The sequence below is a fragment of the [Ruminococcus] torques ATCC 27756 genome, assembly GCF_000153925.1.
Classification (GTDB): domain Bacteria; phylum Bacillota; class Clostridia; order Lachnospirales; family Lachnospiraceae; genus Mediterraneibacter; species Mediterraneibacter torques.
The window spans coordinates 615,772-673,442 of the sequence record NZ_DS264345.1; the positions used below are offsets into that span (position 1 = coordinate 615,772).

Here is a 57,671-nt window from a genome sequence, read left to right on the forward strand (position 1 = left end):
GGGCATTGACCTTATTTTCGCAAAGACTCCTCAGGCAAAGGGGCGGATTGAACGTTTATGGGTCACACTGCAGAGCAGGCTCCCTGTTGAGTTCGCAAAACGTGGGATTACTACTGTGTCAGAAGCAAACCGTTTTCTGGAAACAGAGTACAGGGAACTTTTCAATCAGAGGTTTGCCGTTGAGCCGGAAGCAGAGTCTATTTTTGTCTCTGCCGCAAAAGATTTGAATCTGGATTCCATCCTTTGTGTAAAGCACACGAGAAAAACAGATGCAGCCGGGACATTTTCGTTTAAAAATCGGTGTTTTCAAATCCTAGATGAGGGATTTCCGATTATCAATGCCCGCCGTGAGATCACTGTATTAATTAACCCACGTTTTGGAATTCGTGTAGAGTACGGCGGACGAATCTATAATACCATCCGTTATCTGAAACCTCAGAACAAAAATGCCAATACAGAAGTTCCCCAAAAAGTGTCAAAAACAGTAGAACCACACCTTCAGCTGCGTCACAGCAGTGATGAATGGAAAGCAATCTGGTGGATGGAGGATTATAATCTGTCACTTAAATTTTTATATGAGCTATTTTTCGAGAAGCAGCAGTCAGCTTCATAAAAGGGCATTAGCCCTTTTATGAAAGTGACATTTTTTCAAATAAATTTCTATATTAAAAAGTGACATTTTCATAAGTTATTGACAGACATTTCATCCATTGTTTTCTCAAACCTTGTTTTCTCAAATATTCATTCATTGTGTCACAAAATATATTATGTTACAATCATCTTAAAATTATAATTTTTTCAGATGTAACAGAGGTGTTTCGATGGATTATGCGATTATATTGATGATTTTTAATTTTATCAAGAGTATTTCCGAGTTCTTAGCAAGTATTCTGATAATTATTTGTGCGGTTAAGTATCTGAAAAAACATTGACTGATGAAAATCAACAGGACAGCGGCTTTTTCTGCCGCTGTCCTGTCATTTAAAAACGATCTTTTAACTGCCTTTCAATCGTCTTTTATCTTGTGTATATTTTACTCTTCTGCTTTGTACACATCTACAAGTTTTTTCAGATAAGCATATCTTTCCATAGCTTCCTGCTCATTGATTGCGAACAGTTTTTCTGCTTTTTCCGGATTTGCTCTCTTAAGTGCATTGTAACGTACTTCTCCGTCGAGGAATGCCTGATAATCTTCTTTCTTCGGCTCTTTACTGTCGAGGAAGAATTTATCTCCTTCTGCTCCCGGATTGAAGCGGAAGTTATTCCAGTATCCACATTCTACCGCAAGCTGCTCCTCTGTCTGAGCTTTGCTCATACCTTTCTTGATTCCGTGGTTGATACACGGTGCATAAGCGATAATAAGTGACGGTCCCGGATAAGCCTCTGCCTCTGTAATCGCTTTCACTGTCTGGTTGAAGTCAGCTCCCATAGCAATCTGCGCTACATATACATAGCCGTAGCTCATTGCCATTCCCGCAAGGTCTTTCTTCTTCGTCTCTTTACCGCCTGCTGCGAACTGTGCTGTAGCTCCTGTCTTTGTTGCTTTTGATGACTGTCCGCCTGTATTGGAGTAAACCTCTGTATCAAATACCATGATGTTGATATCTTTACCGCTTGCAAGAACATGGTCAACACCGCCGTATCCGATATCGTAAGCCCATCCGTCTCCTCCGAATACCCACTGGGATTTCTTAGCGAGGAAATCTTTATTTTTCAGAAGTTCCGCTTTCTCTGCGCGGTCGCATCCGCAAGCTTCAAGAGCCGCCACAAGTTTATCTGTAGCTGTTCCGTTTGTCGCTCCGCATGTATATGTGTCAAGGTATTCCTGTGCAGCAGCCTTAACATCTTCATTTTCCGCATCTGCGGCAAGTTTCTCTACAAGACCTTTCAGTCTGTTTCTGATCGTATTCTGTGCAAGAAGCATACCATATCCGAACTCAGCGTTGTCTTCAAACAATGAGTTGCTCCATGCCGGTCCTTTTCCTTCCGGTGTTACCGTATATGGTGTGGACGGAGAAGAGTTGCCCCAGATAGAAGAACATCCTGTAGCATTCGCAATATACATTCTTTCTCCGAAAAGCTGTGTGATCAGTTTTGCGTACGGTGTCTCTCCACATCCCGCACAAGCTCCCGAGAACTCAAGAAGCGGCTGTTTGAACTGGCTTCCTTTTACTGTCGTCTCTTTGTATTTAGCGACAACTTCCGGTTTCACCGGAATCTCTCTTCCGTAATCGAAGAATGTCTGTTTGCCTGCATTCTCTTCCATGTTGCCCATAACAAGAGCTTTCTCACCCTTCTTGCCCGGGCAGACATTTGCACAAGATCCACATCCTGTACAGTCATAAGCGGATACTGTGATAGCGAACTTCATATCCGGCATACCGATCATCGGAATAGACTGCATTCCTTCCGGAGCATTAGCAGCTTCTTCTTCTGTCAGAGCTACCGGACGGATAACAGCATGAGGACATACATATGCACAGCGGTTACACTGGATACAGTTGTCCGGCTGCCAGATCGGAATGTCTACCGCGATACCACGTTTCTCGTATGCGGAAGATCCTGACGGAGTTGATCCGTCTGCATAATCTGTAAATGCAGATACCGGGAGGGAATTTCCTTCCTGAGCATTTACTTTTGTCTGAATATTTTTAACGAAATCGATTACATCTTTTCTTCCGTTCTCGTCAATGTGCGGTACTGCAAGGCCTTCGTCTGCCGCATCTTTCCAGCTTTCCGGAACTTCGATCTCTACGACCTGTTTTGCTCCTGCATCGATCGCATCATAGTTCATCTGAACGATCTTATCGCCTTTTCTGCCGTATGTAGCTTTCGCTGCGGCTTTCATCAGGCTGATCGCTTCCTCTTCCGGAATGATCTCCGCAAGTTTAAAGAACGCAGACTGGAGCACTGTATTGATACGTCCGCCAAGTCCGATCTCTTTACCGATCTTAATTCCGTCGATCGTATAGAACTTAATGTTATGGTTTGCGATATAAGCTTTTACCTGTCCCGGAAGATGTTTCTCAAGACCTTCCATATCCCACGGACAGTTCAAAAGGAATGTTCCGCCGTCAACAAGCTCCTGTACCATGTTATACTTGTCCACATAAGACGGGTTATGACATGCTACAAAGTTTGCCTGATGGATCAGGTATGTCGATTTGATCGGTGATTTTCCGAAACGCAGGTGAGACATTGTAACACCGCCTGATTTCTTAGAATCATAGTCAAAATATGCCTGAGCATACATATCTGTATTATCACCGATGATCTTGATAGAGTTTTTGTTTGCTCCGACTGTACCGTCAGCTCCGAGACCCCAGAACTTACAGTTGATCGTTCCTTCCGGTGTTGTAACGAGCGGCTCGTCTGCTTTCAGGGAAAGATTTGTCACATCGTCAACGATACCGAGAGTGAATTTTGCTTTTTCATCGTTATGATATACTGCAACGATCTGCGCCGGTGTCGTATCTTTAGAACCGAGTCCGTAGCGTCCTGTGTAAATCGGAACTGCGTCGAACTTAGATCCTTTCAACGCCGCAACAACATCCAGGTAAAGCGGCTCACCGAGAGCTCCCGGCTCTTTTGTTCTGTCAAGAACGGAAATCTTCTTAACAGAATCCGGAATCGCATCGATCAACGCCTCTGCGCTGAACGGTCTGTAAAGACGAACTTTTACAACGCCGACTTTTTCTCCTGCCGCTGTCAGGTAATCGATCGTTTCTTCAATCGTATCACATACGGAACCCATTGCAACGATCACATGTTCCGCATCTTCTGCTCCGTAGTAATTGAACAGTTTGTAGTTCGTTCCGAGCTTTTCGTTTACTTTGTCCATATAGTTCTGAACGATTCCCGGAAGGGCGTCATAATACGGGTTGCACGCTTCTCTTGCCTGGAAGAAGATGTCAGGATTCTGAGCGGAACCTCTAAGGCACGGATGATTCGGATTCAATGCATGAGCACGGAACTCATCGATCGCATCCATGTTCACCATATCTTTCAGATCTTCATAATCCCATGTCTCAATCTTCTGAATCTCATGAGATGTACGGAATCCGTCAAAGAAGTTAATAAACGGAAGTTTTCCTTCAAGCGCTGCGCAATGAGCAACCGGTGTCAGGTCCATAACTTCCTGTACGCTTGATTCACAAAGCATAGCCGCTCCTGTCTGACGACATGCATAAACGTCGGAATGATCTCCGAAGATAGACAAAGCATGACTTGCAAGCGCACGGGCAGATACGTTAAATACGCCCGGAAGCTGCTCGCCTGCCACTTTATATAAATTCGGAATCATCAAAAGTAATCCCTGAGATGCCGTAAATGTCGTTGTCAGAGCTCCTGCTGCCAAAGATCCGTGAACAGCTCCTGCCGCTCCTGCCTCTGACTGCATCTCTGTAACTTCTACAGTCGTTCCGAAGATGTTCTCTCTGCCTTCTGTCGCCCATTCGTCAACGTGCTCCGGCATAACGGATGACGGTGTGATCGGGTAGATTGCCGCGACTTCTGTATACGCATACGATACGTGAGCGGCTGCCTGATTGCCATCCATAGTCTTCATTTTTCTTGCCATTTTTTTGCTCCTCCTTAAGTTTTACATTGAATAAAATAAATTTCTCACATGTGTCCTCATTATATCTCCAAACTTGTCAAAAGTCTATAGAGGGCAGTTTGTTTTTTGTTTATTTTTAGCAACAGTTCAGCCATACAGATGTACGGGAAGCACAAAACATGCCTGCATGTTTTTGCAAGCGGACATCTGTATGTGCTAAGCGCCCGGTTATGAGTAAAACAGTGGCATCAGCCACAATAAGCACGCAGTGCGGTTTTACGAATGGCGCGAGCTGAACTGTTTCTATTTTTAAGCACATGTGACATGAACTGCCTTAACTGTTCTTATGTTTTTTTCGCAGATAAAGCATTGCTGCCCCCGTGCCGACTACGATCGCACCTGCAAGAAGCTGGGAGACGGCAATCCCGACCCCGGGAAGAAGAAGCTGGTCTGTTCGTAATCCTTCGATCCAGAATCTTCCCAGTCCGTATCCGAACAGATACATCAAAAACAGCTCGCCCTCATACTTTTTATGCTTACGATAAGCAAATAGGATAATGAGCAGTACCATACACCAAAGCGATTCATACAAAAAAGTCGGATGCACCTGAATATAACTGACTCCGTCTATCCTCTCTATATGCCGGCGCATCTGCTCCGTCACATCGGAAGAGCGCACTGCATCTAATGGCAGGCGCATCGCAAACAGACTGTCCGTATATCCCCCAAACGCTTCCCTGTTAAAAAAGTTTCCCCATCTTCCAAGCATCTGCCCGTTTAATAACGCCATAGCGATCGTATCGAAAATCTGAGGAGCAGATAAATGCTTTACTTTCGCAAGCACCAGAACGCTGATCACAGCTGCGATCACCCCTCCGTAAATCGCAAGTCCGCCTTCTCTCAGATTAAAAATATCGAGCAAATTATCTTTATACATATCCCACGAAAAGATTACATAATAAAGTCTTGCCCCGACAATTCCCGCAATGACGCCGATAATCCCCATATCAAGATAATTTTCCGGATTCTGACCTGTCCGTTTCGCTTCACGGGCAGCAATCCAAAAACCAAGCAAAATTGCCGTTCCGATAATGATTCCGTAATACGCTATCTCTATTCCGAATAAATCGATGCTCTTTCCGACATTTTTAAGATAAATTCCCAAATTAGGAAAACTGATCTCTGTATGCATAGATCATTCCGCTCCTTTTCATTTTTTATTTGACAGAACAAACATATGCCCTGTATCCCCTCTAAAAATTTTCTATTTACACAAAGGCAGGTCTTTCATGTAAGTAAAAAACGGATACAGACCGGCAAAGAAGTGTATCTGCACGGTTCCATGCCGTCCGTATCCATCGCTGCATATTCTTATACGTTGAATCTAAACAGCATAATATCGCCGTCCTGCACAACATATTCTTTTCCTTCCAGCCTTACAAGACCTTTTTCTTTCGCTGCCGCATGTGTTCCACATGCCATAAGGTCATCATAGCTGACAACTTCCGCACGGATAAATCCGCGTTCAAAATCCGTATGGATCTTTCCTGCCGCCTGCGGCGCTTTCGTTCCTCTCTTGATCGTCCATGCACGGACTTCCGGTTCTCCCGCCGTCAGGTAACTGATCAGACCGAGAAGATGATAACTTGCGCGGATCAATTTTTCAAGACCCGACTCTTTCAATCCCAGTTCCTCAAGGAACATCGCCTTTTCGTCATCATCAAGCTGGGAAATCTCTTCTTCTATCTCCGCACATACAACGAACACTTCACAGTCCTCGCTTGCCGCATACTCACGAACCGCCTTTACTCCTTCATTGTTCGCACCATCGTCCGCAAGGTCGTCTTCAGATACATTTGCCGCAAAAATAACAGGTTTTGCAGTCAGAAGATTATAACTTGCAAGCCACTCCTGCTCGTCCTCGTCATCTGTCACAAAGCTTTTCGCCATTTTATTGTCTTCCAGATGCGCTTTCACACGATTTAAAAGATCCAGCTCTTTTGCAGCCGCCTTGTCATTGCGGGAAAGCTTAACCGTTTTCGCAATACGCCGCTCCAGAATCTCCAGGTCCGAAAAGATCAGCTCAAGATTGATCGTCTCAATGTCTCTGATCGGATCGATGCTTCCGTCCACATGAACGATATTTGTATTTTCAAAACAGCGGACAACATGAACGATCGCGTCCACTTCCCTTATATTTGCAAGAAACTGGTTGCCGAGACCTTCGCCTTTTGACGCGCCCTTTACCAACCCCGCAATATCAACGAACTCGATCGCCGCAGGAATAATTTTTTTCGTATGATACATCTCTCCGAGTACATCGAGACGCTTGTCCGGAACTGTTACGACTCCTACGTTCGGATCGATCGTACAGAACGGATAATTGGCGGATTCCGCCCCTGCTTTTGTCAATGAATTAAACAATGTACTTTTCCCTACGTTCGGCAAACCGACGATTCCTAATTTCATCTTTCTATATTCCTCCTATAAATCCTTTAATTTCAAGGGGTTTCGGCACACTTATTTTTGTAAGTGGGCCATTTAGTGGGCCATTACATTGCCATAAGTGCTTCTGCTACCAAGTCCATTTCTTTTTTCTTTTCTTCCTCGGTAGTATGAACATATAAGTTCATCGTAATTCCAATATTCGAATGGCCCAGTAACATCTGAAGTGTTTTCGGTTTCATTCCTGCTTCAATACATCTGGTAGCAAAAGTATGTCTCAAGATATGCATCGAAAATCTTGGAATTTTTGCTTTATCACAGATTTTAAACAGCGCTGTATCATATGTACTGTTCTTAACTGGTGTCCCTTTTCGACACAGAAACACAAACTCTTCCCATTCTGTTGAAATTTCTGAAATCCTCTTATTCTTTTCTTTTTGTTTTTTTAGTATAGCAACCGCTTCTTCTGTTAAGGGTATCGTCCGGTAACCTGATTTACTCTTTGGTTCTCCGATACGCCACTCCTTTGCACTGTAACGATATTCCATACTTCTGCGAATCTGAATTGTTTTGGATTTAAAATCGACATCTTCCCATTTCAATCCTACCAATTCGCCTGTTCGCAATCCGGTTTGTAGTATAAAACGATACTGATTTTCATAGCTTTGATTTTCTGCATATTGTAAAAATGTTTTTTGTATGTCTCTTGTTAAAGCAACTTTCTTCTCAGATGGCTTTCCCATATCACTTTTCACAGATTTTTTACAGGGATTGCTACACAAGACTTCATTTTCTTTTGCATACTCAAACATGTTGTATAATGCAATTCTTGCCTGATAAATTGTAGATGTGCGATACTCCTGATCTGCCATATCATAAAATATTTTCTGACAGTGAAGTGGTTTCACGTCTGATAGTGGCATCTCCCCAATTACCGGTTTAATATTTTTAATATATCTCTCCGTATAATTGCGAACAGTATTGGAACGGACTGTTTTCTTTTTTATCCCAATCCAATAATCAAACCATTGATCGACCAGTATATCTGATGGCATTGAAATATCACTGTGTTCATCCACATAAGTCGCATCAGCAATCCATGCTCTGCACTCTTGCAGCTTTTTGAATCGTTTATGTTTTCTCTTTCCAAACCGATCTACAAATCTGGCTGAGTATAATCCTGTACTTTCCTGGGATATTCCCTTGCCAAGTTCTTTGCCTTTTAAATCTTTTCCCATATTTCAGCTCCTCTCATAAGAAGCCCTAATACAGTACCTTGTATTATACCATAGCATCTTATTTTTGTGAATATTCATTTTCATCTCCTGTCATTCATTTATATTTATATTTCCACACTTTCCGAAATGAATTTTTCAAATTCTTTTCTCTTTACAAGTTTTTTCGTGCCTACGTAAAGCACAAACGGACATCTCGGTTCTTTCAAAAGACTATTTATTCTGTTTTGTCCGATATTACTGTATTCTGCTGCCTCTTCAATTGTAAGAGCCACTTTTTCACATATCGCAACATGTTGTTTGCTCATAAAATCCTTTCCTTATTGTTTAACGTGCGTAGCATTCACTTCTATCCGCAATACGCACGATCATTCTTTGTATTCAACAACGTTTTCGCTTTCTCCATTTTCATACTTGCAATCGCTTCTCGTTTACTTGTGCCTCCAACATACATTGGTGTACACATTTCTAAAATACGGTCATAGATACGTCTTTTTTCTAACATGGTCTCGCTTTTTATTTCTTTCAGCGGAAGATTGGTCGTGATGATCAAAGGTCGCCCCGAACGGATTCTGCGGTCTATGACGCTAAAAATAATTCCTAACGCATATTCTGAATTTCGTTCCACTCCAAGATCATCAATAATCAAAAGCTGATACGAAGCCAATGCATTGATATATTCCGTTTTGTCTGCCAGCGGAAATATATCATCAATAATGGTATTGAAATTTGTCATCTTTACCGTTACTTCTCGTTTAAGAAGATCATTGGCAATACACCCGGCAACATAACTTTTCCCGGTACCAACCGGTCCCCAGAATAAACAGCCTATATGATTTCTTTTCATTTTCTCCCAGTTATCAACATAATTTTTTGCCTTATGCATTACAGCATCTGACGTATCTGCATTTTCAAATGTCCACTCTTCCATTCTGCTCTCGTCAAAACAGATGCTCGTATTTCTGCTGACTAATTCCCGGTGCTCTTTGTCCTTAAAATATTTTTGTTCTTCTTCATATGCTTTTCTGTCACAGGCACATTGCCTGGAATGTTTCTTCATCCCCATAAAGCCACCCTTGGGGAAAAATGCTTCTTTCGCTTCCCCGCAGACTTTGCAGTATTGCAAACCATCACTGCCTACACATACGGTATCTTCTTCTCTCATCACAAACTCTCTCCTTCCCCATAGCAATAATTTACTTCATGATATTTATTTCTTTTATATTTCTCAGTTACTTTACTAGGTGCCACATTTCCGACTTCTGCGCAGCCATTTTTATGGCTAGATGATGGTTGCTTTTCTGACTCTGTTATAGCCATCTTTTCAACCGCCTTATTGTCAACCGGCTGTAAATCTATCTCATCAGATGGAATTTTTACATATAAATGATTTGGTTTTGAAAATCCACCGGATCTGCGAACCAATAGTCCCACATCATCCAATTCCTTCAATGCTGTTTTTACAGAAGATTTGCATTTGTCGATTTGAACAGACAATTCCTCTATCGGAAATATCAGATAAACATTTCCATACTTATCTATCCAGCTATTCTTTCTCGATATCCGTGCCCGGTCATACAAAATCATATAAAGAAATTTTGCAGTTTGAGAAATTCGCAGTTTGAGCAAAAACTTCGGAAACTGGAAGTACTGAAGCATCGGCTCTGACTCCTTCATGTATTCATATTTCATTCTTTTCTCGCCTCATTTCTGTTTCTAATTGTTGTAAAAATCATTTTTATGCCGGCTCAAAAATGTCCTTACATATATTCAAAAGATGAAGGGCATAAATACAGGTTCTTGATAAAAATCTTTTTATTTTTCCTGTCCAAAATACCCTTACATAAAACGAAACGCTGAGAGGCATTTTTACAGCCTCCTAAGGAAAACTTTTTTATTTTTTCGATTAATTGAATATTTAAAAACAAAAAGCACTCACCTATTCACAGGTGAATGCCGTATCAAAATTTCCTTATTTTGTTGTCTGTGACGCTTATCCAGAAACGCTTGCGTGTCTGCTAAAATGTAATTGCTTGCAATTATATTTTCACATGGGTATGGGGACGTAATCCCCATCAAGATCTGCTACTCGTAAGTAATACAAAATTGTCAAAATGACAATACTGTAATACACGGGTGGATCTTGCTCTGGTTGTAACATAATGATAAAATATCTGTTTTTCTATGAATGAATTTGTAAAAAAGGAGCTGAAGTATACATCACTCAGCTCCTTATAATGCTTTTATATCTCCTTGTATTCCGGAAGTCTGTCTATTAAATCTTGTGTCTTAAGGCTTACCCCTATAACCGATATTAGTAAATCAAATATATATTTACTACTTTGATAAATATTGGGGTCATCTACTATACCTGAAACCTTTTCTACTGTTACCGCATACTTCTCAACAATCCATTCTATTGCTGACTTACCATTTATCACGTACTCATATGCTCTTTCAGGAATATTGCTTATGGTTATATATTCATTGTATATTATGGTATGAAGAGCTCTTACAGATGCTTCTACTGTCTTATCCCCCATACGGACAATCGCATTTTGAGTACCTTCCGGGGCATACCAGTTCAGGTTTACCGAATCGTCTCTTTCACCTGGTTGTAAAGTAAGGTATTCGATTGAAACTGCATTGTTTTCCTGTGCTGCCACCTCCTCTGCTCCCGCTGCAAAGACATCACTTACTGTACTTTGAGCGCATACGATCGAAACAGCTGCTAAAAGCGCCATTGTTTTTCTCCGTTTTACTCTCATATCGTTTCCTCCGTTAACCCATTGAATTCAAGTAACGATAGGATTGTAATGGTCTTTTGTTAAGGTATTTTGTTGCATATGTAAAATAGGAGTTAAATTTTTCCTTTTACAAAATGACAATGGCATAAACTGTAAGTTGTTTATTTCTTCTTTTTCGGTTTTGGAGTTGGCAGTTCATCATACATTGCATGAAACAAGCCTGTCAAAAATTCCTTATTATCGACTTCATCTACCAACAACATCTCTTTTGCTCCCTCATAGGGTAATTCACATGAAACTATCGGCATATAACTAATTGCTGATTTTACTGGTTTAACAAGTAATCTATCATCATAGATACCGCCTACAATCTTGCCACGATAATAAATAATAAATTCTCCCATCATAGCTCGATAAGTAATTTCTTCTAACTCAGATAGCTGCCCTAAAATAAACTCTAAGTATTCCTTGCTTGATGCCATATTTCCACCTCAAATTCTGATTTGTTTAACTCTTTTCATATTAACAAACTGAAAGTTTATTTTTTAGATTTATCTTTGAAAAAGCCGATTAAAATTAAAGCAATACCGAGAATTGCTACCGGAATATAAATAATATTAGGTATCTGATAAACAAATCTATCAATTCCAGACATAACAATATAAATAATACTTCCCACACTGATTAAAATGCTTTTATCTTTCATAGTTGGTCTCCTTTGTAACTTACAGTTTCCCGGTTCATCAAACTGACTTTTATTTGTGTCTTACTTTTAAATCCGACTTTAATTACTATTTCTACATTATTCATGACCTTTAACCAAATAAAGTAAATCAGCATATCCTGACTGCTTGAGTAATTGTTCAAACCCAGAAAACACTTCTTCTTTTGTATAATTATTGCTCTCTAAAAACTCACTGTCTTTTTCGCTAAGGTGCTGATAAAAAAGAGCGGCAGCTATTACCTCATCTCTGTTGGAATAATCAATGCCATCTAAAAGTATATTCTCAGCTTCATTGATTTGTCCTACATCAATCATATCCAGAAAATCTTTCAAATTTTTTCCAGATACTTCATACTTGTTTTCTTTTTCTAATTCAACAGAAACATACTTTTTCCCAAATGCTAAAGAAAATAATACTCTTACCATTTCTTTTATCATTCGCATAATGTAATCTTTTTCATCTGTAAAATTCAATGTTTTCATCCCCCCGATTTGCTTAACTCTTTTCACCTCAACAAACTGAGCGTTATCGCTTTCTTTATTATCTAATCTGTTAGCAATCTATTCAGCAACATCTGCCTATTGTTTATAAACATCTCTGTTATCTGATAACTTTCTGTCTCTTCATATTCGCATAAATGTATGCTTCCATTATCAAAACAATAAATATCTGCATCCGGTATACCTAACAGAATGGGCGAATGTGTAACTATAAAAAACTGTGCCCCTTCCTTCGCAAATCGGTATATTTGCATTAACAATGTAAGCTGTCTCTGAGGTGATAATGCAGCTTCTGGTTCGTCAAAAAGATACAGGCCGTTTGGATGTAAATTATCCTGAGCTAATGCAAGGAAGCTCTCTCCATGTGACTTTTCATGATACTTTGCAGAGGGATGCTTCAGATCTGCATAATTTTCTTCCTGCGTGGCAACATTATAAAAACTTTCGGCTCTAAGAAAATATCCCCACTTTTCCTTCCGGTAGCCTTTTGAAATTTTTATTGCATCACATAATTCTGAATGCGTATCATGAGTAGAAAAAACATAATTCTTTGTTCCACCCTCAGGATTAAAACCATGTGCTATAGCAATCGCCTCCAACAAAGTTGATTTACCACTGCCATTTTCTCCGACAAAAAAGGTAATTGATTTATTGAAATCAAGTTTTTCAACTCCATTAAAAGCTTCTATTTCTTTTAAATAACTATCATTATCAATTCTATTCCAATCAAATATTACTCCTTGTATGAATTGATCATTCATCAAATCACCGCTTAACTCCAAACCTATTGATATAGCTCTTTTCGTCTCAACAAATTTGAATTCACATAAATCTACTTATCAAATTATATGCAGTGACTACATAGACAAAAATTGCTACACCTGCAAATATCATAGCGTCTTTCTTTGCACCTTTATCATAACATTCTTTTGCACTCGTCAAAAAGGTTAATCCCATAAAAACAAACATAAGAGGCAATGTTATATCAGTAGACACTATGTTTATAAGTCCAAGAGAACCGAAAACAATCGTTAAAACACTAAAGATTGCTTTCAAAACACGCATACATATTCCTCCTTTAGCAAATTCAAATTTTACTTAACCTTTTTTTATCTTAACAACCTAAGATTGATCGATATACTTGTTCATCTTTTTCATCTCAATCTCTATGTCCTATTAGCTTACAAATCATTCTTTTAATTCTTACAACAATTCCTCCAACTCCTCCCAGCCTTGATAATAAAATGCCGAGAGCAAAAAATATCACTATAACAGGAACCATGTCCAAATAATTTTCTCCCATAGTCGATCTCCTTTACAGATTCTAATGTGTTTTTTCAGTATACTATAATTATAATCATTCTATCAGACAAAAGCTTTTATTTCTACGGAATTTTCTGCAAAGCATATATCTACGTATTGTTAAACTGTATCATAGAATATAACTAAAAGGTAACCTGCCTCAGCAAGTTACCTTTTTTCAACGCCTTACAAAAAATTTTCTCTTTTCTCATAAAATCCTGATATGCTTTCTCATTTACTATACCGGGACTTTGAGAAAAACATCCGGGAATTAGTGGGGCACAAAGTGAACCATCTTTCAAAAACTTATCGAAATCTAATCTCTCGTCTCCATCAAGATCACCTTACCGTACACGAACGATATTTCCACTTCATCTTCAACAAATTCATTACTTACGCACAGGCTGTCGCTCGGCTTAAGGAAATGATTTGTCAGCGGATATTTTGCCCCTGTAATGTTGAACGCATCTACAGGCTGTTCTAATGGAAACAATGAAAAGTACGGTCCGAATGCCTCTTCTTTTTTCAATGTAACAGTTTTATCGAGAAGCCGTATCTTATTGTGAGCGTCCATAATGCAAGCGTCCGCTCCTGCTTCCAGCGCAATTTGTAAACATTGCACATTTGCCCACAGGTGATCGATCCGGTTGCCGGTTGCCCCCAGGATGACGATCTTTTTGCGATTCAGACCAAGGCAAAGGCGCAAAGCGATCTCTGTGTCTGATGCATCTTTTACCGGATTAAATTCTCTCACGGGCACATCAAGTTCTTCTCTGTAATATTCAACGAGCTTCCTCGGAACGCTGTCAAAATCTCCCACGATATAATCGGGTTTTATCTCGTTGTCATACAAAAACACAAGACCTCTGTCTACCCCGATAACAAATTCAGTTTCTTCGCTTTTTAAAATCGAGAGAGCAAAATCTTTTTCCACCATCCCGCCGCTCACGATCACAGTCTGCTTACTCATGACGTTTCAATATCTCCATAAATCTCTTTGTATTTTCTGTAATATTGCCTTTGAAAACTCCCGAACCGGAAACAATAATATTCGCTCCCGCATCCAATACCGCTTCCACATTTTCACAATAAATTCCGCCGTCAACTTCGATATCCGTCTTAAGACCTCTCTCGTCAAGCAGGGTGCGAAGTTCTTTTATCTTGTCAAGCGATTCCGGAATGAACGCCTGTCCGCCGAATCCCGGCTCAACGCTCATGATGAGAAACATATCCGCAAGCTCCAGATACGGGATCAATTCTTTCACAGGAGTTGCCGGTTTGATCGTGATGCCTGCTTTCACTCCGCTTGCCTTTATTTCATCCACTGTCGCCTTTACATCTTCACACGCCTCTAAGTGAACAGTAATGATATCCGCTCCGCATTTTGCGAACTCTTTCACATACCTGATCGGCTCAGTCACCATAAGATGTACGTCAAGCGCCTGTTTTACCGCGCCTTTTAACGCGGACAATACCGGCATGCCAAACGAAATGCTCGGTACGAAAATTCCGTCCATCACATCAAAATGTATATATTTTGCGCCTGCTTTTTCTGTCTGTTCGATCTGTTCTCCCAGAATTTTAAAATCAGCCGAAAGAATCGACGGGGCAAGAATATTTTCCATCTTCAATATCTCCTTTTTTCCTGTAATTCACGGTACATCGCAACATAATCGTTGTACCGGATCTCATGTATCTTTCCTTCTTCTGCCGCCTGCTTCACCGCACAGTCCGGCTCATGCACATGATCGCACCCCGAAAAACGGCACAATCCTTCATACGGACCGAATTCCGGGAAATAATATTTTAATTGTTCTTTTTCAAAATCATTGACATAAAGGGAACTAAATCCCGGAGTATCTACAATATATGAGCCGCAGTCTTCCACCTTTTCATCTTCTTCCAAAACTAAAAGTTCGGAATGTCTCGTCGTATGCTTTCCTCTGTCGATCTTCCTGCTGATACTCCCTGTTTCCATCATTACTTCCGACTGCAGAAGATTGATAAGCGACGACTTCCCTACACCCGACGGGCCTGCAAGAACAGTCGTTTTCCCGTGCAGAATCTTTTTCACTTCTTCGATCTTCCATCCTTCTTTCGCACTCGTAAAAAAGACCGGATACCCGCATGATCTGTATATTTCTTCCATCTTGGAAATATCGCTTTCTTTTGCAATGTCAGATTTGTTAAAACATAAGATTACCGGGATCTTCTTTTGCTCCATCATCACAAGAAAACGATCAAGAAGATTAAAATGAGGTTTAGGCTTCGTCACCGCAAATACAACGAGCGCCTGATCGATATTCGCCACCGCCGGACGGATCAGTTCGTTCTTTCTCGTAAGGATTTCCCTGATATTTCCCTTTTTTTCCTCTTCATCTAAAACTTCTATCTCTACATTATCTCCTACAAGAGGCTTCACACCGTCTTTTCGGAAGATCCCTTTTGCTTTACATTCATAAACACCGGATTCTACTACATGAACGTAGTAGAATCCGGCAATCCCTTTTACAATTTTACCTTGCATATTTTATAAATTCCCTGTCGGTACCGCCTATTCATTGTCTCCGCCGTTTTCCGGATCGGTCTGTCCTGACGATGATCCTTTGCTGACAAAATAATATACTTGTGTCCCTTTTTCCACTTTTGTACCTGCCGACGGAGTCACACTGTAAATCGTTCCGACCGGAGTATCACTGTAGTCTTCACCGCCGTATACCGGAACAAACCCTGCCTCAGTCAGCACTTTAACCGCCGTGTTTTTCTCCATTCCGATCACATCACTCGGAATAGTAGACCATTCTGTTTTTGATCCAAGCGTTACCGTATACTTTATTGTTGTGCCTTTCTTTACTTTAGTTCCCGCTTCTGTTTCCTGTGTGACAACCGTTCCTGCCGTTCCGCCGGCATATTCTTCCTTAGGACTTCCTTTCAGTCCAAGTTCTTCTAAGGCGGCGGCAGCCTGATCCGCCGTCATATTCAGAAGCGACGGCACTTCTACTTTATCTTTTTCGGGATCTTTTCCTTTACTGATAATAAGCTGAACGCTTGTGCCCTCGTCTACCTGCTCTCCCGAACCCGGAGTAGAGCTGACTACATTTCCCATCTCGATCGTATCATCATAAACTGCCTCGCCTTTTGTCACTTTCAGACCAGCATCCTGAAGCATTCTCTCTGCTTCCGCCTCCGATCTGTTCACAACATTCGGCACAGTTACTTTTTTCGCAGCTTCTCCGCTGCTGATCACAACCGTAACCGTAGAATTTTTCTTTACTTTCTTCCCTTTTCCCGGATTCTGGCTCTTAATCTCGCCTTTTTCGTATTCATTGGAAGCTTCTTCTTTATCCGCTTTTTTAATACCGAGATCTTTTTTCTTAAGTTCTGCCTGTGCGTCTTCAAATGTCATTCCGCGCACATCCGGTACTGTTACCATCTTTTCTGTCTTTGAAGAAAGACCGGCTCCTTTGAAAAATCCCGCCGCATTTCCGACAAGAAACAGAATCAGCAGCGCGATCACGACTCCCGACACGATCATCAGTATTTTCATGATCCGCTTCGTATCGGGATTTACATCATTCTTCTTCCGCCTGTCTTTTTGACTGCGCCTTCTGTTATCATAATCATTATCGTCGTCGTAGTCATAATCGTCGTCATCATCGTACTCATCATCGTCATCGTACTCATCATCATAACGACTGCCCTGAATCCGTTCCAGTTCTTCTGTCGACATAACCATCGTGCGGTCTGTCTCCGCTCCTGTTCCCGCTCCCAAAACAACAAAATCGCCGTCCGGCTCTACAAGCGATCTTTTCAGATCCATAAGAAGAGACGCACAGTCCGGATAACGGCGTCCCGGATTTTTCTGTGTACACTTCATGATAATGCACTCAAGACTGTACGGGATATTCGGAACTTCTTCTGCCGGAGACGTAATCTCTTCCTGAAGATGCTTCAACGCGACCGACACCGTGGAATCTCCGTCGAACGGTACGTGCCCGGTGATCATCTCGTACATCGTAATACCGATGGAATAAAGATCGCTCTTCTGATCTACGACTCCGCCCCTCGCCTGCTCCGGAGATGTGTAATGAACCGATCCCATAACGCTTGTGCTGATCGTCTGTGTAGACGTGGTCGCACGGGCAATGCCGAAATCCGTCACTTTTACTTTTCCGTCTTTTGAAATGATAATATTCTGAGGCTTAATATCTCTGTGGATAATATGATGATTGTGCGCCGCCTGAAGCCCTGTCACCATCTGAATGGAAATACTGATCGTCTCTTTTGCCGAAAGTCTTCCCTTTTTCTTTATATAATCTTTCAGAGTGATCCCTTCGACAAGCTCCATTACCATATAGTACAGATCTCTGTCCTGACCGACGTCATACACATTGACAACGTTCGGATGCATCAGTCCTGCCGCAGCCTGCGCCTCACTCAAAAATTTCTTTATAAATACCTGATCCGAACGATAATCGCTTTTTAATACTTTGATCGCGACATAGCGGTTTAATTTACGATCCTTTCCCTTGTAAACATCCGCCATACCACCCGATCCGATCCGTCCGAGTATCTCATATCTTTTTCCTAAGCAAACTCCCTCTTTAATCATAATACACTCACCTCATCTGCAAACGGTTCTATAAGGACAACCCCTATATTATCTGTACCGCCGTTTTCTTTTGCCGCTTCTATAAGAGCCTGACCGGACTCTACGATATCTCTTCCTCCCTGAACAATATGAAAAAGTTCCTCATCTTCTACCATATTGCTCAAACCGTCCGTACACATCAATATGATGTCTCCCCTTTTCAGACGGTGCTCGTAAAAGTCTACCTCTACATCCGCTTTCGCGCCGATCGCTCTCGTAATAATATTTTTATCCGGATGATGTTTTGCTTCTTCCGGTTTTATCCCGCCAAGCCTTACCATCTCTTCTACCAGGGAATGATCTTTCGTAAGCTGCTGAATGCCCTGATTGATCAAATACAAACGGCTGTCTCCTACATTCGCGAAATACATCATCTGATTTGAGATCGTCGCCGCAACAACCGTCGTTCCCATTCCTTTGAGATGTTCGTCTCTTGAAGCTTCTTTTATGATCTCCCTGTTTGCCGTTTTTATAGCGCCTACAAGACATCTTTCAATATCTTCGCCTTCGCTTAGCGCCAATTCCCTGTTGAGCACTTCAACCGTATACTTAGAAGCATAATCTCCCGCCTGGTGACCTCCCATACCGTCTGCCACCACAAAGAGGTTCTGAAGAATTCCGAGAGGTCTGTCAGTCACATAAACATAATCCTGATTTACTTGTCTTACCATTCCTACATCTGTTATCGAAAATGTTCTCATATGCTTCTCCTTAATTCTCATTCATTGTCTCTTCCTCGTAGCGCCGTCTAAGCTGACCGCACGCCCCGTCGATATCCGAGCCCATTTCTCTTCTTATAGTAACATTAATTCCGCTTTTTTCAAGTTTATTTTTGAAATTCAAAGCACTTTTGCGGCTTGGACGCTGAAAAGAACGCTCCTTTACCGGATTTACCGGAATCAGGTTCAGATGACAGTTACGCGGCGCGAGAAGCTCGGAAAGCTCCTTTGCATCCTCGTCCGTATCGTTCACCTCATGTACAAGACTATACTCAAACGTCACTCTGCGTCCTGTCTTTTTAAAATAAGTATCGCAGGCGGAAAGTACCTCGCCTAATTCGTACTTATTTGCGACAGGCATCAGTTTCCTTCTCTTTTCCTGCGTAGATCCGTGAAGAGAAAGCGCCAGTGTGATCTGCAGACGTTCCTCTGCCAGTTCCAGTATTTTCGGTACGATCCCGCATGTAGAAACAGTCACATTCCGCTGACTGATATTCAGTCCGTGTTCATCTGTCAGTATGTGAATGAATTTCAGAAAATTATTATAATTATCAAGCGGCTCTCCTGTTCCCATGATAACGACGTTGGAAACCCTCTCTCCGATAATTTTCTGGATCTGGTAGATCTGACCGAGCATTTCGGATGCAGACAGATTCCGTTTTAATCCCCCGATCGTCGAAGCGCAGAATACACATCCCATGCGGCATCCCGCCTGCGAGGAAATACATACCGAATTACCGTGCTTATACCGCATAAGAACGCTTTCCACCATGTTTCCGTCATACAGACGGAACAAAAACTTGTTCGTTCCGTCCAGTTTCGACTGCTGCCGCTCTGCCATCTGTACCGGAAAGATATCATATTCTTCCGCAAGCTTTTCCCGAAGTTTCACAGACAGGTTCGTCATCTCGTCGAAACGATCTGCAAGCTTCACATGCAGCCATTCATATATCTGTTTTGCCCGAAACGGTTTTTCTCCGAGACGTTCCAGCTCTTTTTGTAATTCTTCATATTCATATGCCCGAATATCTTTCTTCATTCTCATACTTTCCTTTTTCATTTTTCGTATCCTGCCATTTCACCCTTTTGCGCGTCCTGCCATTTCATCCTTTTTCGGCGTTCCGGCATTTTCAGACTTCTTTTTTTCGCAATCGCGCAATAAAAAATCCGTCGCTTTTATGAACTCCCGGAAGAAGCTGGATACAGCCGTTCTCTGTCACGCTTTCCCTCAATTCAAGGCAAAGATCTTCCCTTATATCGTCTGCGTAAAATTCAGGAAATTCTTTCAAAAACCAATGTACGTTTTCGATATTTTCTTTCGGGTTCACAGTACACGTACTGTACAGAAGTTCTCCTCCCGGCTTCACATAAGAAGCCGCGCAGGAAAGGATTTTTCGCTGAAGCTTTACGAGACTTACGATTCCTTCCGGCGACGCTTTATATTTCAGATCTGTTTTCTTCCCAAGCACTCCCAGACCGGAACAAGGCAGATCGGCGATCACAATATCCGCTTTACCCGCTGATTTTTCATCATACACAGACGCATCCTGACAAACCGCGGTTACATTGCAAAGTCCCATACGTTCTATATTTTCCTCGATCAAAGACACTTTATATTCTGTCAGATCACGGGCTTCCACATGACCGGAACATCCGGCTTGACCTTCCATCAAAATGCGTTCCGCCACATCAAGCGCCTTTCCGCCCGGCGCCGCACACAGATCGATCACCTGCGCTCCCGCCTGCACATGCGCCAGTTCTCCTACAAGCATCGAACTGATATCCTGCACGACGAACAGACCTTCCCGAAATGTTTCCAGAGACTCTAAATAATCATATTTTGAAATGAGAAGCGCATCCTTTAAATACGGATGATTTTCCACTAAAACATGTTCTTCCTCAAGCCGCTTTTTCAGCTGCTCCATCGTAATCCGGCTTCTGCAGCGTCTGATCGTTGTCGGCTTTTCTGTCTGGAAATCTTTCAGCATCGTTTCGATCAAAGAAAGATCATACGTTTCTTTCCATAATCGGATGATCCATTCCGGACAGGAATATCGTACCGAAAGCCGTTTGATCGGATCTGACGGATACTCCACCTCATCGATTCCTTTGACAACACTTCTCAGCACGCCGTTGACATAGCCTCTCAGACCGGAAAACCCTTTCTTCACTGCCAGTTTTACCGATTCACTGCAAACTGCATGATCGGGAATACTGTCCATATATTTTATCTGATAGACCGCGCTTCTTAAAATTGCCCGAATTAACGGCTTCATCTTTTTTACTTTTACTTTGGAGAAACAATCCAGAATATAATCGATCTCTGTCATATGTTCCAGCGTTCCTTCCGTAACGCGGGTGATAAATGCTCTTTCCCTTTTCTCAAGATATTGATATTTTGTCAAAACTTCTCTTAATACAATATGACTGTATCTGCCGTTTTCCGTTACTTCCATAAGGATTGCGGCTACGATTTCTCTTTCATTGATCGCCTTTGCCATTATTCTCTCCCAAACACCATTCCTTCTTCCACTTTATATCCGCGCAGAAACGAGCCTGTATCCATTCGTTTCTTGCCGGGCATCTGTACTTCTAAAATACGAAGCACGCCGTCTCCCGTCTGTATGCAAAACGAATCTTTTGCTACGGACACTACCGTTCCCGGCATGGCGTTCTTCCCGGTTTTCTGCGCTGTATGTTCCTCGCTTCCCAGTTCGGTTTGCTCTGCACATTCTTCCTGTGGCTTTGCCAACGCTTTCCATATCTTCATCACTTTTCCGTCCCGGTGTGTATATGCGCTTGGCCATGAATTCAATCCACGCACGAGACGCTCGATCTGCACTGCCGATTTCGCCCAGTCGATATTGCCAAGATCTTTCGTGAGCATTTTCGCATAAGCAGTCGGGCTTTCCGGCTGCTTTTCAAACACTGCTGTTTTATTTTCTATTGCATGCAATGTTTTTACGCAGAGAGCGGCGCCTGCTTCTGCCAGTTTGTCATGAAGCGACTCTCCTGTCTCGTCTTCTGCGATCGGGATCTCGGTCTTTAAAATCATATCTCCTGTATCAAGTCCTTCATCCATCTGCATCGTTGTAACGCCCGTCACGCTCTCTCCTTCTATGATCGCCCACTGGATCGGTGCAGCCCCACGATATTTCGGAAGAAGAGATGCATGGACATTAATACATCCGTAAGGCGTCATCTCAAGAATCTCCTTCGGAAGGATCTGACCGAAAGCAACAACGACCATCACGTCGGCATTGTATTTTCTCAATTCTTCCACACACTCAGGATCGCGCACTCTTTTCGGCTGATACACCAAAATCCCATGCTTAACCGCCGCTTCCTTTACAGGCGTAAACTGCATTTCTTTTCCTCTGCCTTTTGGCTTATCAGGCTGTGTGACGGCGAGACACACATCATGCCCCGCTTCCACAAGCGCTTCCAGTGTTCCGACCGAAAAATCGGGTGTTCCCATAAATATGATTCTCATTCTTCCCCTCCTTGCGCATCGTCTTGATCTTCTTCATCATAAGACACTTCATGAAGTCCGTCTTCTGCCAGTTCAACATACAGTTTTCCGTCCAAATGATCAAGTTCATGGCAAAACGCCCTTGCAAGCAAGCCTTCGCCTTCCATTTCGAACTCGTTCATATTTTCATCAAACGCCCGCACTTTTACACGGTCCGGTCTTGTAACGATTCCGAATTTTCCCGGTACGCTTAGACATCCTTCTTCTCCTGTCTGTTCGCCTGAAGATTCGATGATCTGCGGATTGATCAAAACAATCGGACCTTCCCCTACATCGATCACTACGATTCTTTTCAAAACGCCGACCTGCGGAGCCGCAAGACCGACACCGTTGCTTTCATACATTGTCTCAAGCATATCTCCGATCAGTATTTTCGTGCGAAGCGTCATCTTCGGCACTGCTTTACACTGTTTTTCTAATATATCGTCTCCTATTTCTCTAATTACTCTGATTGCCATTTTTCTCCTTCTTTCTATCCGCTACATCGGATTAAAATCAAATTGTATTCTCATTTTATCAAATCCCGAATTAATCTCAATATATTTTTCCGTCCGGTCTTTCAGCACGACAAGATCATGATAGTCCGCGGTTTTTACATAGATCACTTTCCGATAAACATCGTTGATCTTTTCGATCCCCGGACTTGCCGGGCCGATCACGGACGCTTCGATATCCTTCTTCGCTTTTATCATATATTCTTTCAAATAACGGCAGCCTGTTTCCAATAACGCCTCATCGGCGCTTGATATAAACACTGCCAGAAGATTTTCTGCCGGGGGATACCCCATCATCGTTCTGTATCGGATCTCTTCCTCATAGAACGCCTCATAATCCTGCGCCGCAGACGTTGCGATCGCATAATGATCGGGACTGTATGTCTGAATCACCGCTTCTCCTTTTTTATCTCCGCGCCCCGCTCTTCCGACCGCCTGAGTCAAAAGCTGGAACGTTCTCTCGCCCGATCTGTAATCATCTGTATACAACGACATATCCGCAGCCAGAATTCCGACTAATGTTACATTTGGGAAATCATGACCTTTTACGATCATCTGCGTACCGACAAGTACGTCCGCCTCTTCATTTGCAAATGCAGACAGTATTTTCTCATGGGAATCTTTCTGTCGTGTCGTATCCATATCCATCCGCAGCACTCTTGCCTGCGGAAATACCGTCTTCACAATCTCTTCGATCTGCTGTGTTCCCGCCCTGAATTCTCCGATATGGTCCGAGCCGCATTCAGGACATATTTTCACATGCGTCTGTTCGTATCCGCAGTAATGACATCTCATCTTTCCGTCCCGATGGACCGAAAGCGACACATCGCAATGCGGACACTTTATAACATGCCCGCATTCCCGGCACGAAACAAACCCGGAATACCCTCGCCGGTTCAAAAAAAGCATCGTCTGTTCTTTCTTTTCAAGCCGCTCTTTCATCAGTCTTTGCAGTTGTTCGCTGAGTATCGAACGATTTCCGTTCTTCAATTCTTTCCGCATATCCACCGTATAAACCTCTGCCGGATCCTGCATTTTAGAACGGTTCTTCATTTCCATCAGAACATACTCGCCGTTTTTTGCCCGATACATGGCTTCCATCGACGGAGTCGCGCTTCCCAGAACAACGCTCGCGCCTTCTGTCTGCGCTCTTCTTAGCGCCGTTTCCCGCGCGTGATACCTCGGCGTCTGTTCACTTTTATAAGTCGGCTCATGTTCTTCATCGATCACGATCAGTCCCAGATTCGGAAAAGGAGTAAAAAGCGCCGATCTCGGTCCGATCATCACATCCACTTCCCCGGCTTTCGCCCTCATCATCTGATCATATCGTTCTCCTGCGGACAGCCGGGAATTCATAACAGATACCCGGTCTTTAAATCTTCTGTAAAATCTCATCACAGTCTGGTAAGTTAACGCGATCTCGGGAATCAGAACGATTGCCTGCTTCCCCTTATCTACAACAGACTGTATCATTTCCATATAAACTTCTGTTTTTCCGCTGCCCGTAACTCCATGGAGCAAATATGTTTTTCGGATTCCGTTTTCATAATCCTTACAGAAACGCATAATCGCACGTTTCTGCTCCTGCGTATAAATAATCTCCTTCTTTTGAATATTTTCCGCATGAACCGGATTACGATACACCTGCTCTGATTCTACGGCGAGAACATGCTGTTCTTCCAACGCGCGTATCACCGTGGCAGTAATATTAAGCTTCTTTCTGACAAGTTCATAATCTAAAAGCGGATCGTCAAGAAGCGCCGCCATCAGACGCGCCCTCGCTTTCTGATTCTTTTCCAGATAATAATGAAGCTGTTTTTCCCCCGTCTCCCGGTCGATCAGCAGTCTGAGCCGCTTTTTCACCTTTATATTTTCTTTTTCTTTGATAGGAAGAACCGTTTTCAAAGACTGCAGCATCGTTCCGCCATAATTCGACTTCATCCATGCCGCCAGCGCGATCAGCTTCGCCTCGATTTCCACGCCGCTTCGCGATATATCAGCGATCTCTTTCACTTTTGAAATATCATAATCACATGTCTTTGACAATGCGGTTACATATCCTTTTGTCTTACGGTTTCCTTTTCCGAAAGGTACGACCACCGCCATCCCCGCTTCCACTTCATGTTCCAGCCGCTCGGGGATCCGGTATTGAAAGATCTTATCCAGTTTTTCATGTTGAATATCTATGATTACATCCGCAAACAATCTCTGTCCCCTTGTCTTTCCTAATTTTCCCTGATTTCCTCAAGTACCTCTGCGATCAGCGTTCTTTCATCCATCGGGTATTTGACTCCTTTGATCTCCTGATAATCTTCATGACCTTTTCCGGCCAATACGATCACATCTCCCGACTGACCATGTTCGATGGCATATTTGATCGCTTCTTTTCTGTCGCAGATCTCCACATATGCCCCGTCAGTCTTTGCGATTCCGACTTTGATATCATTGATAATCTCCTGTGGTTCTTCAAAACGCGGATTATCCGAAGTAATGATCGTAAGATCCGCCAGACGTCCCGACACTTCGCCCATCTCATATCTTCTGTCTTTTGAACGGTTTCCGCCACATCCGAACACACATACAAGACGTTTCGGTTCATATTCTTTCAGTGTTGTCAGCAGGCTCTCCAGACTCATCGCATTATGTGCATAATCGATCATCAGCGTAAAATCATCCGATACTTTTATCATCTCAATACGCCCTTTGACATGCGCTGTTTTAAGCGCTTCTGTTATTTTCTCAGACGGAACACCGAAATGACGGCACACCGCGATCGCAGTCAGCGAATTATACACGCTGAATTTTCCGGGGATATCGATCTCCACATCAAAATCAGCCTTCCCCGCCACATGATACGAAACGCCTAAATATCCCGGCTTCGATACGAGATTTACATTCTCCGCTCTCAGATCCGCTTTCGGCGAAAAACCGAAAGTTTCCACTTTACATGTCGCGCCGCGGAAAATATCTGCATAATAAGGATCGTCTATATTGGCAATGCCAAGTTTGCACTGTTGAAACAGCATTGCTTTGCACCGTTTATAATCTTCAAAGTCTTTATGTTCATTCGGACCGATATGATCTTTTCCGAGATTCGTAAAAATACCGATCTCAAACGGAATTCCCGCCGTTCTGTGAAGCATAAGTCCCTGAGAGGAAACTTCCATAACAACACTGTCGCAGCCTTCTTCAACCATCTGTGCAAAGTACTGCTGGATCGTAAACGATTCCGGCGTCGTATTTGCCGCAGGGATCTTCCGATCTCCGATGATCGCTTCGATCGTACCGATAAGTCCTACTTTATGTCCGACACCTTCTAAGATAGACCGGATCAGATATGTTGTCGTCGTCTTTCCTTTCGTTCCGGTAATTCCGATCACTTTCAGCTTCTCTGCCGGATATCCGAAATACGCCGCAGACATCAGCGCCAGCGCATATCTCGTATTTTCCGCTTTGATCACCGTCACCCCTTTCGGTGCCTCGATATCCCGTTCTGCTATAATCGCCGCCGCGCCTTTTTTTGCCACATCCGAAACATATTGATGCCCGTCAAAAACCGCTCCGCTGATACAGACAAAAACAGATCCGCTTTCTACTTTTCTCGAGTCATTGGCAAGCGTTGTCACTTCTGTTTCGACACTGCCTTGAACAACCTCATATTCTAACCGTTCTAATAATTTGCTTAATTTCATACTCAGCCCTCCCGATTTTATTTTCCTTTTGAAAATCGACCTTTTGACACCTTTATAGAATAACACAAGAAGCGTTTTGTTGCAAAACAAACGTTTTTACTATATAATTAACCGGTATGTATGCATTTTCGGTGACATCAGTCCCGCTTTGTCGTTCTCACACCGAAATGTATCTAAACTGTCTGCATTCGCAGTACGCGATCGTCAATCATATAAGCGATATTGACACAGCAAACATGACTTTAGGAAAGAGAGGGAAAACTATTGTTCACAGATTTTATTACAAACATGATCAACTCGCTGAGCGAGCTGCTCTACAGCCACATTTTGATCATACTGCTTCTCGGAGCGGGAATCTTCTTTACGATCAAAACAAAATTCGTACAGATCCGTATGTTTATCGAATCTCTCCGCGTTGTCGCACAGCCGGGCAGCGATAAGAACGGACTTTCTTCCTTTCAGGCTCTTATGGTATCAACCGCTTCCAGAGTCGGAACAGGAAACATCGCCGGAATCTCAACAGCGATCTGTCTTGGCGGATCAGGCGCAGTGTTCTGGATGTGGCTTACGGCTATTCTCGGAAGCGCATCTGCATTTATCGAAAGTACGCTTGCTCAAATTTACAAACACAAAGCAAAGGACGGAAGTTCTTACGGAGGACCTGCATATTATATTCAGGCCGCTTTGAAGAAGCGTTGGATCGGCGTCCTTTTCGCAGTTGTTTTGATCCTGACTTATATGGGCGGATTCAACCTTGTAGCTTCATTTAATATTGCGGATTCCTTCCGTGTCTATTCTTTCTTCAATCCGGAATGGACTCCGCTCATTGTCGGAGCGATCCTTGCGGTTGTATTTGCTTTGGCTGTATTCGGAGGAAGTAAAAAGATCTCACAGATTACGGAAGTGCTTGTTCCGGTTATGGGTATCTTTTACCTTGCAGTTTCTTTATTCATCATCCTGAAACATTATCGGCTTGTTCCTGTAATGTTCACAAGCATTTTCAATAATGCATTTGACGTACAGGCCATCTTCGGAGGGTTTGCCGGATCCTGCGTTATGCACGGTATCAAAAGAGGACTGTTCTCCAACGAAGCCGGTGTCGGTTCTGCTCCGAATGCAGCGGCAAGCGCGGCAGTTTCCCATCCGGTAAAACAAGGACTTGTGCAGATGCTTTCTGTATTCATCGACACTATCCTGATCTGCTCCGCAACAGCGTTCATGCTTCTTTGTTCCGGCGTAGAGCCGACTTCTAAATTGGCAGGAATGCCGTGGGTTCAGGCAGCGGCTTCCAGCTCGCTTGGCGGTTTCGGTACGATCTTTATTACGATCGCACTTTGCCTGTTTGCCTTTACAACGCTGATCGGAAACTTCTACTATGCGGAAATGGGGCTGAAATTCCTCTGCGGCAGAAAACCGCCGAAAGCAGTGATCAATACATTTCGTATTATCGCCGCCGCCATCGTACTTGCAGGCGCGACAATGGAATTCAGCATCGTATGGAACACAGCGGACGTACTGATGGGATTGATGGCTTTAATCAACCTTCCTGTCATCCTCATCTTATGCAAACCGGCAATTCAGGCTATGAACGACTATACAAAGCAGAAAAAAGCCGGAAAAGATCCAGTCTTTAAAGCTGCCGATATCCAGTTAAAAGACAAAACAGATTTTTGGAATTAAAGAGAAACCGGGACAGTCGATCTGACTTTCCCGGTTTTTGAATATTGAACACTTTTTATTTATATCGTTGTTTTCTTATTTTATAACTCTGTTATTTTCTTGCATACATATCTTAAGATCTTTCTCAAGTCTTCGATCGTTACTTTTTCGTCTCCTGTCACATCTCCGGCTTTCATCTGTGTTTCCGTCAAATTGGTCTTTTTACAGATATATCTCAACGCAGTGCGGACGTCTCCGACATCGACTTTACTGTTGGCATCCACATCGCCTCTGATATAGTCCTGCGGCTGAGTCATCTCATCGATTTTTGCAAGAAGTGTTTCACACTTTGTTTTTACTTCTGCAAGAATTGTCTTCTCTTCTTCCGCTGCATTTTCAACTGCTGTTACCGCGTCTTTCAATGTGTTTTGCACTAACGCTCTGTCTGTAACCTTTACTGTGTCCACAGACAGATGCGAGATCCTTTTCTGAAGGTCGGAACAAGGATTGATCGTTATTTTGCAGCTTGTACTGTTTCCTCTGCGATCCTCTGCTATGATCGTGTACTCTTTCTTCCGATTATTTTGATTATCTGCGGAAAGAGAAATTTCCGTTCCTGCTTCTTGTTTCCCGTTTACAGTCACAGATGCAAGATCGTTGTCAGCGTCTCTTACCGTTATCTTTTGTGTAGCGTAATAATTTCCACCGTTTTCCACTCCCTCAATAACCGGAGCTGTCCCCTTCGGCTCTTCATACTCTGCTGAAGCGATCTTCAAAACAGAGTTATCTCCTGTTCCATACAAATCTTTCGTCCGTCCGTCATAGGCAAAAGTAATAGCATCATCATAATAAACAGTATTAAATACATAACCGTTTTCAACGCTTCCGTTGTTCTTATCCCATGCCATGAACAGTCCGCCGCGCTCTCCCGCTGTCCCGTCATCGCTGTTCGTCACATCCACAAGATAATTTCCGTCTCCGATCGTCACGATATTCCACATATGCGGTCCTTCTCCCGTACCGCCTCTCATCATGCCGGTTACGCTGCAGCAATTATATCCCGGATCAAGAAAATCGCTCATATCGCATAAATACTGAAATGCTTTTGCATATCCCTCGCATACAACATTCGTACTTTCATCTCCGTCAAATACATAGATCATCTGCCACGGATCTCCGTAAGCGACACCCGGTTTCACAGCATCATAATTATACGATGTCAGATCACAGATTTCTTCTTTATAAGATTCCATCTTCTCATAATCTTTTTCGGCTTTATGCTTCTCTATGATTTTTCGCGCATTCTCCGCCGCCGAACTGGCTGCCCCTGTCTTCTTGCTGTCAACCGTACACTTCGTCTTGTATTGCTGTTCGATTTCCGGTCCCGCATAAGCATCCGCAGCCGGGAAATTTATATCAATCTCCACAACTTCCCGTCCCGAAATTCTGCCGTTAAACCATGTGGACGCCGTTTTATTATACCAGTACAAATCATACGGACAGTCCGCAAGAAGCGCCGCAATCACTTTACTTAAACTAAATCCTTTAAATGCGCCGCCTTCATATGTAATCCCCTGCCCCGCAACGGAAAGCGTAAATTTCGTAGATACATACTGTCCTGACGGTTCGCTTCCGTCCGCCGCTTTTCCGTCCGCGATATTAGCGGCTATTTTTTTCAGTTCATTATATACATATTTGTCCGCTCCGGTTAAAACATTCTGCCCGATATTGCCGTAAACTGCAGGCGTACGATAGCTTTCGCTCTCTTCACCGTAAAATGTCTGTTCTACATACTGAGCAAACAACTCCTCGTTTCCGGGAACTTGATCCGCTCTCGGAATGATGCTCTCTCCTTGAATCTGAGCAACTTTACTATCTACTGTAAGTTCCTCTGCCTGAACTGTTTCCGTCATTCCTGCCGCCATCGGCGATGTCACAAGCATTGCCGATGCAAGAACAAGACTGACCCCGCCTCGTACTTCCTTTTTCATTTTCCGCCTCCATAAACTTCTTCCATCTTTTTCCGTCTGCCTGTAAAACACTTTACATGATTATGCAATTTTATCACAAATTCAGTTCACTTAAAAGATGATCGACACATCATTTTATTTTTTGTACATTATTTAAACATTTCTTTTGTTTTCATAATTTTTTCAAGAAACTTTTCTCCGGCTTATGTGCAATATAACGAATCATCCCCATATCATCTCTATCACCCGCTCAAGATCTTCCGCTTGTTTCCATAGGAATTGTTTTACTTCTTCCGGAGGCTGCACAAGATCGGGAACAACGATCACGCGCATACCTGCCGCATGTGCCGATATTGCTCCTGAAGGCGCGTCTTCCAAAGCGACCGCATCTTCCGGCTCAATCCCGATACTTTTACACGCTTTCAGATAAATCTCCGGCGAAGGCTTTCCTTCCTTCACTGTATCCCCGAACACTTTGCCGTCAAAATAATCGTACAATCCCGCTCTTTTCAAAGACTGCTCTGCGTGTATCTGCCGCGAAGACGTTGCAAGTCCGATCATACATCCATGACTTTTTGCGGCATTCAGCAATTCCGGAGCGCCTTTTTTCACCGCTATTCCTTCTTTATCCGCAATCTTATAATAATATTCCCGTGTCATTTGCGCAAATCGATCCATCGGAAAATCCAAATCAACGTTCGTCTTGAAATATTCTGTCCGCCTCTTCAAGTTAAATCCGACTGTATTATAGATGTGATCTCCGAAGTTTTCATATCCAAGTTCTTTTCCCGCATAATCCCAAGACCGTTTTACAACTTTTTCCGAGTCAAGAAGAAGTCCGTCCATGTCAAAAACCAGCCCCTTCACAGAGACCGGTTTTTTCTTAATCAAGAGTCGCACTCCTGCACTGTTCACATTTTTCTGCGGGCTGCTCCGCCTCTTTTTGCTCTTCCTGGCTGCGAAACGTCACCGTTCCCGCCGCAGCATCCATTCCGTCAACGATTGCCAGAGACTCAAGCTGAAAACCGAGGTTGCGGATGATCCTTCCTCCCGACTGAAAGCCTTTTTCAATCGCGATCCCGATTCCTTCTACTGTCGCGCCTGCGGACTGAACGATCTGGATCAATCCCTGAAGAGCGCATCCGTTCGCAAGAAAATCATCGATAATAAGAACATGATCTTCCGGCGTCAGGAATTTTTGAGATACGATCACATGATTTCTGCATTTGTGTGTAAATGACTCCACTTCCGCTACATACATTTCTCCGTCAAGATTGATACTCTGCGATTTCTTTGCAAACACAACCGGCACATCAAAATGCTGTGCCGCCACGCAGGCAATACCGATCCCCGACGCTTCGATCGTTAAAATTTTATTAATCGGCTTTTTCGCAAAACGTCTCTTAAATTCAGCCCCCATCTGATCCAACAGCTTAATGTCCATCTGATGATTCAGGAAGCTGTCTACTTTCAATACGTTTCCTTCTTTCACAACCCCGTCTTTTACAATGCGTTCTTCTAAAAAATTCATCTTCTGCTCCTCTCGTTTTCCTGCCTGTGCAGATTATTTTTCCATCTTATTCTTCCATATCGGTTCTTTCTTCTTCGTCGCCGCCTTCCGCCTTTTCATCAAATACACGGAACACTCTTCTTAATATACAGGAATTAATAAAAGCAAGAATACCTGTTCCCGCCAAGATCCAGACCGGGATCGTAAGCATAAGGATTCCCGTATTCCACCACGACAAAACAACCGCTCCGACTGTCAGCGCTGTCATCAAAATTGTATAAGGTAATTTTGCCACCGTTAAAAGGAGCGCATTTTTCAGCGTAGCCCCTATCGTATTTTCATATCTTGCAGTCAGCGCAAATGAATAAATCGTTACTGAAATCAAAAAAAATGCAAGCAGTAAAAAAATACTTTTAAACACCATTCCCAGTGTCCCCGGCATCATTTCCGATATTCTGTAATCAACAAAACAAACGCCTCCGCACAAAAGCAATATAAGCCATATGATTGTACTTTGCTTAAAATTCAACTTAAATGCATGAAGAAACCCTTTAAATATATAACCTTCTTCATTTTTTACAAGTTTCAGCATTACTGTATACAACGCTGTTGTCGATGCTCCGATCGTAATGATCGGCAGTGAGCAAACAAGCCACAAAACATTCAGACACACGATATCGCAAATCTTTGAAAGCACACGCATAATACCGCTGTCAGTAACATCACCCCGCATGATCCGCCTCCCGTTTTTTCTATTGTAAACTACAGTATAGCACAGAAAAGCCTGTATAGCACAGGCTTTTCACATCTTCTTTCGGATAATCACCGGAAGCGATAAAAGATGCGTTCCGGAATCGCAAGCAGCCGTCAAGTTCCCAGGCAAGTCCGGGATTCGGCTCTTCGCCGTTACAAAAAAACAGTCCAACCACAACGGCTGAAACCGGCTGAACTGTTACGATAAAAAAATAGAGCGGGTGATGGGAATCGAACCCACGTATCCAGCTTGGAAGGCTGGTGTTCTACCATTGAACTACACCCGCGTCATCTCTGACACAAGTAGTATACTACCACATGATAAAGATAATTGCAAGAACTTTTTTACTTTTTTTATTTTATTTTTTTATTTGCTTTTTTATTGAATCTTTGTTATAAGATTAAATAGATTTTCACAAATCGAAATCATATAAAGGAAAATATTCCGAATAACCAAAAAGGAGTTGTGTTACTTGAATTTATCACAAATCGCACGTTTACAAGCTTTAAAAAAACATCTGGAAACTTTTCGTAAAAATCACCCGAAATTTCCTTCTTTTTTGAACGCGGTGTCTCATAACGCTTTGGAAGAAGGCACAGTGATCGAAATCAGCGTCACATCGCCTTCCGATAAAAATTATGTTACAAACATAAAATTGAGGCAAGATGATCTGGACTTTCTTCGCGAACTGCAGTCTCTGAATTCCAAATCATAATTTCCCGGCGAAGGGCCGCACATCAGCAAAAACCGGAAGCGCCAAAAGGCACATTCCGGTTTTTTGTTTTATCTGTTTTATTTATTTCGCTATTTTCAGATTTTCATACCGTTTCTCGATAAACTGATCCGGGAAATACTCATCTAACTTTTCAGCGATAATCCCGTTTCCTTCTTTTCCTTCCTGACGTTCTCCGTAACGCGCCAAAGCGGCAAATGACAGCGCCATATCCGCCGTCAGAACAACAAGCAGCAAGGAGCAGATGATACGTCCCGCCTTTTTCGGCAATCGTTCGATCTGTCTTGACAAAAACGGGTAAACCGCTTTCATCCAGATAACGGCGGCAAATCCCCAGAAGAAACAATACAACAGGTTAATTCTTCCTCCCAGATTAAACGGGATCTTACTATAATCCCAGAACACTGTTCCAAAGGCAATCTCCGTAAAAACACTGCATATGTATTCATATGCGCCCCCGAGTATTGTTCCGAAAAGGAATATAAACCAATTACTCTTATCACGGTATCTATATAAAATCCATGTCAGAAGCGCACATGCAATTCCCCACACGATACTGAACTGACCAAACACAAGACTGCTGCGGCTCATAAGACGCCCGGTTGTAATAAGGCAGAATATCGTCTCTACTATATCCCCGATAAATGCTCCGATGATAAACAGACTCGCCAGTTTAAAAAATCCGCATCCTTCCGCAAATTTTTCTTCCTGTTCAGCATCTTTTTCAGTCTCAATATTCGGAAATGCCTTTACCAGTCTTTTCTGGATCCGTTTTGTCAGAGCGTTTTCAAGAAATTTAGACGTTTTCTGCAGCTCTTCCGTAATCTGCTCGATCCGACCTTTCTTTCTTTTCAATTCAAGAACCGCAATTCCCGAACCGAGACCATCCGCAATAAGCAGGCCTAAAAGCACCCATAAGATCACTTCTCCGATCAAACGGGGTATCATATTGACAAGACCGCAAAAAAACGGATTCAGGAAGTAGATCATCAGTACACTGCACACGCCCCATAAAGCAGATACCCGCAGACAAATGTAACCGTCCAGGTGAAATTTCTGATCTGAATAATCCCACCACTTTTTATGCAGTATCTTTTCCATCAGCCTTCCCGTAATATATTCTACGAACGAAGTAACGATCATTCCGCCGATAAAAAGAAAGATCAGATTTTCTTTTAATTCCGGCAAAAACACCGCCACCGCCACCGCTCCCGTTCCGTAGATCGGGCAGAGCGGTCCCGCGATAAATCCCCTGTTGACAAACTTGTGCCTGTTAACCGCCGCAACGATGACCTCGCCGCACCATCCGATAAATGAATAAATAAAAAAGATCCATGCCAGTTCATATATTGTGTTTACCATATTTTCTCTTTTGAATTCCTTTCCCGCACATCTTTTTTGCAAAGACGCAGTTTCAGATGCACCTTCGATAAAAATAATCCCCCCGGACACGGTTTTATACGAGACTCTCACTCCTGCCCGGGAGGCGCCGCTTTATGTGATGCGTTCTTTTCTATCCGAGCACATCTTTATACAGGGCATGTTTTTCCAATGCCTCCGTGGTTTTGACCATATCGGACAGATCTCCGATCATGATAACGCCTGCAAGGCGGTTGTTTAAAAAGTAATATTTACTGTATCTTCCTTTTCCCATATCTTTAAATTCTGCCGTCTTATAAAGCAGATTCGGATTTTTCCCGTTATCTCCGGCTGCGAAAAGAGCCGTGTTCATCCCATGGAATGTCAATGTCGGAGCTGTCGCCGCATACTCAATCTGATCCCCTGCCGCATTTGCGCCCGCGATACGTCCCTGTTCGGAAGCCTCCGGCCAAACAGCATAGTTTGCCCCGTTAAATTCCGCACAGTCACCGCATGCATATACGTTCGGAACACTCGTTTCCATCCGTTCGTTCACTTTAACGGCACGGTCCGCATCAAGTCCGATCTCCTTAGCCAATGCTGTATTTGCACGCACTCCCGCCGATACAACGACAACTTCCGCAGGAATCACCTGACCGTCAGACAAGCGGACTCCCGATACATGTCCGTCTCCTTCCACTGCTTCCACGGAAACGCCCGTACTGATCTTCACACCGCTCTTTTCGGCGAACATCCTCAAAATGTCCGAAGCGTTCTCGTCAAGCTGACGTCCCATAAGAATCGGAGCAGCTTCTAACACTTGTACATCAATCCCCGCTTTTTTCAGTTCCCAGGCAGCTTCCAGACCAAGCACACCGCCTCCGATCACAACCGCTTTCGCCGCATGTTCCATCATTTTTTCCAGTTTTTCCACATCTGCAAGGCGGCGGATCGCAACTACTTCCGGCAAAGAACTTCCTTCGATCGGAGGTATAAAGCACTCGCTTCCAAGTGCATAGATCAGTCTCGTGAAATGCACTTTCTCTCCGCTTTCAAGAATCACTTCTTTTTCATTTACATCGACAGACGCCACTTTCTTTCCTAACATTTGGAACACTTTGTTTTCTTCATACCATGACGGATCTACGATCGCGATCTGATCCGCGCTCAATCCTGCCACGATCGACTTTGTCAGCATCGGACGGTTGTATGCCGGATACTCTTCATCGGAAATGATCGTAACAGCTCCCGTTTTATCACGTTCCCTTATCGCCTTGGCAGCGTTAAATCCTGCCGTTCCGTTTCCGAGGATAACATAATATTCTTCTGTATTATTCAAAACGGCGCTTTCTTCTGCTTCAACTTCTATAAAATTCTCTTTTCCGACTCCGCACACCGGACATATCTCGATCGAAGAATCGAAAATTTCTCCGCAGACAAGACATTTCACAAGCGTTCTGGCGCCTTTTTTCTTCGGCTTTACAGGTTCTTTGTTCTGCACGATGCACCCGAACTGATATCCGTACTCATAAGCGCTCACAAGATCCGCTTCCGATGGTTTAAACCGAACGCGGAATCCTTCCGATACTTTCATTTTCAGTTGTTTCAGACGCTGCGTAATATTCGGCACTCCTTCTCCGCTCCAACCGTAGCTTCCGAATGCGCCGGCATATTTTCCTCCGTGAGTAGCCGGAAACATTGCAAGTGTAAGATCCCATATCGGCTTGAGCGCTTCTCCGACAATCGTAGGAGTTCCAAGCAATATTCCGTCCGCAAACAAAAGTTCTTCGTTCACTTTCTCTGCGTCTGCCTCAACCATGTCATAAGACCTGACGTCGATATCGCCGCTGTCTTTGACTCCTTCCGCGATTTTTTCCGCAAGCATCTTCGTGTAGCCATATGCGCTCACATACGGGATAATAACTGTTTTTTTCTCATTCGGATTGACCACTGTCGACCATTCTCTGTATTGCTTCATAACCTGTCTGATCCGATCTCCTACGAGAACCGGTCCATGCCCCGTACAGATCATGGAAATATCCATTGTTTCAACACGGTCGAGAGCTTTAAGCATAAAAGGTTTGAACGGTCCGATAATGCAGTCATAATAATATTTCAAAGCACTTTGATAATCCGCCTCATTTTTAATCTCACTTGATACGACTTCCGGGAGGCAGTAATGTGCACCGAAAGAATCACATGTTACAAGAATCTGTTCTTCCTCAATAAAAGTGTACATCGTATCCGGCCAATGAAGATTCGGAACAAACAAAAACTCAAGCGTCTTATTTCCGATCGTCATCTTCTCTTTATCCCTTGCCGGAATGCCGACAAAATCCCGGTTTACGATCTCTTTCAGGAAACCGAGCGCACATCCCGTAGCGATCACCTTCATCTGCGGACTATAATCGAGAAGGCGTTCTACGCTTCCGGCATGATCCGGCTCTGTATGACTTACAACAAGATAATCGATTTTCCGAATGTCGATCACTTCTTGAAGATGTTCCAAATATTCGTCAAAAAACTTCGCTTTTGCAGTCTCGAAAAGAACTGTTTTGTCCCCCGCCTTCATCACATAAGAATTATAAGTTGTACCGAATTCCGTATACATGATAATATCAAATACTCTGAGTTGATCGTCAATAATACCTGTCCAATAAAAATCATCTCTTAATTTCAAACTTTTCATTTTCTGCCTCCTCTTTTTCTTTTTTATGAAACTCCGTTTTTCTTGCAAATATCCGCCAGACAGCACTTCTCGCAGTACGGCTTTGTCCTTGCCGTACACACATCCCGCCCGTGGAAGACAAGCCTGTGACAGAAATCGCTTCCCTCCTGAGGAGGAATGATCTTCCACAATGCCATCTCGACCTTTTTCGGTTCTTTTATCCCATCTACGAGTCCGATCCGGTTTACAAGCCGGATACAATGCGTATCTGTCACAATCGCAGGTTTCCCGAACACATCGCCCATGATAAGGTTTGCGCTTTTTCTTCCGACTCCCGGAAGTTTCATCAGCGCGTCAAAATCATCCGGCACTTTCCCTTCATACTCATCCCGGATCATCTTCATACAGCCGCTGATATCGCGCGCCTTGCTTCTGCCAAGACCGCACGGACGCACAATTTTCTCAATCTCATCTACATCCGCTTCCGCCAAAGCTTCCACTGTCGGATATTTTTCATATAACCCTTCCACCACTACATTGACACGGGCATCTGTACACTGTGCCGCAAGCCGCACACTGACAAGCAGTTTCCATGCCTGATCATAATCAAGCGTACAGCCGGCGGACGGATATTCTTTTTTCAGCCGCTCGATCACCTGTAACGCACGCTGCTTTTTTGTCATCTTTGGTATCCCTCCGCTATCATTTCTCATCCATATGTTTTCTCAGTTCGGCAAGAGCTTCCGAAAATCTTTTTGACACAGCCGTCGGATTGCCTTTCAAATGTCTTGCTGCACGGATATAGCTTCTGTCTGTTCTGTCGTGCATCTTCGTCATCTCCCGGGAAATATTTTTCTTGATCTTCGCATATTCTTCCCGTTTATCTTCGCCGATCAATTCGTCAACCTTTGATGTAAATTCTTCCTTCATCAACAGTTCCGCCCTCTCCGACAATCTTGCAAGAAGACGCTGTCTCTCTTCGCGCCTTGCATGAACACGCGCCAGATATTCTTCTTTGCGTGAATTGATTTGTTCGCGGCGTTTCTTCTTTTGAACTTTGATCTCTTCTTTGTATCCCTCTACCATTTCTTCTGCGCGCTGACGGTAACTGTCCATATGCTCTTCTGCCAGTTTTTTGTAATCTTCCGCCATTTCTTCCGCACGTCCGCGGTAATCCTCTACATGTTCTTCTACACGCCTGCGATAATCTTCTACAAACTCACCTGCGCGCTGTCGATAATCTTCCACAAACTCACCTGCGCGCTGTCGATAATCTTCCACAAATTCTTCAGAAGCGACTTTTAATTTCTCCTGTATCTTCCTGATCTGTTTTTTGCTTTCTTCAAGCTGTGCAAGAATCCGCTTCAGATCCATCGCATCATTAAACGACTGCGTCACATCGACCGCCGCCGCAACAGTCAGCACAAATGCGATACCCTCCGCAATAATCGTCGGAATCTTCAGCACCGCTCCCTCGATCGGTACATGAACAAACTTAACAAGTAAAACGGAAAACAATCCCCACCCCAAAGACGAGGTAAGACAAATATATCCGTTCAGATTAAATTTCTGATTGCTGTAATCCCAGTATTTCACATTGAAAAGTCTCTCCATAACCGCCCCTGTAACGTATTCCAACAGCGTTGCTCCAACCATGCCGAATAAAAAGATCAACGGAATACTGTCTCTGACTCTGATCGTACTGATCAAGACCGCAAGCGCTCCGAATCCATAGATCGGCAGCATCGGCCCGTACATAAATCCGCGGTTTACCCAGCGGCGTTTCCGCACAGAAACAAAGCAGCATTCCCATACCCAGCCGATAAAACTGTAAATGAAAAAGAACAATACCCATTGTGTCAGATGATATGACTGCATGTTTATTTCTCCTCAATCGCTGTAATCAGGTCAACTCTTCTTTGATGACGTCCTCCTTCAAACTCAGCGTCAAGCCATGTCTCTACGATCATTTTCGCAAGCTCCGCTCCTACCACACGAGCTCCGAACGCCAGGATATTACAGTTATTGTGCACTCTTGCCATCTTTGCCGTAAACGGCTCGCTGCAAACCGCGGCGCGGATTCCTTTTACTTTATTTGCCGCAAGAGAAATTCCAAGACCTGTTCCGCAGATCAGGATTCCCTGTTCAACCTCGCCTGCTGCCACTGCTCTTGCCACGATTTCCCCGTAGACCGGATAATCACAGCTCTCGCTTGAATTTGTTCCGTAATCTACTACTTCATGTCCTTTTTCTTTCAGGAAACTAATGATTTCCGCCTTTAATTCTAATGCTGAATGGTCATTTCCGATTCCGATCTTCATATTCTTCTCCTTTTCTTTTCCACTTTATTTTATTTACATGCTTCTTTACAATAAAATTGATTTCTCTATCATCATAACAAATCCGGCGCTGTGATTCAATAAACCTAATTTACAAAACGCTCTTTAGAAAGCCGGTTCTGTCAAACAATTTTTATAAAATATTTCCTCAAGTTGTTCCGGTTTCCCGGCGCGATAAGTCGCATCCGCTTCTGTTTCCGGTTCGCCCCATACCGCATGAACACAATCCACTCCCGCATTGAGGGCGCATGCCATATCTGAAGCGCTGTCTCCGATATAGACGGTTTCTTCTTTCCGCGCTCCTGACAGTTCCATATATTTCAGCAGCGGCTGTGCCGACGGTTTATGCTCTTTCGTGTCATCGGCACATATGCATATCGAAAAATATTTTCGTATCGGAAGCTGATCAAGAACAAGCTCCAGTTCCTCGCGTGTTCTTGATGTTACGACACCAAGCGTACTTCCTTTTTTCTCCAGTTTTTCCAGAAGTTCTTCTATTCCGTCAAAAATGCGGATCATATCGATGTTCTTCTCTTCATTTGCCACCCACATTTCGACTGCGCCCGGGATTTTTTCTTCTTCCACCCCGAGAAGATGCATATTTTTCACAGATGTATTAGCCAGCACAAACTTCAGATCTTCTATCTCGTACCGCTCTCCTTTTACCGTCATGAGCATCTCCTGCAATGAATATAATATGCAGTCTCTCGTATCGATCAGTGTTCCGTCCACGTCAAAGACAATATGTCTGTATTTTGCCATTCCTATACCTCCCGCTGTCTTCTCAAATCTTTTTTCTTCTTTCTTTTTTCGTTTTTCAGGAAATTCCTCTCATCGTAAGCTGTATCCTCTTCTTTTTCATATCCACGCTCATCACCTTTACATCCACAACGTCTCCGACGCTCACTGCCTCAAGGGGATGTTTGATATAACGGTCTGTAATCTGGGAAATATGTACGAGACCGTCCTGATGAACTCCGATATCCACAAACACGCCGAAATCAATGACGTTTCGCACCGTTCCTTTCAATATCATTCCTTCTTTTAAATCTTTCATTTCCAGTACGTCCGTTCTAAGAATCGGTTTTGGCATCTCGTCACGCGGGTCGCGCGCAGGCTTTTCCAACTCTTTTACGATATCGCGCAGGGTGATCTCGCCGATTCCTAATTCTTCTGCCGTCGCTTTATAGTCTTTTATCGTAAGAGATAATCCCGCCAGATTATGAGCCGCCACATCTTCCGGTGAATACCCCTGCTTTTGCAAAAGGCCTTTTGCCGCTTCATATGATTCAGGGTGGACGCCCGTACCGTCAAGCGGATTCTCTCCGTCGCGGATTCTCATAAATCCCGCACATTGTTCAAACGCTTTCGGCCCAAGTTTCGGCACTTTCAGAAGTTCTCTTCTGCTCGTAAACTTTCCGTGCTCCTCTCTGTAGGCTACAATATTTTTAGAAATCGCCGAACTGATTCCCGAAATGTACGATAAAAGCGGCGCAGACGCCGTATTCAAATCAACGCCGACTTTATTAACGCAGTCCTCTACGACTCCCCCAAGCTTTTCTCCCAGTTTCTTCTGATTCATATCATGCTGATATTGTCCGACGCCTATCGACTTCGGATCGATCTTCACAAGTTCGGCCAATGGATCTTGAAGTCTTCTCGCGATGGACGCCGCGCTTCTTTGACCTACATCAAACTTCGGAAATTCCTCACTTGCAAGCTTACTTGCCGAGTAGACAGAAGCTCCCGCTTCATTGACGATCACATACCGAACCTGCTCAGGTATCTCTTTCAAAAGTTCCACGATAAACTGTTCTGATTCACGGGAAGCAGTTCCGTTTCCAAGCGAAATAAGTGAAATATGATATTTCGGAATGATCTTCTTTAGCAAGTCCTTACTTGCCTTGATCTTCTGCGGAGTCGTCGGAGCCGTCGGATAAATGACCGTAGTTCCGATCACCTTTCCCGTCGGATCGACAACTGCCAGTTTACATCCCGTACGAAACGCCGGATCCCATCCAAGCACTACTTTCCCCGCGATCGGCGGCTGCATGAGAAGCTGATGCAGATTTTTCCCGAATACGTCGATCGCTCCGTCTTCCGCTTTCTCCGTCAGTTCATTTCTTATCTCCCTTTCGATCGCAGGCTCGATCAGACGTTTATAACTGTCCTCGACAACTTCTTTTAAGACCGAAGTCGTATACGGATTATCATTTACGATCGTCTTTTTCTCTAAATATCTCAGAATATCTTCCTCCGGAGCCTCTACTTTGACCGTCAGTATTTTTTCTTTCTCACCACGGTTCAGCGCAAGAATCCGATGTCCGGCAAGCTTTTCAACCGATTCTTCAAATTCGTAATACATCTCGTAAACAGATTCTGTCTCCGGATCTTTTGCTGTAGAAACGACTTTTCCTTTTTTCATCGTCGTTTTTCTGATCCATGTACGATAATCCGCATTATCGGAAATGATTTCCGCAATAATGTCTTTTGCTCCGGCGATTGCTTCTTCCTCTGTCTTTACTTCTTTTTCTTCCGAAATATATTGCTTTGCGGTTTCTTCCAAAGGTTCTTTTGCCTGCTGCAGCATCATATACGCTGCCAAAGGCTCTAATCCTTTTTCTTTCGCGATCGTCGCCCTCGTCCGCCGCTTCGGACGATATGGCCGATACAGATCTTCCACTGTCACGAGCGTCTCAGCTAAAAGGATCTTCTCTTTGAGTTCTTCTGTCATCTTTCCCTGCTCTTCAATGCTCGAGATCACCTGCTCTTTCTTCTCTTCCAGATTTCTCAGATAGAGAAGTCTTTCATGAAGCTTCCTAAGCTGCTCGTCGTTGAGTGACCCGGTCGCTTCTTTTCTATATCTCGATATAAACGGGATCGTATTCCCTTCATCGATCAAAGTTACCGCCGCGTCAATCTGCCAGCGGTTCACATCAAGTTCTTCTGTCAGTTTTTGATTGATATCCATTTATAAAAATCCTCTCTCTAAATTAATTCACAAACAGCATTATACATAGTTTACCACACACGTACATTCCATTCCACCTTTTCCCGCGAACTTTACACGACTGCTTTACATTATTGACCGGTCTTGTCTGTCTTTGTTATAATATATGACTGAACTGACGCAATACAAAAACAGACATGCGAAACCCGGCATATAAAAATTGCCGCCTCGTTTTGCGCGCCGAAACGAAATGGAGAAGTTATGGAACGTACGATCACATATAAAATAACCGACAGCGGACAAAACATCCGTATTGACAGTTTTCTCCGAAAGCACGGATATTCCATGCAAAATCTGACACTTCTTAAAAAAATGCCCGAAAGCATTTTAAAAAACGGAGAATGGTCTTATATGCAAACAACACTTCAGGCAGGAGATATTCTGACTGTCCGCATTCAGGAAGAAACTTCCTCTCCGAATATTCCCGCTGTCAATCTGCCGATCGATATTGTCTATGAAGATGAAGATATCATAGTGATAAACAAAGCTGCCGGAATGCCGATCCACCCTTCTCTTAACAACTATCGAAACTCTCTTGCAAACGCGCTGATGTGGTATTATGAACAACAAAACAAACCTTTTATTTTCCGCTGTACAAACCGTCTTGACCGGGACACTTCCGGTCTGACTGTCGTTGCGAAGCATATGGTCAGCTCTAATATCTTATCTTCCATGACCGCCCGGCATCAGATCGAACGGGAATATCTCGCCATTGTACGCGGACACGTCACTCCTTTTGAAGGAACGATAAATGCTCCGATCGGACGAACCGGAAGTTCTCTCATCGAACGGAAGATCGATTTTGAAAACGGCGAACATGCAATTACCCATTACCACACAGTTTTTGAAAAAAACGGGCTTTCACTCGTTTCTCTTATTTTAGAAACAGGCCGCACACATCAGATCCGAGTCCATATGAAACACCTCGGATTTCCTTTGATCGGAGATTATCTGTACAATCCGGATATGGAACTGATCGACCGGCAGGCGCTTCACTCTCACTGTCTTCGCTTTCTCCATCCGATAACCGGAAGACAAATGACATTTACCGCCGATCTGCCCGAAGACATGGCAAGATTGTTTGCCTGAGAACCCCTTGAAAATCATTCTTTAAAATTATTTATTTTTTATTCCAAAAAGGGTTGACATATTTCAAAACCTATAATATAATAAATTTCGCTGTGAACGAAACAGCAAATGTGCGATTAGCTCAGCTGGATAGAGCGTCTGGCTACGGACCAGAAGGTCGGGAGTTCGAATCTTCTATCGCACGTACGAAAAGAGATGTTGCTTATGCAGCATCTTTTTTATTGTAAAATAATTCTTGATCAGGCTCGGATTTTCCCCGTCGCCGACAAAAAAACTCAGAAGAACTTTCTCCTGAGTTTTTTGATATCATTTCTTATTCTGCAAACTGTTCTGACTGCGCTTTAATCAGTTCTGTATCGTCAAAGTAATTGATCTTCATTGCAGCTTTTACTTCTGCAAGTGTCTGTGCTGCAACCGCTTCCGCTTTCTCGCTTCCCTTTTTAAGCATCTCATAAACCGCCGGAATATCTTTACTGAATTCTTTTCTGCGGTTCCTGATCGGCTCTAACTCGGCCTGAAGCACATTATTCAGAAAACGTTTCACTTTCATATCTCCGAGTCCGCCGCGCTGATAATGTGCTTTCAGCTCGTCCAGATCCGAATATTCCGGCAAAAACTCTGCAAAATATTCCGGTCTGCAAAATGCATCAAGATAAGTAAATACTGTGTTTCCTTCCAGTTTTCCCGGATCTTCCACCCGGATATGAGTCGGATCGGTAAACATACTGAACACTTTCTTCTTAATCTCCTCCGGCTCTTCCGACAGATAGATACAGTTCCCGAGTGATTTGCTCATTTTCGCTTTTCCGTCAATTCCCGGAAGCCGCAGACAAGCCTGATTTTCAGGGAGAAGGATCTTCGGATCTATAAGTGTATCCCCATATACGGAATTAAACTTATGAACGATCTCTTTTGTCTGTTCGATCATCGGCATCTGATCTTCGCCGACCGGAACAGTCGTCGCCTTAAACGCCGTAATATCCGCCGCCTGACTGATCGGATATGTGAAAAATCCTACCGGAATACTCGTCTCGAAATTACGCATTTTAATCTCTGTTTTTACAGTAGGGTTTCTCTGAAGTCTTGACACCGTCACAAGATTCATATAATAAAACGACAGTTCACATAACTGCGGAATCTGCGACTGGATAAAAAGCGTCGATTTTTCCGGATCAAGTCCGCACGCAAGATAATCCAAAGCGACTTCAATAATATTGCTGCGCACCTTTTCCGGATTATCCGCATTATCCGTCAGCGCCTGAGCATCTGCGATCATAATAAAAATATCGTCGAACTCTCCCGTATTCTGAAGCTCCACACGTCTTCTTAACGATCCTACATAGTGTCCCACATGAAGTCTTCCTGTCGGACGGTCACCTGTAAGCATAACTTTTCTCATAATGTTCATTCCCTCTCATTTCCCATTTTCGCTCCTGTCGAAAATGTTCCTGTTAAAATTAATCTATCTTTATCCTGTTTATCTTTACCGCTGCTCTTTTATTTATTATGAGCGGCAATCCGCTTCTGCTTTGAAAATTTTTGTTTTGAGAGCTGAGGTATCATCTTCTTTTCCGGCTCATAGACGACTTTATAAAGTACATACGCCATAATCACCGCTCCGAATACGTCCAGAACAGAATGTTGTTTCAAAAACATCGTTGCAAGAATGATCAGCGCCGCCAATATGTACGCCGCATTGCAGACAGCTTTGTGTTTTTTCAGTTTTTCACTCTCATGGACAGCGATACACACGCTCAGCGTATTAAATACATGCAGACTCGGGAATACATTCGTACATGTATCCGCACGATACAGCATCCGCACCATATCCACAAATACATTATCTCTCTCAAATACGACCGGACGAAGATCCTGCCCATTCGGAAATATCGTCGATATGATCAAGAATATTGTCATACCGGTAAACATAAACTTCGCCATTTTATAAAATCCCGGTACGTCCGTAAAGAAAAAATACACAAATGCAGCCGCGATAAACGCAAACCACATCAAATACGGAATAATAAAATATTCAACAAACGGAATCCACATATCAAACTGCGTCTGGATCACATGATAGTTTGTCGTTACATGCTTTTCCAAAAGCAAAAACCACGGCATGTAGATAAAAATATACAAAAATACCCACGCATGTTTATACTTTTTCAGCCAGCTTCCGAATTTACCACTTTCTTTTTTGCCCATTACACGACTGCCCCTTTTCATATGCAATCTTTTAATCTTTGCGATTGCAACGATTATAGCACGATTTAAAATGTACAACAACCTTCTTCATAAAACATTTAGGAAACATTTATTAAATTTTCCGGCTGTTATCCTGCAATGATATGCAATTTTTCTTCCAGTATCTCCACCGATGCCTTATATCGGGAAAACGCCGCCTCTCCGTCTGTATGGATCGGAAGGCTTCGCTGCGCCTCAACCGATACCGAAGGACTCCGAATGATCGTAATTTCTTTTGCTCCCGTATGTTTCCCAAAAAACGCTCTCGGCAACAGCCACACCGCCTTCAAAGGAGACATATGGTGCGCTATCACGATATCGATGCAGCCATCCGTCACGGACGCCTCCGGGGCAAATCGAAAACCGCCGCCTTCATATGGAAGATTCATAAAAGCCACAAAAAGAGTTTTTTCAAACATCTGTTTTCTCCCGTCAGGCAGCGTTACCGTCAACTTTGTCGGCCGGTCTTTTTTCAGACGGTCAAGGGCAACTACTGCGTAACTTAGTTTACCCAGCCCTATTTTATTCAGCCGCTTTTTCCATTGTGACACGCACACTTCATGACAGACTCCTGCGTCGAACCCCATCCCTGCGCTTACAATAAATCTCCGGCTTTTTCCTTCTCTTGAAATCTGTCCTACATCGGCAGAAATCACTTTCTTCGGAGATAATACAGATTGAAGTGCTTTCATCGGATCTTTCGGAAGTTTTAATCCCCGCGCGAAATCATTGCTCGACCCTATAGGGATATACCCAAATGTTATCAGATCCGGACGTTTTATCCCGTTTACGACTTCATTAACTGTGCCGTCTCCGCCTAAAACAACAATCGTATGCCGTTTATCATCTGCCGTGATAAACGCCGCCGTCTTAGCGGCATGACCTCTTCTTTTTGTCAGATATACACGGTAATTTATATGTCGTGCCTTCAATTCTGATTCTATTTTCTGCCATGCTTTCATTCCCATTCCTGAACGCGCTTTCGGGTTTATAATAAAATCATATTCTTTTTCCATTTTTATTATCTCTTATCTATTGTTCCTTTTATAAGCTCCGTCCGCTTTTTATGTTCTGTTTTGTTTGTCTTTCGTCAGCGAACCGCTTCGCGAAGCGCCCCGTCGAGATAACATCTAAGCGACCGGCTCATATTTCCTTCAAAATCAGCCTTTCCATGCTTAATGCACCACTCAAACACATTCCCGATTACGATCATCCTGATATCTGTCGTAAATTCTTCGATCGGCTCATTCAATACTGCGACGCCTGCCTGCACTGCCTTTTCGACATAAGCTCTTACTGTCACGATCGGATACGGACGTTCTGTACGGATATCTGCATTCAACGCCTGGTTTTTCGTATCATAGTAACCGGACATAAACTCAACTCCAAGTTCACGGCAGTATTTTACATAATTCAAATACACTTGGATAATACCGTCTTTTACTGCTTGTACGCTGTCCGGAAGTTCCAAAAGATTCGGTTCGATCTGAGGCTGATCTTCTATATAGTAAGAAAGAAGATCATCTTTTGTCTTAAAATGGTGGTAAAAGCTTCCATTGGAGACACCCGCCTCCTCACATATATTTTTGATAGACAGTTCCTCGTATCCGCCCTTCTGCAAAATGCGTTTCGCTGCCTTGAATATTTTTTCTTTCGTCTCCCGGGATTTTTGCTGCTGTCTTGAGATCTGTTCTTTTTCTTTCATCCAAGCACACTCCTGTCTGTTCTGACTTCATTCAATACATACAGCAACAGTTTACCACAGTATCTCATACATTTCAAGAAAACCGAGTGTGCTCTACAAACTTATCAAATGCAGACGGCATCGCATACTCTTCCTCTAATTGTTTTATCTTTACAAATATATTTTCCGATCCATCCGCTCCGTTTTCCACACACATTTGACCGACGTTTGGCGCCGACGTTTTTTCCAGTTCATCGACCAGCAGTTCATATCCTGTCATATGCCATTCTACATGGCTGAAAATATGTTTTGCCGTTCCAATCCGTTTTACACGTACCGGAGTCAGCCCTGCCGTCTGCGCATACCCGATCACTTCCTCTGTCCTGAGGTGCCCTTCCACATTCGGAAATTCATACATTCCGGCAAGGAGTCCTTTTTGAGGCCGTTTCCTGATTGCCACTTTTTCATTATCCCGAAAAATAAACACCGTCCTCTTTTCTATTCTTCTTGCTTTCGCCTTTTTCTTCACCGGGAAATCCATTTCCCGTCCTTCCTTATGTGCTTTGCACAGCGCTTCAAGCGGACAGGCGGCGCATTTCGGCTCTCCGTTCGGAACACAGACGATCGCTCCCAACTCAATCAACCCCTGATTAAAATCACCCGGCGCATCTTTCGGGATGATTTCTTCGATCAATTCTTCTACTTTTGATCTTACAGCCGCCGTTTTGATATCACCCTCATCTGCCGTAAGCCTCGATACTACGCGCAGAACATTTCCGTCTACTGCGGGTTTCGGAATGTGATAAACAAATGATCCGATCGCTCCCGCAGTATAATTTCCGATTCCCTTCAGCGAACGTATTTCTTCATATGATGAAGGAAACCTTCCTCCGTATTGTTCCATAATCTGACACGCCGCAGCTTTTAAATTGCGGGCCCGGTTATAATACCCCAATCCTTCCCACAGTTTCAATAACCTGTCTTCCTCGACAGATGCAAGTGCGCTCACATCGGGAAGTTCACTTAAAAAGCGCTCATAATAAGGCTTTACCGCCTCCACCCTCGTCTGCTGAAGCATAATCTCCGAAATCCACACTCTGTATGCGTTAATCCTCTTTCTCCACGGAAGATCACGCTTATTCTCACGAAACCACTCTACAAGAGGCCGGACAGATTCTTTTAAGATCGGATTGCCTAGAACGACGTCTACCGCATCGCTCAGCTCGATCGCATCGCTTGTCACATCACAGTCATAGGCAAGCACTTTTACACCTTCCTTTGCCGTCTTTTGAAGCGCTTCGGCAAATTGAGGATGTGTCTCTGTATTCGGCGTGAAATAACGCACGCCTTTCATCTGGATCACAAAAAACACATATGCCTCATATCCATTCTTCTTTGCATCGGAAAGCTCTTCCAGATGTTTTACGGCTCGTTCGCTTGGCGCATCCGGGAAGCGGCACACTCCGTTTTCTTCTAATGTCACACCTTTGATCTCAATAAAAATCTTTCGGATTCCCCCGTTTTGATCTTCCGCTTCCACATACAGGTCAAAACGAGAATTTTTGTATACGGTTTCAGGCCGGATCAAAGTCACATTTCCAAAAAGATTTCCCTGTTCAATCCATTCTTTTACAACCTTATTCGGAATCTGAGAGTCCATATTGATCATTCGACTGCCCTTTTTTACGGCAATCAAGTCCCACCTTGTCTTTCTGGACGGATTATCGCTTTCCTGAATATAAATATCTGCTCCCGGCCGAAGAAGCTCGGCGCATCTTCCTGTATTTTTCACATGAACCGTTTCCTTTTTCCCGTTTAATTCTGCATAGGCAATAAACCGGTTCGGACGTTCTATAAACTTCGCCTTATAAATTCGATCGTATCTCATTTTCCACCTCGCTTTAAATAAAAGCAAAAAGTCTGCTTCGGACTTTTCATTCTTTCAAAAACAAAAAGCAGAGTTTCTCATCCACCCTGCTTTTCATATGTTCTTCTGTGCACAGACATGTACACGTTTTTCAACTTACAGATTCTTTTTACAAAATCTTCGACAAAAATTCTTTCAGTCTCGGATTCTTCGGATTGCCGAAAAATTCTTCCGGTTCAGCTTCCTCAACAATCTGCCCGTCATCCATGAAGATCACTCTGGACGCAACCTCTTTCGCAAATCCCATCTCATGAGTGACTACAACCATCGTCATTCCTTCCTGAGCCAGCTTCTTCATCAACTCAAGAACTTCTCCGACCATCTCCGGATCAAGCGCCGATGTCGGCTCGTCAAACAGGATCACATCCGGATTCATTGCAAGAGAACGAATGATCGCAACTCTTTGCTTCTGACCTCCCGACAATGTAGACGGGTAAACGTCCGCTTTGTCTTCAAGTCCGATTCTTCCGAGCAGTTCAAGAGCCTGCTTTTTCGTCTCGCTTTTGATCTGTTCTTTTGTCGTTGTAATTGGGATAAGTTCTTCTTTTTTGCTTCGGAATATATTTTTAAACCGGATCATTCTGTTTTTATTTTTTGCTTTTTTCAGATCCTTGCACTGCAAATATGCCGGAGCCATCATTACGTTTTGAAGAACTGTTTTATTATTGAACAAATTAAAATGTTGAAATACCATACCCATATGGCGGCGATGCACGTTGATATCGACTTTCATATCCGCGATATCGACTCCTTTAAAAACAATGCTTCCGGATGTCGGATCTTCCATACAATTTAAGCAGCGCAGAAACGTACTTTTTCCGGAACCTGACGGTCCGAGCACCGCGACAATGTCGCCTTTATTGATCGTGATATTGATACCTTTTAAGATTTCAAGATCACCAAAGCTTTTTCTAAGATTAATTACGTCTATCACTCTTCTTCAGGCTCCTTTCCAATAATTTTACAAGCAGTGTCACAACAAGGATCAATGCAATATAAATAAGCGCCATCACGAGATACGGAACCATGAATTCATAACTGTTTGTTCCGATATAGTTAAACGCCACATACAGATCCGCCGCGCCTACGAAACTTACAACCGATGTTTCTTTGATAAGCGCGATAAATTCGTTTCCGAGAGTCGGAAGAATATTCTTGACAGCCTGCGGAATGACAATCTTCATCATACTCGCCCCGAAACTTAATCCGACTGCACGTCCCGCTTCCATCTGTCCTGCGTCTACCGATTGGATTCCGCTTCGCATAATTTCCGAAATATATGCGCCGCTGTTCAATCCGAACACAAGCATCGCGACCTGAACTCCCGTTATGTTCCATCCGATGATCGGAAGAAGTACATAATAAAATACAAGAAGCTGCACAACCATCGGCGTTCCTCTGAACATCGCCACATAAACGCTGCATATACCGTTCAAAACTCTTGGGAGCACTTTATATTTCGGCAGCACCCTTGCCGTCGCGATAACAGTCCCGATCAAAATACCGATGACCAGACCGACAATCGCAATAAGGACTGTGTTCTGCAAACCTTGCACCACTTTTACATAGCCGTTTTGATCGATAAATATTTCTATAAACTTATCTACTTTTGCACTAAAATTACCCATTACTTTCCTCTTTGCTTTCTTCTCTCAAACGTCCAAAGAAAGGAAAACGCCGATATTTTCCGTTTTCGGAACATACCTGTATTTCCCTTTCTGATTTAATACTGTTTTCTATTCTTTTTGCAAAACTCTCAGTCCGAAATCATCCGCTCAATCGTCCGTTTCATTTCATACTGTTTTGAAATCCTCTTCTGTATTGCGCCGATTGCTCATTCTGCTTCCGAGAACTTATTGCATTGCATTAATCGCTTCTGTGATCGCTGTAGCCGGAGCTGCATCGATGATCACATATTTGATGTTTCCGTTCAGCATATCCTGAACCGCAAGTGATCCGCTCTTATACGGCTGGCATGTAGCCGGAAGTCCTTCAAATCCGAAAGCTTCGTCTCCTTCGATGTAGCTTTGCGCTGTCGTTCCCTGCTGTACGCCGATCTTATCTTCTTTTTTCAGTTCGCCAAGTTTTGCCGCAACTGCATCTGCATCTTTCAGATCGTCGAATGTATCGTCATCGCTCGGAACGATCAAACGCTGTGACGCCTGATAATATGTATCTGAGAATGTCACATATTGTTTTCTTTCATCATTGACTGTAAGTCCTGCGATAGCGATATCACATTTGTGCTGTCCTACAGAAAGACATACCGCATCAAAATCCATATTCTGGATTACAAGTTCTTTTCCAAGCTTTTCCGCAAGAAGAGCTGCCAGTTCCATGTCGATTCCGACATATTTATCGCCTTTTGTATACTCAAACGGCTCAAACGCTGCATTTGTGGCAACTACAAGCTGATCTTTCGACTCGTCAAGTTTTGCGGATTCTACTGCTGCCGGCTCTCCGCCGCCGAAATACTTGTCACAGATCTCATCCAGCGTTCCGTCTTCTTTTACTTCTTTTATAAATGCGTTTACCTGTTCAACAAGTTCCGGCTGATCTTTATCAATACCGAACGCATACTCTTCATTTGTAAGATCAACGTCGATCACTTTCGCCGTTTTCGCGCTGCTTCCTTTATCTTCTTCTTTACCGTCTTCTTTGCTTCCGCAACCTGCTGCCAGTCCGGCAACAAGCGCCGCACTTAAAACTACTACTAAAAACTTTTTCATTTTCGTATTTTTCATTTTCGCACCCTCCGTTTATAATTCCATTGCTCAATGCTGAATAACCATGCATTCCATGCACTACATTCTAACACGTTCTGCATAAAAATCAAGCTCTTTTTTTAATTTTTATGCATTCTGTTTCAGTTTTTATGTATATTATGCGTTACTTTATGCATAAATCTTCATTCTTTATACAGGTTTTTTGCAAAATACACATTTTCGCCGAAACAATTCTTATGCAAGCAGCGTCTTAATACCGAAGTAAAGAAGCACAATGACTCCCAGTACGATTCTGTAGTAACCAAACACTTTAAAATCATGTTTTCTGATATACTGCATGAGGAACTTGATCGCAAGGATGGAAACCGCAAACGAAACGACCGTTCCCAACAAAAGCAGAAATACCTGCATACCCGTGAAATTTAATCCGAATTTAATCAGTTTCAAAAAACTTGCGCCGAACATCGCCGGAATTGCAAGGAAAAATGTAAATTCCGCCGCAACTCCTCTTGATACTCCTATGAGAAGCGCTCCCACGATCGTCGCTCCCGAACGGGATGTTCCGGGGATCAGCGCCAATGCCTGAAATACGCCGATGATCAAAACCGTCTGTATCGTAAGCTGAGAAAGTTTTTCCACTTTCGGCTGCTTATCTTTCTGATAGTTTTCGATTACGATAAACAGAATACCGTAGATGATCAATGTCGCGGCAACAACATATGAATTGTTGAACTTTTCTTCTATAAAATCATTGAACGGAAGCCCGATCAGCATTGCCGGAATCGAACCTATGATCACTTTGACCCACAACTGGATCGTCAACATCTTCTGTTTCTGGGTTTTCTTCGGTGAAAACGGATTCAGCTTATGGAAATACATAACGACAACCGCCAGTATCGCTCCAAGCTGGATCACAACATAAAACATGTCAAGAAACGCCTGATTTTGTTTCAAATGCAGTAATTCTTCCAACAAGATCAGATGCCCCGTGCTGCTGATCGGCAGCCATTCCGTGATTCCCTCCACAATACCGAATATAATTACTTTTAATGCTTCTAACATCTTGCTTCTCCTCCTCCGAGAACAAATCTTTCAATCGCTTGCGCAACGCCGTCCTCTTCATTTGACAGTGTGATATAATCTGCAGCTTCTTTCACCTGCGGCTCTCCGTTTGCCATTGCGACGCCGAAACCGACTTCTTTCAGCATCACGGTATCGTTATCTCCGTCTCCGAACGCCATGATCTCTTCCCGCTTAATACCAAGCCTGCTTCCGAGATTGACAAGTCCTGTTCCTTTATTGACTCCCGCCGCGTTCACTTCTATATTATAACGAAGAGATCCGACCAGTTCCAAATCCTCATGACGGGCAAGTTCTTCCCACGCACGTTTTCTCTCGGACATATCCGCAAATAATGCCTGCGTTTTATCGAGACCTCTGTTTTCTCTGTCTACCAGTTCAAAAATATCATCCACCGGAATACGGGTTTTACGCATATATTCCCACATATTCGGATTTTTGTGATATCGTTCCACAAACTCCATTTTTTCTGCCGGAGCATATCCCTGTCCATCAAAATATACCTCTTGTAGAGTATCATATTTTCGACAAATTTCCAACGCCTTTTTCGCTGATTTGACAGACAACAGATGTTCTTCTATTACATTTCCCGTACGAGTGTCGATAATCCTTGCTCCATTAGACGTCAGCGCATAATTCATACCCGGAAATTCTCTCAATTCTTCCGGAACTCCCATCCACGGACGCCCCGTAGCTACAAGTACGACGATTCCGCTTCTGATCGCCTTTGCAAGAACTTCTCTTGTCCGCACAGTCAGTTCTTTTTTATCCGTCAGCAATGTTCCGTCCAGGTCAAGTCCGATCATTTTTATCTTATGCGTCATAGATATACCTCTTTCTTTTCCGTTCTGTCTTTCGCCGCTTTTAAAAGCGGCCTTCTCAGCCTTTATCATATCAAAGTTTGCCAAATAACGCAATTTGTAGTATAATGATTATTCAGCACTTAAAAAATGCTTCAAGAAAGGAATTTAAAGCTATGAAATTCTACAAAAAACGGTGGATACAATCAGGCATCATCCTGATCAGTTCTCTCGGAATTGTACTTTCAGTTTTTCCTTCATTTGCAGATGACAACATTGACAATTTAAAAGGACAGACTTCTGCACTCGAAAGTGAATTAGACGGTATCAACAAAGATATTCTCTCTTTGAGCGAAGAGATCTCTGCAACAGAAATGCAGGTTGAGATCTTAAACGGTGAGATTGCCCGTACTTCCGATGCACTTGTCGAAGCTGAAGAAAACGAAAATGAGCAGTATGAAAATATGAAATCCCGTATTAAATATATGTACGAACACGGGAACGCAACACTGCTTGAGATGCTCTTTTCGGCGGAAAACATGGCAGATTTTATAAACAAAGCTGATTTTATCGAAAATCTGAGCGAATATGACAAAACTGCCCTTGACGATCTGAAAAATATTTATAAAAATATCGAAGATCAGAAAAACACATTAGAAACTCAGCAGGATTCACTTCTTGATCTGAAAGATGAACTTAAGAAAAAACAGACGGAACTCCAGGAAAAAGCAAAGGCGACTTCAACAAATCTTACGGAAGTACAAGCCAAATTAGAAAAAGCAAAGGCTGAAGAGGCTGCCCGCCTTGAGGCAGAGCGACTGGAGCAGCTCCAGCAAAACGGCGGCTACGACGATACTATTACAAACAACGGCGGACAGATCGACGCTTCTGCGGATGACGTCACACTTCTTGCGGCGATCCTGCAGTGTGAAGCTCATCAGAACTATGATTCTCTGCTTGCTGTCGCAACTGTAATATTAAACCGTGTGGAAAGTCCTCGTTTTCCGAATACGATCAGAGGAGTTATCTATGCAAGCGGACAGTTTGAACCGGTATGGACAGGTCGTCTTGACGCTGTTCTGAAGAAAGGTCCGACCTCTTTATCTATGCAGGTTGCGCAAGATGCGATCAACGGCGCAAGACTTGCGGCAGTGGCAGACTGTTATTATTTCCTCTATGCAGGATCTACAAACCGACCGGGAGTCAACATCGGAAATAACCTTTTCTTCCCTAGCTGGTAAAGATATCGTTATTGAAACCGAAAACAAAATCCCCGTAACAACGAACTCTTCCAAAAAAGTCAGACTTTTTGGAGCAGTTCATTGTTACGGGGATTTCTTACTTTTCAGTTCTATATTTTCGTTGTCTGCACAGCTTAACTTTTCTTTATAAAAGTCGTGCCGCACTTCGGACATCTTACTTCAATTTTCCCTTTGCCCTTCGGGATGCGGATTTTTTGTTTACATGACGGACATGTATAAATGTGGTACACTTTTCTCTGCTGCCAGATGTTTTTTTGATTCTGAAACCAATTTCTTATCTTGTATGTTTTCATAAGATATGCCTGATTTTCTGCGTACCGCTTCTGTACATTTCTTGAAAATATCCGAAAATAACAGTAGATCACGACTCCCCAGCCGAAAATATATAAAAGCATGCTCACCGCGGTTTCTCCGAAAAACGCCGATAAAAGAACTACCGCCAATCCCGTGATCAGAAGAAACTTCGATAATTGATCGATACCGTATCTGCCCTGCATAAAACGTATTAATTTTTCTTTCATTTCCATCCATCCTTCTGCATTAATGCCTTTTTGATATGAATAACATTCTCTCTCGTTTCTCCTGCAAAGTCAATTAAAAGAATATAAAATCTTACTGCTTATAACCTGTTTTTATTCTTCTTCATTTAATATATTTCCACATATTGCATCAGAAACCAGATACACAATCTTTGAATCATTTAACATCACATATCTGTCATCCCCGACCCGGTTTCCTATATATAATGTCAGTTTCTTTTCTTTTTCATCTTCCTGATAAGTCACTTCTACCGCAGCCCTTAAATCTTCATCCAAGCCGTATTCTGATAATTCTTTTTCTTCTGCACAATAATCTGCCGTTGTGGACAGCTGCACAGCTCCAAGGCCTCCGGCTATTGCGATTATTTGTTCCGTCTGCGTCTCGTCTGCACTGTCATATACAACAGAATTTTTATTTTGCGTAATAACTGCCTTCTCAAGATTGCCACTTCCAATCGATGGATAGTCGTCAAGTTGTATCAGATCTTCTTCTGTATAATTTAAATCTTCAATGACCTGACTCGAAACAGTATAAATAGATTTTTCCCCTTCTAATGTTGCATAAATATTGTCCCCTGTATTATTTCCGAAATAAACAGAAATGACATCATCATTATCATCTGTATACTCGATCGTATAAATAGGAACATCCAAACCATAGTCTTTTGCTTCATCTGCATTTTTCAACTTCCGATTTGCAGAAATACTGCCAACCGTATCTGCAATTTCATTCATAATGCTTTGATTAATCGGAATATCATGATCTAAAGCATCATACCACACACCATTTTCTTTTTCAAAGTTCAACTCTCCATTTTCTATATTTAAAGCGATCTTTTTAATCTTATCTCCTTCTGTATCTGTAATTCGTATCATTGTATTTGCCTGTGCCTGTTCGCTTTGATTCCACGCGCGAACCCACATATATATACATATAAGCGCCACGAAAACAATTATGAGCAAACCTATTTTCCTTTTTTGTGTCATGCTTTTCTCCTCCTGTACCAAACAACAAAACCACTGATTAAAATCACTGCAGGTATTCCAAAAATCATCAGTGTTCCGAATAATCCGGCATGCTGAACAGCATTATATTCTACACTAAGGCTTTTGGCTTCGATTGAGACATTTTTCACATTTTCAAAATTTACTGCCATTATGTTCATAAACAACTGTGTATTTTCCAATTCCGTAAAGGTATCTATAATCTGCTCATCTATCAGACTTCCTGCAGCAATCACCGTCAATCTACTTTCCTTCTCTGTATCTTCCGTAATTTCTTCCGACGCTTCTGCATTTTCTTCTGAAATTTCTGTTTCTTCTGTCTCTGCGGAGATCTCGCTTACTGTTTCTGTCGCATATGCTCCAAGAATATATTCTCCCTGCTTTTGGTCTTGCTCCGTCACTGCAAATGCCTGATCAGACGTTGACATAAACGGAACCGTTGTAATCGTATCCCTTGCCGGATCGTTCACTGTCATCCCATGGGTATTCATAACAAGTGTCATTTCTGACTTAATCTGTTCTGCCAAATCACCGCTTACAGATAATTTGGGGAAAATGCAATAAGGATTATTTTGATAACATCTCGTCATATCTGCAATGTAACCGCCTTCCATCGTCATGCCATATTCAGACAAAATACTTATCAGGTTCGGGAGCTTTTCCCCTTCTGTTTCTCCTAATAGGACGGTCACCTTTCCCCCTTGCTGCAAATA

53 protein-coding genes and 2 tRNA genes (1 of these 55 running past the window's edge) are annotated in these 57,671 nt (G+C 43.0%); 5 read left to right on the forward strand and 50 right to left on the reverse strand.

Translation table 11 applies throughout. The annotated features are described in order from the left end of the window. Window positions 1-613: hypothetical protein (locus RUMTOR_RS04165; RefSeq protein WP_004845871.1), on the forward strand; the 613-nt coding region annotated here is incomplete at its 5' end. A gap of 420 nt (window positions 614-1,033) precedes the next feature. On the opposite strand, the gene nifJ is transcribed toward RUMTOR_RS04165, so the two are convergent. From nifJ to RUMTOR_RS04280, 25 genes are all read right to left on the reverse strand, one after another. After that, window positions 1,034-4,579 (reverse strand): pyruvate:ferredoxin (flavodoxin) oxidoreductase, encoded by a 3,546-nt coding sequence (nifJ, locus tag RUMTOR_RS04170; RefSeq protein ID WP_004845873.1) that lies wholly within the window; start codon window positions 4,577-4,579, stop codon window positions 1,034-1,036. Window positions 4,580-4,892: 313 nt separating this feature from the next. After that, window positions 4,893-5,750 (reverse strand): prolipoprotein diacylglyceryl transferase, encoded by an 858-nt coding sequence (gene lgt, locus RUMTOR_RS04175; RefSeq protein WP_004845874.1) that lies wholly within the window; start codon window positions 5,748-5,750, stop codon window positions 4,893-4,895. A gap of 179 nt (window positions 5,751-5,929) precedes the next feature. Continuing rightward, window positions 5,930-7,027: a redox-regulated ATPase YchF gene (gene ychF, locus RUMTOR_RS04180; protein WP_004845875.1), complete on the reverse strand. Its 1,098-nt coding sequence runs from the start codon at window positions 7,025-7,027 to the stop codon at window positions 5,930-5,932. Window positions 7,028-7,110: 83 nt separating this feature from the next. After that, window positions 7,111-8,241: a tyrosine-type recombinase/integrase gene (locus RUMTOR_RS04185; RefSeq protein ID WP_004845876.1), complete on the reverse strand. Its 1,131-nt coding sequence runs from the start codon at window positions 8,239-8,241 to the stop codon at window positions 7,111-7,113. 104 nt (window positions 8,242-8,345) lie between these two features. Next, a complete protein-coding gene (locus RUMTOR_RS04190) occupies window positions 8,346-8,546 on the reverse strand; it encodes an excisionase (protein WP_004845877.1) in 201 nt (66 codons plus the stop codon). A 41-nt stretch (window positions 8,547-8,587) separates the two neighbouring features. Next, window positions 8,588-9,403 (reverse strand): ATP-binding protein, encoded by an 816-nt coding sequence (locus RUMTOR_RS04195; protein ID WP_004845878.1) that lies wholly within the window; start codon window positions 9,401-9,403, stop codon window positions 8,588-8,590. Beyond that, on the reverse strand, window positions 9,403-9,930 hold the full coding sequence (locus RUMTOR_RS04200; protein WP_004845879.1) for a replication initiator protein A: 528 nt from the start codon (window positions 9,928-9,930) through the stop codon (window positions 9,403-9,405). Before RUMTOR_RS04200 ends, RUMTOR_RS04195 begins: the two co-directional genes overlap by 1 nt. Window positions 9,931-10,481: 551 nt before the next feature. Continuing rightward, entirely contained in the window at window positions 10,482-11,006 is a 525-nt protein-coding gene (locus RUMTOR_RS13220) for a type ISP restriction/modification enzyme (RefSeq protein ID WP_004845881.1), read from the reverse strand. Window positions 11,007-11,146: 140 nt separating this feature from the next. Beyond that, window positions 11,147-11,467: a TfoX/Sxy family protein gene (locus RUMTOR_RS04210; RefSeq protein WP_004845882.1), complete on the reverse strand. Its 321-nt coding sequence runs from the start codon at window positions 11,465-11,467 to the stop codon at window positions 11,147-11,149. A 56-nt stretch (window positions 11,468-11,523) separates the two neighbouring features. Further along, window positions 11,524-11,691, reverse strand: coding sequence for a hypothetical protein (locus RUMTOR_RS13110; RefSeq protein WP_004845883.1), 168 nt, complete (start codon window positions 11,689-11,691; stop codon window positions 11,524-11,526). Between the two features lie 96 nt (window positions 11,692-11,787). Beyond that, window positions 11,788-12,183 carry a DUF6483 family protein gene (locus RUMTOR_RS04215; protein WP_044997975.1) on the reverse strand — a complete coding sequence of 132 codons (396 nt, stop codon included), beginning with the start codon at window positions 12,181-12,183 and terminating at the stop codon, window positions 11,788-11,790. Window positions 12,184-12,254: 71 nt separating this feature from the next. Then, entirely contained in the window at window positions 12,255-12,971 is a 717-nt protein-coding gene (locus RUMTOR_RS04220) for an AAA family ATPase (RefSeq protein ID WP_004845886.1), read from the reverse strand. Window positions 12,972-13,032: 61 nt separating this feature from the next. Further along, entirely contained in the window at window positions 13,033-13,275 is a 243-nt protein-coding gene (locus tag RUMTOR_RS04225; RefSeq protein WP_004845887.1) for a hypothetical protein, read from the reverse strand. 94 nt (window positions 13,276-13,369) lie between these two features. Next, entirely contained in the window at window positions 13,370-13,513 is a 144-nt protein-coding gene (locus tag RUMTOR_RS13115; RefSeq protein WP_004845888.1) for a hypothetical protein, read from the reverse strand. A 315-nt stretch (window positions 13,514-13,828) separates the two neighbouring features. Continuing rightward, on the reverse strand, window positions 13,829-14,482 hold the full coding sequence (locus RUMTOR_RS04230) for a thiamine diphosphokinase (protein ID WP_004845889.1): 654 nt from the start codon (window positions 14,480-14,482) through the stop codon (window positions 13,829-13,831). Further along, window positions 14,475-15,137, reverse strand: coding sequence for a ribulose-phosphate 3-epimerase (gene rpe, locus RUMTOR_RS04235; RefSeq protein WP_004845890.1), 663 nt, complete (start codon window positions 15,135-15,137; stop codon window positions 14,475-14,477). The genes RUMTOR_RS04230 and rpe overlap by 8 nt, the downstream gene beginning before the upstream one ends. Window positions 15,138-15,139: 2 nt before the next feature. Then, window positions 15,140-16,039: a ribosome small subunit-dependent GTPase A gene (gene rsgA, locus RUMTOR_RS04240; protein WP_004845891.1), complete on the reverse strand. Its 900-nt coding sequence runs from the start codon at window positions 16,037-16,039 to the stop codon at window positions 15,140-15,142. A gap of 27 nt (window positions 16,040-16,066) precedes the next feature. Further along, window positions 16,067-18,124, reverse strand: coding sequence for a Stk1 family PASTA domain-containing Ser/Thr kinase (pknB, locus tag RUMTOR_RS04245; protein WP_004845892.1), 2,058 nt, complete (start codon window positions 18,122-18,124; stop codon window positions 16,067-16,069). After that, window positions 18,121-18,864 (reverse strand): Stp1/IreP family PP2C-type Ser/Thr phosphatase, encoded by a 744-nt coding sequence (locus tag RUMTOR_RS04250; RefSeq protein WP_009243380.1) that lies wholly within the window; start codon window positions 18,862-18,864, stop codon window positions 18,121-18,123. Before RUMTOR_RS04250 ends, pknB begins: the two co-directional genes overlap by 4 nt. Window positions 18,865-18,874: 10 nt before the next feature. Continuing rightward, a complete protein-coding gene (gene rlmN / locus RUMTOR_RS04255; RefSeq protein ID WP_004845894.1) occupies window positions 18,875-19,942 on the reverse strand; it encodes a dual-specificity RNA methyltransferase RlmN in 1,068 nt (355 codons plus the stop codon). 70 nt (window positions 19,943-20,012) lie between these two features. Then, complete coding sequence (rsmB, locus tag RUMTOR_RS04260; RefSeq protein WP_004845895.1) at window positions 20,013-21,383, reverse strand: 16S rRNA (cytosine(967)-C(5))-methyltransferase RsmB; 1,371 nt, start codon at window positions 21,381-21,383, stop codon at window positions 20,013-20,015. Then, window positions 21,383-22,375 (reverse strand): methionyl-tRNA formyltransferase, encoded by a 993-nt coding sequence (gene fmt, locus RUMTOR_RS04265; RefSeq protein ID WP_004845896.1) that lies wholly within the window; start codon window positions 22,373-22,375, stop codon window positions 21,383-21,385. The genes rsmB and fmt overlap by 1 nt, the downstream gene beginning before the upstream one ends. Next, on the reverse strand, window positions 22,372-22,872 hold the full coding sequence (gene def, locus RUMTOR_RS04270) for a peptide deformylase (RefSeq protein ID WP_004845897.1): 501 nt from the start codon (window positions 22,870-22,872) through the stop codon (window positions 22,372-22,374). The genes fmt and def overlap by 4 nt, the downstream gene beginning before the upstream one ends. A gap of 21 nt (window positions 22,873-22,893) precedes the next feature. Continuing rightward, on the reverse strand, window positions 22,894-25,113 hold the full coding sequence (gene priA / locus RUMTOR_RS04275) for a replication restart helicase PriA (RefSeq protein ID WP_044997947.1): 2,220 nt from the start codon (window positions 25,111-25,113) through the stop codon (window positions 22,894-22,896). A gap of 20 nt (window positions 25,114-25,133) precedes the next feature. Next, on the reverse strand, window positions 25,134-26,600 hold the full coding sequence (locus tag RUMTOR_RS04280) for a UDP-N-acetylmuramoyl-L-alanyl-D-glutamate--2,6-diaminopimelate ligase (protein ID WP_004845899.1): 1,467 nt from the start codon (window positions 26,598-26,600) through the stop codon (window positions 25,134-25,136). Between the two features lie 288 nt (window positions 26,601-26,888). On the opposite strand from RUMTOR_RS04280, the gene RUMTOR_RS04285 reads away from it, so the two are divergent. After that, window positions 26,889-28,280 (forward strand): alanine/glycine:cation symporter family protein, encoded by a 1,392-nt coding sequence (locus RUMTOR_RS04285; RefSeq protein WP_004845900.1) that lies wholly within the window; start codon window positions 26,889-26,891, stop codon window positions 28,278-28,280. Window positions 28,281-28,360: 80 nt separating this feature from the next. On the opposite strand, the gene RUMTOR_RS04290 is transcribed toward RUMTOR_RS04285, so the two are convergent. The 12 genes from RUMTOR_RS04290 to RUMTOR_RS04355 all read right to left on the reverse strand — a co-directional run bounded on the left by RUMTOR_RS04290 (window position 28,361) and on the right by RUMTOR_RS04355 (window position 42,563). Continuing rightward, a complete protein-coding gene (locus tag RUMTOR_RS04290; RefSeq protein ID WP_004845901.1) occupies window positions 28,361-30,250 on the reverse strand; it encodes a dockerin type I domain-containing protein in 1,890 nt (629 codons plus the stop codon). A gap of 201 nt (window positions 30,251-30,451) precedes the next feature. Next, window positions 30,452-31,120 (reverse strand): HAD family hydrolase, encoded by a 669-nt coding sequence (locus tag RUMTOR_RS04295; protein WP_009243386.1) that lies wholly within the window; start codon window positions 31,118-31,120, stop codon window positions 30,452-30,454. After that, window positions 31,113-31,760, reverse strand: coding sequence for a xanthine phosphoribosyltransferase (locus RUMTOR_RS04300; protein WP_004845903.1), 648 nt, complete (start codon window positions 31,758-31,760; stop codon window positions 31,113-31,115). The genes RUMTOR_RS04295 and RUMTOR_RS04300 overlap by 8 nt, the downstream gene beginning before the upstream one ends. Before the next feature lie 46 nt (window positions 31,761-31,806). Further along, window positions 31,807-32,472 (reverse strand): YesL family protein, encoded by a 666-nt coding sequence (locus RUMTOR_RS04305; RefSeq protein WP_004845904.1) that lies wholly within the window; start codon window positions 32,470-32,472, stop codon window positions 31,807-31,809. 236 nt (window positions 32,473-32,708) lie between these two features. Further along, window positions 32,709-32,779, reverse strand: a tRNA-Gly gene (locus RUMTOR_RS04315). A 510-nt stretch (window positions 32,780-33,289) separates the two neighbouring features. Beyond that, a complete protein-coding gene (locus RUMTOR_RS04325) occupies window positions 33,290-34,588 on the reverse strand; it encodes a putative ABC transporter permease (RefSeq protein WP_004845907.1) in 1,299 nt (432 codons plus the stop codon). A 151-nt stretch (window positions 34,589-34,739) separates the two neighbouring features. Next, on the reverse strand, window positions 34,740-37,274 hold the full coding sequence (locus tag RUMTOR_RS04330) for an FAD-dependent oxidoreductase (protein WP_004845908.1): 2,535 nt from the start codon (window positions 37,272-37,274) through the stop codon (window positions 34,740-34,742). Between the two features lie 23 nt (window positions 37,275-37,297). Then, window positions 37,298-37,936 (reverse strand): endonuclease III domain-containing protein, encoded by a 639-nt coding sequence (locus tag RUMTOR_RS04335; protein ID WP_009243390.1) that lies wholly within the window; start codon window positions 37,934-37,936, stop codon window positions 37,298-37,300. 19 nt (window positions 37,937-37,955) lie between these two features. Beyond that, window positions 37,956-39,131: a putative ABC transporter permease gene (locus RUMTOR_RS04340; protein WP_004845910.1), complete on the reverse strand. Its 1,176-nt coding sequence runs from the start codon at window positions 39,129-39,131 to the stop codon at window positions 37,956-37,958. A gap of 2 nt (window positions 39,132-39,133) precedes the next feature. Next, window positions 39,134-39,574 carry a ribose 5-phosphate isomerase B gene (rpiB, locus tag RUMTOR_RS04345; protein ID WP_004845911.1) on the reverse strand — a complete coding sequence of 147 codons (441 nt, stop codon included), beginning with the start codon at window positions 39,572-39,574 and terminating at the stop codon, window positions 39,134-39,136. A gap of 123 nt (window positions 39,575-39,697) precedes the next feature. Continuing rightward, window positions 39,698-40,354: an HAD family hydrolase gene (locus RUMTOR_RS04350; protein ID WP_004845912.1), complete on the reverse strand. Its 657-nt coding sequence runs from the start codon at window positions 40,352-40,354 to the stop codon at window positions 39,698-39,700. A 55-nt stretch (window positions 40,355-40,409) separates the two neighbouring features. After that, window positions 40,410-42,563, reverse strand: a complete 2,154-nt coding sequence (locus RUMTOR_RS04355; RefSeq protein ID WP_004845913.1) for a Tex family protein — start codon at window positions 42,561-42,563, stop codon at window positions 40,410-40,412. Between the two features lie 240 nt (window positions 42,564-42,803). On the opposite strand from RUMTOR_RS04355, the gene RUMTOR_RS04360 reads away from it, so the two are divergent. Beyond that, window positions 42,804-43,691 (forward strand): RluA family pseudouridine synthase, encoded by an 888-nt coding sequence (locus RUMTOR_RS04360; protein ID WP_004845915.1) that lies wholly within the window; start codon window positions 42,804-42,806, stop codon window positions 43,689-43,691. 110 nt (window positions 43,692-43,801) lie between these two features. Then, a tRNA-Arg gene (locus RUMTOR_RS04365) sits at window positions 43,802-43,875 on the forward strand. A gap of 129 nt (window positions 43,876-44,004) precedes the next feature. Here RUMTOR_RS04365 and trpS read toward each other — a convergent pair. The 10 genes from trpS to RUMTOR_RS04415 all read right to left on the reverse strand — a co-directional run bounded on the left by trpS (window position 44,005) and on the right by RUMTOR_RS04415 (window position 54,176). Then, complete coding sequence (trpS, locus tag RUMTOR_RS04370) at window positions 44,005-45,090, reverse strand: tryptophan--tRNA ligase (protein ID WP_009319945.1); 1,086 nt, start codon at window positions 45,088-45,090, stop codon at window positions 44,005-44,007. A gap of 98 nt (window positions 45,091-45,188) precedes the next feature. Next, window positions 45,189-45,896: a phosphatase PAP2 family protein gene (locus RUMTOR_RS04375; RefSeq protein ID WP_009243394.1), complete on the reverse strand. Its 708-nt coding sequence runs from the start codon at window positions 45,894-45,896 to the stop codon at window positions 45,189-45,191. 128 nt (window positions 45,897-46,024) lie between these two features. Then, window positions 46,025-46,951 carry a diacylglycerol/lipid kinase family protein gene (locus RUMTOR_RS04380; RefSeq protein WP_004845920.1) on the reverse strand — a complete coding sequence of 309 codons (927 nt, stop codon included), beginning with the start codon at window positions 46,949-46,951 and terminating at the stop codon, window positions 46,025-46,027. 74 nt (window positions 46,952-47,025) lie between these two features. Then, window positions 47,026-47,640: a TetR/AcrR family transcriptional regulator gene (locus tag RUMTOR_RS04385; protein ID WP_004845921.1), complete on the reverse strand. Its 615-nt coding sequence runs from the start codon at window positions 47,638-47,640 to the stop codon at window positions 47,026-47,028. A 73-nt stretch (window positions 47,641-47,713) separates the two neighbouring features. Continuing rightward, the gene (gene mutY / locus RUMTOR_RS04390) at window positions 47,714-49,507 is read right to left on the reverse strand and encodes an A/G-specific adenine glycosylase (RefSeq protein WP_004845922.1); all 1,794 of its coding nucleotides are present in this window, start codon (window positions 49,505-49,507) and stop codon (window positions 47,714-47,716) included. A 148-nt stretch (window positions 49,508-49,655) separates the two neighbouring features. Continuing rightward, complete coding sequence (locus tag RUMTOR_RS04395; protein ID WP_009243396.1) at window positions 49,656-50,480, reverse strand: amino acid ABC transporter ATP-binding protein; 825 nt, start codon at window positions 50,478-50,480, stop codon at window positions 49,656-49,658. Continuing rightward, window positions 50,464-51,174, reverse strand: a complete 711-nt coding sequence (locus RUMTOR_RS04400) for an amino acid ABC transporter permease (protein WP_004845924.1) — start codon at window positions 51,172-51,174, stop codon at window positions 50,464-50,466. Before RUMTOR_RS04400 ends, RUMTOR_RS04395 begins: the two co-directional genes overlap by 17 nt. Window positions 51,175-51,399: 225 nt before the next feature. Further along, on the reverse strand, window positions 51,400-52,290 hold the full coding sequence (locus tag RUMTOR_RS04405; RefSeq protein WP_004845925.1) for an ABC transporter substrate-binding protein: 891 nt from the start codon (window positions 52,288-52,290) through the stop codon (window positions 51,400-51,402). 216 nt (window positions 52,291-52,506) lie between these two features. Continuing rightward, window positions 52,507-53,334, reverse strand: coding sequence for an undecaprenyl-diphosphate phosphatase (locus RUMTOR_RS04410; RefSeq protein WP_004845926.1), 828 nt, complete (start codon window positions 53,332-53,334; stop codon window positions 52,507-52,509). Beyond that, complete coding sequence (locus RUMTOR_RS04415) at window positions 53,328-54,176, reverse strand: Cof-type HAD-IIB family hydrolase (RefSeq protein WP_009243397.1); 849 nt, start codon at window positions 54,174-54,176, stop codon at window positions 53,328-53,330. The genes RUMTOR_RS04410 and RUMTOR_RS04415 overlap by 7 nt, the downstream gene beginning before the upstream one ends. Before the next feature lie 152 nt (window positions 54,177-54,328). On the opposite strand from RUMTOR_RS04415, the gene RUMTOR_RS04420 reads away from it, so the two are divergent. Next, a complete protein-coding gene (locus RUMTOR_RS04420) occupies window positions 54,329-55,393 on the forward strand; it encodes a cell wall hydrolase (protein ID WP_009243398.1) in 1,065 nt (354 codons plus the stop codon). A gap of 134 nt (window positions 55,394-55,527) precedes the next feature. Here RUMTOR_RS04420 and RUMTOR_RS04425 read toward each other — a convergent pair whose 3' ends face one another. From RUMTOR_RS04425 to RUMTOR_RS04435, 3 genes are all read right to left on the reverse strand, one after another. Further along, window positions 55,528-55,935: a zinc ribbon domain-containing protein gene (locus tag RUMTOR_RS04425; protein WP_009243399.1), complete on the reverse strand. Its 408-nt coding sequence runs from the start codon at window positions 55,933-55,935 to the stop codon at window positions 55,528-55,530. A gap of 111 nt (window positions 55,936-56,046) precedes the next feature. Then, complete coding sequence (locus RUMTOR_RS04430; RefSeq protein ID WP_004845930.1) at window positions 56,047-56,940, reverse strand: DUF4340 domain-containing protein; 894 nt, start codon at window positions 56,938-56,940, stop codon at window positions 56,047-56,049. Beyond that, a protein-coding gene (locus RUMTOR_RS04435; RefSeq protein WP_004845931.1) for a Gldg family protein crosses the window boundary here: on the reverse strand, window positions 56,937-57,671 show its end. It continues 1,575 nt past the right edge of the window; 735 of the gene's 2,310 nt are visible here — the last part of the coding sequence; its start codon lies off the right edge, out of view; its stop codon occupies window positions 56,937-56,939. The genes RUMTOR_RS04430 and RUMTOR_RS04435 overlap by 4 nt, the downstream gene beginning before the upstream one ends.

Coding starts and splice junctions, on each gene's coding strand:
- RUMTOR_RS04285 (WP_004845900.1), top strand. CDS start 26,889: ATGATCAACTCGCTGAGCGAGCTGCTCTACAGCCACATTTTGATCATA.
- rpe (WP_004845890.1), bottom strand. CDS start 15,137: ATGGAAAATATTCTTGCCCCGTCGATTCTTTCGGCTGATTTTAAAATT.
- RUMTOR_RS04190 (WP_004845877.1), bottom strand. CDS start 8,546: ATGAGCAAACAACATGTTGCGATATGTGAAAAAGTGGCTCTTACAATT.
- mutY (WP_004845922.1), bottom strand. CDS start 49,507: ATGAGATACGATCGAATTTATAAGGCGAAGTTTATAGAACGTCCGAAC.
- lgt (WP_004845874.1), bottom strand. CDS start 5,750: ATGCATACAGAGATCAGTTTTCCTAATTTGGGAATTTATCTTAAAAAT.
- trpS (WP_009319945.1), bottom strand. CDS start 45,090: ATGAGAAAAGTTATGCTTACAGGTGACCGTCCGACAGGAAGACTTCAT.
- RUMTOR_RS13110 (WP_004845883.1), bottom strand. CDS start 11,691: ATGAAAGATAAAAGCATTTTAATCAGTGTGGGAAGTATTATTTATATT.
- nifJ (WP_004845873.1), bottom strand. CDS start 4,579: ATGGCAAGAAAAATGAAGACTATGGATGGCAATCAGGCAGCCGCTCAC.
- RUMTOR_RS04250 (WP_009243380.1), bottom strand. CDS start 18,864: ATGAGAACATTTTCGATAACAGATGTAGGAATGGTAAGACAAGTAAAT.
- RUMTOR_RS04185 (WP_004845876.1), bottom strand. CDS start 8,241: ATGGGAAAAGATTTAAAAGGCAAAGAACTTGGCAAGGGAATATCCCAG.
- RUMTOR_RS04220 (WP_004845886.1), bottom strand. CDS start 12,971: ATGAATGATCAATTCATACAAGGAGTAATATTTGATTGGAATAGAATT.
- rsgA (WP_004845891.1), bottom strand. CDS start 16,039: ATGCAAGGTAAAATTGTAAAAGGGATTGCCGGATTCTACTACGTTCAT.
- RUMTOR_RS13220 (WP_004845881.1), bottom strand. CDS start 11,006: ATGAGAGTAAAACGGAGAAAAACAATGGCGCTTTTAGCAGCTGTTTCG.
- RUMTOR_RS04375 (WP_009243394.1), bottom strand. CDS start 45,896: ATGGGCAAAAAAGAAAGTGGTAAATTCGGAAGCTGGCTGAAAAAGTAT.
- RUMTOR_RS04305 (WP_004845904.1), bottom strand. CDS start 32,472: ATGCGGGGTGATGTTACTGACAGCGGTATTATGCGTGTGCTTTCAAAG.
- ychF (WP_004845875.1), bottom strand. CDS start 7,027: ATGAAATTAGGAATCGTCGGTTTGCCGAACGTAGGGAAAAGTACATTG.
- RUMTOR_RS04430 (WP_004845930.1), bottom strand. CDS start 56,940: ATGACACAAAAAAGGAAAATAGGTTTGCTCATAATTGTTTTCGTGGCG.
- RUMTOR_RS04425 (WP_009243399.1), bottom strand. CDS start 55,935: ATGAAAGAAAAATTAATACGTTTTATGCAGGGCAGATACGGTATCGAT.
- RUMTOR_RS04225 (WP_004845887.1), bottom strand. CDS start 13,275: ATGCGTGTTTTGAAAGCAATCTTTAGTGTTTTAACGATTGTTTTCGGT.
- def (WP_004845897.1), bottom strand. CDS start 22,872: ATGGCAATCAGAGTAATTAGAGAAATAGGAGACGATATATTAGAAAAA.
- RUMTOR_RS04380 (WP_004845920.1), bottom strand. CDS start 46,951: ATGGAAAAAGAATATGATTTTATTATAAACCCGAAAGCGCGTTCAGGA.
- RUMTOR_RS04300 (WP_004845903.1), bottom strand. CDS start 31,760: ATGAATTTTTTAGAAGAACGCATTGTAAAAGACGGGGTTGTGAAAGAA.
- RUMTOR_RS04280 (WP_004845899.1), bottom strand. CDS start 26,600: ATGAAATTAAGCAAATTATTAGAACGGTTAGAATATGAGGTTGTTCAA.
- rpiB (WP_004845911.1), bottom strand. CDS start 39,574: ATGAAGATCGGAATCGGAAATGACCATTCAGCATTAGAATTAAAGGCG.
- rlmN (WP_004845894.1), bottom strand. CDS start 19,942: ATGAAAAAGGAAAGTATGAGAATGAAGAAAGATATTCGGGCATATGAA.
- RUMTOR_RS04410 (WP_004845926.1), bottom strand. CDS start 53,334: ATGTTAGAAGCATTAAAAGTAATTATATTCGGTATTGTGGAGGGAATC.
- rsmB (WP_004845895.1), bottom strand. CDS start 21,383: ATGGCAAAGGCGATCAATGAAAGAGAAATCGTAGCCGCAATCCTTATG.
- RUMTOR_RS04330 (WP_004845908.1), bottom strand. CDS start 37,274: ATGAAAAGTTTGAAATTAAGAGATGATTTTTATTGGACAGGTATTATT.
- RUMTOR_RS04350 (WP_004845912.1), bottom strand. CDS start 40,354: ATGGCAAAATACAGACATATTGTCTTTGACGTGGACGGAACACTGATC.
- RUMTOR_RS04200 (WP_004845879.1), bottom strand. CDS start 9,930: ATGAAATATGAATACATGAAGGAGTCAGAGCCGATGCTTCAGTACTTC.
- RUMTOR_RS04290 (WP_004845901.1), bottom strand. CDS start 30,250: ATGAAAAAGGAAGTACGAGGCGGGGTCAGTCTTGTTCTTGCATCGGCA.
- RUMTOR_RS04210 (WP_004845882.1), bottom strand. CDS start 11,467: ATGGCATCAAGCAAGGAATACTTAGAGTTTATTTTAGGGCAGCTATCT.
- pknB (WP_004845892.1), bottom strand. CDS start 18,124: ATGATTAAAGAGGGAGTTTGCTTAGGAAAAAGATATGAGATACTCGGA.
- RUMTOR_RS04360 (WP_004845915.1), top strand. CDS start 42,804: ATGGAACGTACGATCACATATAAAATAACCGACAGCGGACAAAACATC.
- RUMTOR_RS04230 (WP_004845889.1), bottom strand. CDS start 14,482: ATGAGTAAGCAGACTGTGATCGTGAGCGGCGGGATGGTGGAAAAAGAT.
- RUMTOR_RS04340 (WP_004845910.1), bottom strand. CDS start 39,131: ATGCAGTCATATCATCTGACACAATGGGTATTGTTCTTTTTCATTTAC.
- RUMTOR_RS04420 (WP_009243398.1), top strand. CDS start 54,329: ATGAAATTCTACAAAAAACGGTGGATACAATCAGGCATCATCCTGATC.
- fmt (WP_004845896.1), bottom strand. CDS start 22,375: ATGAGAATCATATTTATGGGAACACCCGATTTTTCGGTCGGAACACTG.
- RUMTOR_RS04385 (WP_004845921.1), bottom strand. CDS start 47,640: ATGAAAGAAAAAGAACAGATCTCAAGACAGCAGCAAAAATCCCGGGAG.
- RUMTOR_RS13115 (WP_004845888.1), bottom strand. CDS start 13,513: ATGGGAGAAAATTATTTGGACATGGTTCCTGTTATAGTGATATTTTTT.
- RUMTOR_RS04195 (WP_004845878.1), bottom strand. CDS start 9,403: ATGAGAGAAGAAGATACCGTATGTGTAGGCAGTGATGGTTTGCAATAC.
- RUMTOR_RS04335 (WP_009243390.1), bottom strand. CDS start 37,936: ATGACAAAAAAGCAGCGTGCGTTACAGGTGATCGAGCGGCTGAAAAAA.
- RUMTOR_RS04405 (WP_004845925.1), bottom strand. CDS start 52,290: ATGAAAAATACGAAAATGAAAAAGTTTTTAGTAGTAGTTTTAAGTGCG.
- RUMTOR_RS04355 (WP_004845913.1), bottom strand. CDS start 42,563: ATGGATATCAATCAAAAACTGACAGAAGAACTTGATGTGAACCGCTGG.
- RUMTOR_RS04325 (WP_004845907.1), bottom strand. CDS start 34,588: ATGGTAAACACAATATATGAACTGGCATGGATCTTTTTTATTTATTCA.
- RUMTOR_RS04415 (WP_009243397.1), bottom strand. CDS start 54,176: ATGACGCATAAGATAAAAATGATCGGACTTGACCTGGACGGAACATTG.
- RUMTOR_RS04400 (WP_004845924.1), bottom strand. CDS start 51,174: ATGGGTAATTTTAGTGCAAAAGTAGATAAGTTTATAGAAATATTTATC.